The 45,438-nt window shown below is 69.0% G+C and carries 48 protein-coding genes; 30 read left to right on the top strand and 18 right to left on the bottom strand.

Features of this window, described 5'->3' with window-relative positions:
- Positions 1 to 310 precede the first annotated feature (310 nt).
- A complete protein-coding gene (locus A3CU_RS0132690; RefSeq protein ID WP_027945805.1) occupies positions 311 to 3,664 on the top strand; it encodes an error-prone DNA polymerase in 3,354 nt (1,117 codons plus the stop codon).
- Positions 3,665 to 3,708: 44 nt separating this feature from the next.
- On the opposite strand, the gene A3CU_RS0132685 is transcribed toward A3CU_RS0132690, so the two are convergent.
- The gene (locus A3CU_RS0132685; protein ID WP_027945804.1) at positions 3,709 to 4,293 is read right to left on the bottom strand and encodes a helix-turn-helix domain-containing protein; all 585 of its coding nucleotides are present in this window, start codon (positions 4,291 to 4,293) and stop codon (positions 3,709 to 3,711) included.
- A 317-nt stretch (positions 4,294 to 4,610) separates the two neighbouring features.
- Between A3CU_RS0132685 and A3CU_RS0132680 the strand changes: the two genes are divergently transcribed.
- The 3 genes from A3CU_RS0132680 (at position 4,611) to A3CU_RS0132670 (ending at position 6,991) form a co-directional block, all read left to right on the top strand.
- On the top strand, positions 4,611 to 5,654 hold the full coding sequence (locus A3CU_RS0132680; RefSeq protein ID WP_043843387.1) for an NAD(P)/FAD-dependent oxidoreductase: 1,044 nt from the start codon (positions 4,611 to 4,613) through the stop codon (positions 5,652 to 5,654).
- Positions 5,655 to 5,687: 33 nt separating this feature from the next.
- Positions 5,688 to 6,290, top strand: a complete 603-nt coding sequence (locus A3CU_RS0132675; RefSeq protein WP_027945802.1) for a class I SAM-dependent methyltransferase — start codon at positions 5,688 to 5,690, stop codon at positions 6,288 to 6,290.
- Positions 6,291 to 6,397: 107 nt separating this feature from the next.
- Positions 6,398 to 6,991: a pentapeptide repeat-containing protein gene (locus A3CU_RS0132670; RefSeq protein ID WP_027945801.1), complete on the top strand. Its 594-nt coding sequence runs from the start codon at positions 6,398 to 6,400 to the stop codon at positions 6,989 to 6,991.
- A 126-nt stretch (positions 6,992 to 7,117) separates the two neighbouring features.
- Here A3CU_RS0132670 and A3CU_RS47860 read toward each other — a convergent pair whose 3' ends face one another.
- Positions 7,118 to 9,586, bottom strand: a complete 2,469-nt coding sequence (locus A3CU_RS47860; RefSeq protein WP_063628941.1) for a TNT domain-containing protein — start codon at positions 9,584 to 9,586, stop codon at positions 7,118 to 7,120.
- Between the two features lie 141 nt (positions 9,587 to 9,727).
- Between A3CU_RS47860 and A3CU_RS0132660 the strand changes: the two genes are divergently transcribed.
- Both A3CU_RS0132660 and A3CU_RS0132655 read left to right on the top strand, forming a co-directional pair.
- Complete coding sequence (locus A3CU_RS0132660) at positions 9,728 to 10,585, top strand: bifunctional methylenetetrahydrofolate dehydrogenase/methenyltetrahydrofolate cyclohydrolase (protein WP_027945800.1); 858 nt, start codon at positions 9,728 to 9,730, stop codon at positions 10,583 to 10,585.
- Positions 10,545 to 10,859, top strand: coding sequence for a DUF3017 domain-containing protein (locus A3CU_RS0132655; protein ID WP_043843369.1), 315 nt, complete (start codon positions 10,545 to 10,547; stop codon positions 10,857 to 10,859). Before A3CU_RS0132660 ends, A3CU_RS0132655 begins: the two co-directional genes overlap by 41 nt.
- Before the next feature lie 76 nt (positions 10,860 to 10,935).
- Here A3CU_RS0132655 and A3CU_RS0132650 read toward each other — a convergent pair whose 3' ends face one another.
- Entirely contained in the window at positions 10,936 to 12,108 is a 1,173-nt protein-coding gene (locus A3CU_RS0132650) for an MFS transporter (RefSeq protein ID WP_027945798.1), read from the bottom strand.
- A 180-nt stretch (positions 12,109 to 12,288) separates the two neighbouring features.
- On the bottom strand, positions 12,289 to 12,603 hold the full coding sequence (locus A3CU_RS0132645) for an ArsR/SmtB family transcription factor (protein ID WP_027945797.1): 315 nt from the start codon (positions 12,601 to 12,603) through the stop codon (positions 12,289 to 12,291).
- A gap of 79 nt (positions 12,604 to 12,682) precedes the next feature.
- Between A3CU_RS0132645 and A3CU_RS47855 the strand changes: the two genes are divergently transcribed.
- A complete protein-coding gene (locus tag A3CU_RS47855) occupies positions 12,683 to 13,894 on the top strand; it encodes an MFS transporter (protein WP_052372570.1) in 1,212 nt (403 codons plus the stop codon).
- Here the strand turns inward: A3CU_RS47855 and A3CU_RS51715 are convergent.
- Positions 13,813 to 14,001, bottom strand: a complete 189-nt coding sequence (locus tag A3CU_RS51715; RefSeq protein WP_084144078.1) for a DUF1918 domain-containing protein — start codon at positions 13,999 to 14,001, stop codon at positions 13,813 to 13,815. The two genes, A3CU_RS47855 and A3CU_RS51715, sit on opposite strands and share 82 nt — an antisense overlap.
- 156 nt (positions 14,002 to 14,157) lie before the next feature.
- On the opposite strand from A3CU_RS51715, the gene asnB reads away from it, so the two are divergent.
- Both asnB and A3CU_RS0132630 read left to right on the top strand, forming a co-directional pair.
- On the top strand, positions 14,158 to 15,672 hold the full coding sequence (gene asnB / locus A3CU_RS0132635; protein ID WP_027945796.1) for an asparagine synthase (glutamine-hydrolyzing): 1,515 nt from the start codon (positions 14,158 to 14,160) through the stop codon (positions 15,670 to 15,672).
- 58 nt (positions 15,673 to 15,730) lie between these two features.
- Positions 15,731 to 15,991, top strand: coding sequence for a hypothetical protein (locus A3CU_RS0132630; protein ID WP_027945795.1), 261 nt, complete (start codon positions 15,731 to 15,733; stop codon positions 15,989 to 15,991).
- Between the two features lie 30 nt (positions 15,992 to 16,021).
- Here the strand turns inward: A3CU_RS0132630 and A3CU_RS0132625 are convergent, their stop codons facing one another.
- Positions 16,022 to 16,597 (bottom strand): HhH-GPD-type base excision DNA repair protein, encoded by a 576-nt coding sequence (locus tag A3CU_RS0132625; RefSeq protein ID WP_027945794.1) that lies wholly within the window; start codon positions 16,595 to 16,597, stop codon positions 16,022 to 16,024.
- A 167-nt stretch (positions 16,598 to 16,764) separates the two neighbouring features.
- Between A3CU_RS0132625 and A3CU_RS0132620 the strand changes: the two genes are divergently transcribed.
- The 4 genes from A3CU_RS0132620 (at position 16,765) to A3CU_RS0132605 (ending at position 20,919) form a co-directional block, all read left to right on the top strand.
- Positions 16,765 to 17,373 (top strand): acyl-CoA-like ligand-binding transcription factor, encoded by a 609-nt coding sequence (locus A3CU_RS0132620; protein WP_027945793.1) that lies wholly within the window; start codon positions 16,765 to 16,767, stop codon positions 17,371 to 17,373.
- Positions 17,374 to 17,448: 75 nt separating this feature from the next.
- On the top strand, positions 17,449 to 18,942 hold the full coding sequence (locus tag A3CU_RS47850) for an FAD-dependent monooxygenase (RefSeq protein WP_052372563.1): 1,494 nt from the start codon (positions 17,449 to 17,451) through the stop codon (positions 18,940 to 18,942).
- A 211-nt stretch (positions 18,943 to 19,153) separates the two neighbouring features.
- A complete protein-coding gene (locus A3CU_RS0132610) occupies positions 19,154 to 20,083 on the top strand; it encodes an aldo/keto reductase (RefSeq protein WP_027945792.1) in 930 nt (309 codons plus the stop codon).
- Positions 20,068 to 20,919: an amidohydrolase family protein gene (locus A3CU_RS0132605; protein WP_245617452.1), complete on the top strand. Its 852-nt coding sequence runs from the start codon at positions 20,068 to 20,070 to the stop codon at positions 20,917 to 20,919. The genes A3CU_RS0132610 and A3CU_RS0132605 overlap by 16 nt, the downstream gene beginning before the upstream one ends.
- A 48-nt stretch (positions 20,920 to 20,967) precedes the next feature.
- On the opposite strand, the gene A3CU_RS0132600 is transcribed toward A3CU_RS0132605, so the two are convergent.
- Complete coding sequence (locus tag A3CU_RS0132600) at positions 20,968 to 21,807, bottom strand: TIGR03560 family F420-dependent LLM class oxidoreductase (protein ID WP_027945790.1); 840 nt, start codon at positions 21,805 to 21,807, stop codon at positions 20,968 to 20,970.
- Positions 21,808 to 22,138: 331 nt separating this feature from the next.
- On the opposite strand from A3CU_RS0132600, the gene A3CU_RS0132595 reads away from it, so the two are divergent.
- The 5 genes from A3CU_RS0132595 to A3CU_RS0132575 all read left to right on the top strand — a co-directional run bounded on the left by A3CU_RS0132595 (position 22,139) and on the right by A3CU_RS0132575 (position 25,694).
- On the top strand, positions 22,139 to 22,444 hold the full coding sequence (locus A3CU_RS0132595; RefSeq protein WP_052372561.1) for a type II toxin-antitoxin system Phd/YefM family antitoxin: 306 nt from the start codon (positions 22,139 to 22,141) through the stop codon (positions 22,442 to 22,444).
- A gap of 28 nt (positions 22,445 to 22,472) precedes the next feature.
- The gene (locus A3CU_RS0132590) at positions 22,473 to 22,895 is read left to right on the top strand and encodes a type II toxin-antitoxin system VapC family toxin (protein ID WP_027945788.1); all 423 of its coding nucleotides are present in this window, start codon (positions 22,473 to 22,475) and stop codon (positions 22,893 to 22,895) included.
- Positions 22,896 to 23,069: 174 nt separating this feature from the next.
- Positions 23,070 to 24,293: an NADP-dependent isocitrate dehydrogenase gene (locus tag A3CU_RS0132585; protein ID WP_027945787.1), complete on the top strand. Its 1,224-nt coding sequence runs from the start codon at positions 23,070 to 23,072 to the stop codon at positions 24,291 to 24,293.
- Positions 24,294 to 24,508: 215 nt separating this feature from the next.
- Positions 24,509 to 24,817, top strand: coding sequence for an SH3 domain-containing protein (locus A3CU_RS0132580; RefSeq protein WP_027945786.1), 309 nt, complete (start codon positions 24,509 to 24,511; stop codon positions 24,815 to 24,817).
- Between the two features lie 58 nt (positions 24,818 to 24,875).
- A complete protein-coding gene (locus A3CU_RS0132575) occupies positions 24,876 to 25,694 on the top strand; it encodes an exodeoxyribonuclease III (RefSeq protein ID WP_084144077.1) in 819 nt (272 codons plus the stop codon).
- A 4-nt stretch (positions 25,695 to 25,698) separates the two neighbouring features.
- Here the strand turns inward: A3CU_RS0132575 and A3CU_RS0132570 are convergent, their stop codons facing one another.
- The 5 genes from A3CU_RS0132570 to A3CU_RS0132550 all read right to left on the bottom strand — a co-directional run bounded on the left by A3CU_RS0132570 (position 25,699) and on the right by A3CU_RS0132550 (position 28,642).
- Positions 25,699 to 26,409, bottom strand: coding sequence for an SRPBCC family protein (locus A3CU_RS0132570; RefSeq protein WP_027945784.1), 711 nt, complete (start codon positions 26,407 to 26,409; stop codon positions 25,699 to 25,701).
- A gap of 14 nt (positions 26,410 to 26,423) precedes the next feature.
- The gene (locus tag A3CU_RS0132565; protein WP_027945783.1) at positions 26,424 to 26,888 is read right to left on the bottom strand and encodes an NUDIX hydrolase; all 465 of its coding nucleotides are present in this window, start codon (positions 26,886 to 26,888) and stop codon (positions 26,424 to 26,426) included.
- On the bottom strand, positions 26,885 to 27,571 hold the full coding sequence (locus tag A3CU_RS0132560; protein ID WP_027945782.1) for a hypothetical protein: 687 nt from the start codon (positions 27,569 to 27,571) through the stop codon (positions 26,885 to 26,887). Before A3CU_RS0132560 ends, A3CU_RS0132565 begins: the two co-directional genes overlap by 4 nt.
- 180 nt (positions 27,572 to 27,751) lie before the next feature.
- Entirely contained in the window at positions 27,752 to 28,363 is a 612-nt protein-coding gene (locus A3CU_RS0132555) for an ArsR/SmtB family transcription factor (protein WP_027945781.1), read from the bottom strand.
- A 66-nt stretch (positions 28,364 to 28,429) separates the two neighbouring features.
- Positions 28,430 to 28,642 (bottom strand): DUF2277 domain-containing protein, encoded by a 213-nt coding sequence (locus tag A3CU_RS0132550; RefSeq protein WP_027945780.1) that lies wholly within the window; start codon positions 28,640 to 28,642, stop codon positions 28,430 to 28,432.
- A gap of 257 nt (positions 28,643 to 28,899) precedes the next feature.
- Here A3CU_RS0132550 and A3CU_RS0132545 point away from each other — a divergent pair, with 257 nt between their 5' ends.
- The 9 genes from A3CU_RS0132545 to yhjD all read left to right on the top strand — a co-directional run bounded on the left by A3CU_RS0132545 (position 28,900) and on the right by yhjD (position 38,247).
- Positions 28,900 to 29,151, top strand: a complete 252-nt coding sequence (locus A3CU_RS0132545) for a hypothetical protein (RefSeq protein ID WP_156960680.1) — start codon at positions 28,900 to 28,902, stop codon at positions 29,149 to 29,151.
- Between the two features lie 84 nt (positions 29,152 to 29,235).
- A complete protein-coding gene (gene trpS / locus A3CU_RS0132540; RefSeq protein WP_027945778.1) occupies positions 29,236 to 30,264 on the top strand; it encodes a tryptophan--tRNA ligase in 1,029 nt (342 codons plus the stop codon).
- 78 nt (positions 30,265 to 30,342) lie between these two features.
- Positions 30,343 to 31,608: an efflux RND transporter periplasmic adaptor subunit gene (locus tag A3CU_RS0132535; RefSeq protein WP_043843363.1), complete on the top strand. Its 1,266-nt coding sequence runs from the start codon at positions 30,343 to 30,345 to the stop codon at positions 31,606 to 31,608.
- 109 nt (positions 31,609 to 31,717) lie between these two features.
- A complete protein-coding gene (locus A3CU_RS47845) occupies positions 31,718 to 32,428 on the top strand; it encodes an ABC transporter ATP-binding protein (RefSeq protein WP_043843379.1) in 711 nt (236 codons plus the stop codon).
- Positions 32,425 to 33,657, top strand: a complete 1,233-nt coding sequence (locus A3CU_RS0132525; RefSeq protein WP_027945776.1) for an ABC transporter permease — start codon at positions 32,425 to 32,427, stop codon at positions 33,655 to 33,657. Before A3CU_RS47845 ends, A3CU_RS0132525 begins: the two co-directional genes overlap by 4 nt.
- A 7-nt stretch (positions 33,658 to 33,664) precedes the next feature.
- Complete coding sequence (locus A3CU_RS0132520) at positions 33,665 to 34,444, top strand: DUF5666 domain-containing protein (protein ID WP_027945775.1); 780 nt, start codon at positions 33,665 to 33,667, stop codon at positions 34,442 to 34,444.
- On the top strand, positions 34,437 to 36,017 hold the full coding sequence (locus A3CU_RS0132515) for an efflux RND transporter periplasmic adaptor subunit (protein ID WP_027945774.1): 1,581 nt from the start codon (positions 34,437 to 34,439) through the stop codon (positions 36,015 to 36,017). Before A3CU_RS0132520 ends, A3CU_RS0132515 begins: the two co-directional genes overlap by 8 nt.
- 207 nt (positions 36,018 to 36,224) lie before the next feature.
- Positions 36,225 to 37,112, top strand: a complete 888-nt coding sequence (locus A3CU_RS0132510; RefSeq protein ID WP_027945773.1) for a DUF2268 domain-containing putative Zn-dependent protease — start codon at positions 36,225 to 36,227, stop codon at positions 37,110 to 37,112.
- Positions 37,113 to 37,236: 124 nt separating this feature from the next.
- Positions 37,237 to 38,247 (top strand): inner membrane protein YhjD, encoded by a 1,011-nt coding sequence (gene yhjD, locus A3CU_RS0132505; protein ID WP_027945772.1) that lies wholly within the window; start codon positions 37,237 to 37,239, stop codon positions 38,245 to 38,247.
- A 110-nt stretch (positions 38,248 to 38,357) separates the two neighbouring features.
- Here yhjD and A3CU_RS0132500 read toward each other — a convergent pair whose 3' ends face one another.
- Positions 38,358 to 39,569, bottom strand: coding sequence for a D-alanyl-D-alanine carboxypeptidase family protein (locus A3CU_RS0132500; protein WP_043843361.1), 1,212 nt, complete (start codon positions 39,567 to 39,569; stop codon positions 38,358 to 38,360).
- Positions 39,570 to 39,701: 132 nt separating this feature from the next.
- Here A3CU_RS0132500 and A3CU_RS0132495 point away from each other — a divergent pair, with 132 nt between their 5' ends.
- Positions 39,702 to 39,944: an SCO4848 family membrane protein gene (locus A3CU_RS0132495; protein ID WP_027945770.1), complete on the top strand. Its 243-nt coding sequence runs from the start codon at positions 39,702 to 39,704 to the stop codon at positions 39,942 to 39,944.
- Positions 39,945 to 40,114: 170 nt separating this feature from the next.
- Here A3CU_RS0132495 and A3CU_RS0132490 read toward each other — a convergent pair whose 3' ends face one another.
- Both A3CU_RS0132490 and A3CU_RS0132485 read right to left on the bottom strand, forming a co-directional pair.
- The gene (locus A3CU_RS0132490) at positions 40,115 to 40,546 is read right to left on the bottom strand and encodes a DUF6924 domain-containing protein (RefSeq protein ID WP_156960679.1); all 432 of its coding nucleotides are present in this window, start codon (positions 40,544 to 40,546) and stop codon (positions 40,115 to 40,117) included.
- Between the two features lie 116 nt (positions 40,547 to 40,662).
- The gene (locus tag A3CU_RS0132485) at positions 40,663 to 41,553 is read right to left on the bottom strand and encodes a zinc-binding dehydrogenase (RefSeq protein WP_027945768.1); all 891 of its coding nucleotides are present in this window, start codon (positions 41,551 to 41,553) and stop codon (positions 40,663 to 40,665) included.
- Positions 41,554 to 41,642: 89 nt separating this feature from the next.
- On the opposite strand from A3CU_RS0132485, the gene A3CU_RS0132480 reads away from it, so the two are divergent.
- Positions 41,643 to 42,203 carry a TetR/AcrR family transcriptional regulator gene (locus tag A3CU_RS0132480; RefSeq protein ID WP_245617451.1) on the top strand — a complete coding sequence of 187 codons (561 nt, stop codon included), beginning with the start codon at positions 41,643 to 41,645 and terminating at the stop codon, positions 42,201 to 42,203.
- Positions 42,204 to 42,213: 10 nt separating this feature from the next.
- Here A3CU_RS0132480 and A3CU_RS0132475 read toward each other — a convergent pair whose 3' ends face one another.
- Entirely contained in the window at positions 42,214 to 43,425 is a 1,212-nt protein-coding gene (locus A3CU_RS0132475; RefSeq protein ID WP_245617450.1) for an MFS transporter, read from the bottom strand.
- Positions 43,426 to 43,522: 97 nt separating this feature from the next.
- Here A3CU_RS0132475 and A3CU_RS0132470 point away from each other — a divergent pair, with 97 nt between their 5' ends.
- Positions 43,523 to 44,428, top strand: a complete 906-nt coding sequence (locus A3CU_RS0132470) for a LysR family transcriptional regulator (RefSeq protein WP_027945765.1) — start codon at positions 43,523 to 43,525, stop codon at positions 44,426 to 44,428.
- A 127-nt stretch (positions 44,429 to 44,555) separates the two neighbouring features.
- Here the strand turns inward: A3CU_RS0132470 and A3CU_RS0132465 are convergent, their stop codons facing one another.
- Positions 44,556 to 44,774 carry a hypothetical protein gene (locus A3CU_RS0132465; RefSeq protein WP_027945764.1) on the bottom strand — a complete coding sequence of 73 codons (219 nt, stop codon included), beginning with the start codon at positions 44,772 to 44,774 and terminating at the stop codon, positions 44,556 to 44,558.
- Between the two features lie 210 nt (positions 44,775 to 44,984).
- Positions 44,985 to 45,305: a hypothetical protein gene (locus A3CU_RS0132460; protein WP_027945763.1), complete on the bottom strand. Its 321-nt coding sequence runs from the start codon at positions 45,303 to 45,305 to the stop codon at positions 44,985 to 44,987.
- Positions 45,306 to 45,438 lie beyond the last annotated feature (133 nt).

Below are 45,438 nucleotides of genomic sequence, written 5' to 3'. Positions count from 1 at the left end.
AATCAAGGTGACCACCACGCGCGCCCCCGAAGGCCCGCTATCGGGGCGGCGGGGCGCCTTGGTCGGGGGACGTGGCTTGGTTCTTGGTGTGGCGCCCTGTCGACGCGATCGCGGTCGCGCGCAAACTCGCGCAAGGAATGAGTCGTCCGGTGGCAGGGCGCGGNAATCAAGGTGACCACCACGCGCGCCCCCGAAGGCCCGCTATCGGGGCGGCGGGGCGCCTTGGTCGGGGGACGTGGCTTGGTTCTTGGTGCGGCGCCCTGTCGACGCGATCGCGGTCGCGCGCAAACTCGCGAAGGAAGGGATAGGCGTGGGCTGGAACAATCCGCGCGTTCCGTGGCGAGAGCTCGAACGGACGCTGTCCGGCCGGACCGTCGCCGCCGACGGTGGGGACAGCCCGGCATGGAAGCGGAAAAGGGAGGGATATCTCCGTCCTGTCGACCTTCCATCCGCGCGGGGGGATGACCACGGGGCAGGCCGGGTCAGAGTCCCTTACGCCGAGCTGCACTGCCATTCCAACTTCAGTTTCCTCGACGGCGCGAGCCATCCGGAGGAACTGGTCGAGGAGGCCGCCCGGCTGGAACTGGATGCCATCGCGATCACCGACCACGACGGCATGTACGGGGTGGTGCGCTTCGCCGACGCGGCCGCGGAACTCGGCGTGCGCACGGTGTTCGGGACCGAGCTGAGCTTCGGGCTTTCCTCGCCCCAGAACGGGATCGCCGATCCGGAAGGGGAGCATCTCCTGTTGCTCGCCAAGCGGCAGGACGGGTACGTCGGCCTTTGCCGGGCGATCACCGCCGGCCAACTGCACGGGTATGACCGGCAGCCGCCGCGTCAGGAGCGTGCGGAGAAGGGCCGTCCGGTCTACGACCTGGAGACCGTGGCGGCCGAGGTGGCCGGCCAGGCCGTGGTGCTCACCGGATGCCGCAAGGGCGCGGTGCGGCGGGCCCTCCTGCGATCGGGCCCGGAAGCCGCCGCGTGGGAACTCGGGCGATTGCTCGAGCTCTTCGGCCGGGAAAACGTGTTCGTCGAGTTGACCGATCACGGTCATCCCGAGGACAGCACGCACAACGACGCGCTGGCCGCGGTGGCGGGACAGCTGGGGGTGCCGACCGTGGCGACCAACGGCGTGCACTATGCGACGCCGGACCGAGGCCGGCTCGCCGGGGCGATGGCCGCGATCCGGGCGCGGCGCGGTCTCGACGAGATGGCGGGCTGGCTACCCGCGTCCGGTACCGCCTTCCTCCGCTCCGGCGCGGAGATGGCCGAGCGGTTCAGGCGCTATCCCGGGGCCGTGCAGCGGGCCGCGCTGCTCGGCCTGGAGTGCGCGTTCGACCTGAAACTCCTCGCCCCGGAGCTGCCCCCGTTCGAGGTTCCGGCCGGCCACACCGAGAAGACCTATCTCCGGGAACAGGTCGAACGGGGTGCGGCCGAGCGGTACGGTCCGCCCCAGCGGCGGCCGGACGCGTACCGGCAGATCGAGCACGAACTGGAGATCATCGAGCGGCTCGGGTTCTCCGGCTACTTCCTCATCGTCTGGGACATCGCGAGGTTCTGCCGGGACAGCAACATCCTGTGCCAGGGCAGGGGCTCGGCGGCGAACTCCGCGGTCTGTTACGCGCTGGGCATCACCAAGGTCGACTCGGTGCGCTGGAAGCTGTTGTTCGAGCGGTTCCTCGCGCCGGACCGGGACGGCTACCCGGACATCGACCTGGATATCGAGTCCGACCGCCGGGAAGAGGCGATCCAGTACGTCTACCGGAAATACGGCCGCCTGTGCACCGCCCAGGTGGCGAACGTGATCACCTACCGGTCCAGGTCGGCGATCCGCGACTCGGCGCGGGCGCTGGGCTACTCACCCGGTCAGCAGGACGCGTGGAGCAAGCAGATCGACCGGTGGGGTCCGTTGCAGGAGACCAAGACGGATCATGACCACGACATCCCGGCGCCGGTGATCGCGCTGGCCTCCGCGCTGGAGGACTTCCCGCGCCATCTCGGCATCCACTCGGGCGGAATGGTGATCTGCAACCGGCCGGTGAGCGAGGTGTGCCCCATCGAGTGGGCGCGGATGGAGAACCGGAGCGTCCTGCAGTGGGAGAAGGACGACTGCGCCTCGGTGAAGCTGGTCAAGTTCGACCTGCTCGGCCTCGGCATGCTGTCCGCGCTGCACTACATGCTCGACCTGGTGCGGGAACACAAGGGAGTGGAGATCGACCTCGGCAACCTGGACCTCGAGGACCGCCACATCTACGCGATGCTTCAGCGGGCCGACGCGGTCGGGGTCTTCCAGGTGGAGAGCCGAGCCCAGCTGGCCACCCTGCCCCGGCTCAGGCCGGAGAAGTTCTACGACCTCGCGATCGAGGTCGCGTTGATCCGGCCCGGCCCGATCCAGGGCGGCTCGGTGCATCCCTACATCCGGCGGAAGAACAAGCGGGAGAAGTGGAAACACGACCATCCGCTGCTGGCCAGGGCGTTGGACAAGACGCTGGGCGTGCCGCTGTTCCAGGAACAGATGATGCAGATCGCCCTGGACGTCGCGAACTTCACCGCGGCGGAGGCCGATGAGCTCCGGCATGCCATGGGAGCCAAGCGTTCCACCAGGAAGATGGAGCGGCTACGGGAACGGTTCTACCAGGGTGCCGCGGCCAACGGCCTGGACGGAGAGCTGATCGACCGGATCTTCGAAAAACTGCTGGCCTTCGCCAATTTCGGCTTTCCGGAAAGCCATGCGCTCAGCTTCGCCTATCTCGTGTTCGCCAGCGCGTTCTTCAAGTACTACCACCCCGAGGCGTTCTGCGCCGGCCTGTTGCGGGCACAGCCGATGGGTTTCTATTCGCCCCAGTCACTGGTCGCCGACGCCCGCAGACACGGCGTCACGGTGCGAGGTCCGGACATCAACGCGAGCCTGCCGCACGCCACCCTGGAGCCGGTCGGCGACGGTACCGAACGGCTCGCGGTCCGGATCGGCCTGGCCACGGTGCGGACGATCGGTCAGACACTGGCCGAGGAACTGGTCGCCGAACGGGAGCGCGGCGGTGCCTTCCGGAACATGTCCGATGTCACCCGGCGGGTTCGCCTGACCAGACCGCAGGTCGAGGCGCTGGCCACGGCCGGAGCCTTCGGCTGTTTCGCGGAGACCGGCGGGGACCGGCGGAAGGCACTGTGGGCGGCGGGGGCGGTCGCCGAGGAACGGCCGGAGAAGCTGCCGGGCAGCGTGGTCGGGACGAGCGCACCCACCCTGCCGGGCATGGACGAACTCGACCTCGCGGTCGCCGACGTCTGGGCCACCGGCCTGTCCCCGGACAGCTTTCCCACCCAGTTCATCCGTCATCGGCTCGACGAGCTGGGGGTGGTCACCGCGGAGGAGTTGCTGGCGGTCGAGAACGGAACACGGGTGCTCGTAGCCGGCGCGGTCACCCACCGGCAGCGGCCGGCCACCGCGGGCGGGATCACGTTCCTCAACCTGGAGGACGAGACGGGCATGGTCAACGTCATCTGCACCAGTGGCCTGTGGGGCCGCTACCACCGGATCGCCAGGAACAGCCCGGCCCTGCTGGTGCGCGGTGTCGTCGAGCGCGCCGACGGGGTGGTGAGCCTGCTCGCCGACCGGCTCCAGCATCTGCCGATGCGGATCCGCTCGGAAGCACGCGATTTCCGGTGACCGTCGGCGCCCAGGCCGGTCCGTCACGGCCTGTGTGGCGGAGGTCAGGCGCGCCGGTGGCGGGCTCTGATGTGGAAGCGTTCGCCTTGCGGGCCGAGGATGCTCAGGTACTCGACCGGCTGGGTGTCGGCGTTGCCGAACCAGTGCGGGAGGTGGGTGTCGAATTCGGCGACCTCACCGGCGGTGAGGACGAGATCCTGCTCGCCGAGCACCAGCCGCAGTCGTCCATTGAGGACATACAGCCAGTGGTAGCCCTCGTGCGAGCGGGGCTCGGGTTCGAGATTGTCGGGGCCGGCCGGGAGGATCTGCTTGAACGCCTGCAGCCCGCCGGGTTTGCGGGTCAGCGGGATGACGGTCATGCCGTGGCGAGTGACCGGCCGGGGATAGATCCGGGGATCGCCGCTGGCCGGGGCGCCGACGAGTTCGTCGAGCGGCACCTGGTAGGCCTTGGCCAGGGGCAGCAGCAGTTCCAGGCCCGGCTTGCGGTGGCCGGACTCCAGCCGGGACAGGGTGCTGACCGGAATACCGGTGGTCTGCGACAGGGCGGTCAGGGTTGTTCTGCTGCGGCGCCGCAGCTCCCGCAGCCGTGGGCCGACCGCGCCGAGTACGGCAGCGAACTCATCGTCCATGCTGTCTCCTTCGCGGGTTTGCGCGCGACTGTGCCCTGTGGGGGCTCAGCCCCCACACCCCGACTGGGGGCAAGCCCCCAGACCCCCTTGATCGTGTCGCCAGGGCGCGCCATCCGAGGTCGAGTCACGTCCTCGACCAGGGCGCCCTGCCGCCCCGATAGCGGGGCCTGTCGGCGGCGCGCTCTCGGGTTGGCCTGGGAGCCGCGGCTCGACACAGGCTACTCATGACTCCACTGTGCCCGCTGTTTTGCTATTTCCGCAAAGAACTTTGGCAGTTCGTCGCCGGTGGAGGCACGTTGTTGGCGGAGGTGGTCGTGATGACCGAAGAGTTCGTACCCGGGCACGATGGCCGGTACGACGTGGTGATCGTCGGTGGCGGGCCGGCCGGCCTGAGCGGGGCGCTGATGTTGGGGCGGGCTCGTCGCTCGGTGCTGGTGATCGACAGTGGCCAGCCGCGTAACGCGCCGGCGGCGCACATGCATGGTTTCCTCTCCCGTGACGGCGTCCCGCCCGGAGAGTTGCTGGAGGCGGGACGGCAGGAAGCGGCCGGTTACGGCGCCCAGTTCAGCACCGGCTGTGCGCGGTCAGCGACCCGGGATGACCGGCATCCCGGGGGAGGGTTCGCGGTCGAACTCGACACCGGTCGCACCGTGCGCGCGCGACGGCTGCTGGTGACCACCGGGATCACCGACGAACTCCCCGACATCCCCGGACTGGCGCCACGGTGGGGGCGAGATGTGCTGCACTGCCCCTACTGCCACGGTTGGGAGGTCCGTGACCAGCCCGTCGGCGTCCTGGCCACCGGCCCGATGAGCGTGCACCAGGCCCTGCTGTTCCGGCAGTGGACCGACCGGCTCACCCTGCTGCTGCACACCGGTCCCGGCCCCAGCAGCGAGGAGGCCGAGCAGTTGGCCGCGCGTGATATCGCGGTCGTGGCCGGCGAGGTGTCCCAGTTGGAGATCGCCGATGACCACCTCACCGGTGTCCGTCTGCGTTCCGGCGAGCTGATTCCGCTGCGGGCACTCGCCGTGGCGCCACGTGCGGTCCCACACTCGGAGGTGCTGGCCGCGCTCGGGCTGGAACCCGCCCCGCACCCGCGCGGCCTCGGTGAGCACATTGTCGCCGACTCGACCGGCCTCACCGCGGTGCCAGGCGTGTGGGTCGCGGGCAACCTCGCCGACCCGGCCGCGAACGTTCTCCTGGCAGCCGCGTCCGGTGCCACGGCCGCGGGGGCGATCAACGCCGACCTCGTCGCCGAGGACACCCGCCGTGCCGTGGCCGCCCGGAAGGATCCCTTCGCCGCCGACTCGGAGGCTCGCCTTTGCGAACACGTCATGGGCGATCGGCGCCACGGTCTCTGACCACCACAGACCCCATCACCCGAGGCAAGGACAATGGACGAACAGTTCTGGGACGAGATGTATCGCAGCCGCGACCAGGTCTTCAGCGGTAACCCCAACGGAGTGCTGGTGGCCGAGGTCACGGCTCTGGCGCCAGGGCAGGCCCTCGACGTGGGCTGCGGCGAAGGCGCCGACGCGCTGTGGCTGGCCCGGCGCGGCTGGCACGTCACCGCGGTCGACATTTCGCGGACCGCGCTGAAACGCGCGGCCACCACCGACGTGGACATGACCGGCCGGGTGGCCTGGGCCCACGCGGACCTGACGACCGCGTCACCCCCGGCCCGCGCGTTCGACCTGGTGTCCGTCCAGTACTTCCCGCTGCCGCGCCAGCCGGGCCACTCCGCACTGCGCAGGCTGTTGGCCGCCGTCGCGCCCGGCGGCACCCTTCTCATCGGCAGCCACGACCTCGCCGACCATCCGCCAGGGCACGACCACGACTTCGACCCGGGTGACTACTACCAGCCTGACGAGATCGCCCGGCTCCTCGATGACGACTGGACCATCCTGATCAACGAAACCCGCCCGCGAACCGCTCCGGCACCCGAGGGCACCCACCACGTGAACGACGTCGTTCTACGGGCACAACGCCTGCGGTAACGGGTTACCTCGACGCCATTGGTCCAGCCACGAAGGTGGCAGTTCGCGTGACGACCGGACGGTGGGCTCAGAAGAAACATCCCGGCCGGGTATGGCAGGCTTCCACTGTGGAGGACACCGAAATCGGGCAGGACTACCGGGACGCTGTGCTGCCCGATTCCCGGTGGGAGAAAAGAAGATTCGTCCGTTGTGACTTCACCGAGGCGGACCTGCGGGGCCTGGTCACCCGGGGCTGCACGTTCGACGAATGCGACTTCACGCGCACCGACATCGGCGAATCGACACACAACGCGTCGGCCTTCCGCTCCTGCGTCTTCCGCCGCACCGTCCTCGCGGAAGTTTCCTGGACCGGCTGCTCGCTGCTGGGATCGTCCTTTGTGGATTGCCGACTGCGCTCGATCAAGGTGCGGGACACCGACTTCACGCTGGTGAGCCTGGGCGGCGCCGACCTCCGGCGGGTTGATCTCTCCGGCCTGCGGTTCCGCGAGGCGAACCTGGTCGAGGCGAATCTGACCGGCGCGCGGCTGCGGGACGCTGATCTGCACGGAGCCCGGCTGCTCGGCGCCGACCTGTCGGGGGCCGACCTGCGCGGCGCGAAGCTCGACGCGCACGCTCTGGTCCAAGCCAAGCTCGCTGGCGCCCGCGTCGACGTGGACACGGCGATCGCCTTCGCCGCCGCCCACGGCCTGATCATCTCCTGACCCGCGCCGCGCCGGCGGAAGGGACTCGGAACGAGAGGAAGGTGGATTTGCTACGGATCATCCGTAGCAAATCCACCTTCCTTCGATTCACCGCCGTGCCGGCAGGGCTGCCGTTGGAAAGGCGCGCTAGTCGATGGGCGGTTCGCCGGGGTCCAGTTCGACGAGATCGCCCTCGGCGACGAGCTCATCGATCGAGGCCGGCAGCAGGTAGGCCGCGCCGCCACCGGGCTGGTTGAACCAGGGGATCGCCACCCCGGCCAGAACCTCGAGCGGGCGCTGGACGCGGTAGACGTGGTACGGCCGGTTGACCCACTCCGGCACCAGCGAACGCTCCTCGAAGGGCGTTCCCGCCGCATAGGTGAGGTTGCCGTTCGGCGGGCCGAACCGGTCGAGCTCACTGCCCGGCGGCAGCTCTCGCATCTCCTTGCCACGGAACAGGGTGAGCGGCGGCTCACCGGGCAGCGGCTGGATGTTCCACTGCTGTCCCGAGCCTCCGGAGCCGGCCGCGGCGGCCGGACGCTGGGGCTCCCCGCGACGTGGCAGCGCGTCCCGGCGCGGTGCGGGCGGCGGAGGCGGCGGCGTCACCGGGGCCGGTGGCGGTGGCGGTGGCACCGGCTGGGCGAGCATGGTGGGCTCAGCCCCGGCCGGGTCCGGCTCCTCGAACCGTTCCGGCGCCGGCATGGGTGGCGCCGGCGGTTCCGGCGCGGGCGGCTCCTCCCGCGGACGGTCGGAGCGTAGGCCGGTGATCGGTGTCGCGTCGTCGAAATCGGAGATCGAGGCGGCGCGGCCGGCGGCCGGTGTCACGTCGTCGAAGTCGGAGATCGAGGCGGCGCGGGCGGTGGGCGAGTCGGAGTGCGCGCCGGGTGCGGCGGCGCGGGCGCCGGGGTCCAGCAGCAGCTTGCCCAGCATGAACGCCGCCGCGTCCGCGGCGTCGCCGAACATCGCGGAGCTGGCCAGCCCCTGGTCGTACCAGCCGGCGCGCCAGCCGGAGGCGACCTTCTCCACACTCCAGCCACGCTCGGCCGGTTCACCGATCCGGTAGGCGTCGGCCGGCACACCGAGCTCGTCCAGCTTCCTCCGCAGCGTCTCGAACGCCGGTTCGGCGGCCGGGGGAACCGGCGGTTTCGGTGCCGGCGGGGCCATCGGCGACGGGCCGGGCCCGCTCTCGCGGATCATCGGTGCCGGGCCGGGCCGGTTGTCGTGGGCCTGCGGTGCCGGGCCGGGCCTGGTGTCGAGGGCCGGTGGCTCCAGGCTGGGCCTGCTGTCGGGGAGCGGTGGCTCCAGGCTGCGCCTGTTCTCGGGGAGCGGTTGCTCCAGGCCGCGCCTGTTCTCGAGGGCCGGTGGCTCCAGGCTGGGCCTGGTGTCGAGGGCCGGTGGCTCCAGATTGGGCCGGTTGTCGGGCAGCGGTGACTCCAGGCTGCGCCTGTTTTCGAGGGCCGGGGGCGCCAGGTGGGATGAGCCCGGCCCACCGTCGGGCGCCGCGGTGTTCTCCGGCTCGGCCGGCTCGTACTCCGGCGGTTCGACGGGCACCATCGGGGTGAACATGGTGGGCTGCTCGACCGGCGCCGCGGGTTCCTCCGGCTCCTCGTGGGCCGGGCTGTCGAAGACGGATTCTTCGTAGCGTGGCTCGGGTTCCGGCTCCGGCTCGGGCTCCGCCGCCGAGATGGCCGGGGAGATCGTGGTCGTCTCCTCCGTCAGCGGCGCGGGCGGGCGGGGCGGTGCCGGTGGAGGTGCAGACGGTGACGGGGGCGCGGCCGGCGAAGGAGGCGGCGGCGGAGCGGGGCGACCCAGGTGCGCCGCGGCGGCCTGCAGGGTCTGGTCCGGGACCTCCGGGAGCGAGAACCCGGTCGACCGGATGTGCGCCACCAGTTCGCTTTCCGGTGCCACGCGGTGTTCCTGCAGGTAGTAGTTGACCGCCGCGGGCCAGATCCACACGCCGTCGGTGTGGAAGGCGACCGGCACCTTCGGCACCGGTGCCGCGGCCAGCCGGTCCAGGTCGTAACCGCGTTCGGAGAGCACCACGGGCGCGGAGTCGAGGTAGGTGCGCAACCGGTCCAGTTCGTCGCTGTCGAGTTCAGGCCGGTTGAGGATCGGACGCCCGGCGCCGTCCTGCCCGTCGAAGATCCGGGCGATCCGGAACCGGGGGCCGGACTGTTCCGGGGAAAGCCCCGACAGCCGCCGCACCAGCCACTCCGGCACGTTCTCCTCGGACCGCGGGAACATGCGCAACTCGTCGATATATGCCTGGGCGGGCGGCGCCAGGTTCCACTGGGGCTCGTCCCGGTCGTATTCGAGGTTGTAACTCGATGGATGGTCGAGCTGGTAACGGGCGTTGAACCAGGTTCCGCGGCCGTCCCGGTACATACCGCCGCGGAGTCTGGAGAACAGCGTCGCGATGTCGTGGGTGGCCATCCACTCCTTGACGGAGCCGTCCTCGACGAGGACCTCCCCGGTCAGTTCGTGGTACCGGCCGACCGCGCGATACTCGGCGGTCACCCGCCTCCAGTCACGAGGAGCGGCTCGTAGCAGGGCCAGCCCGATTTGCTTGACCAGCGTGTCCTGCTCGGTCGCATTCAGCTGGGTTGTCGGTGTCACCACCGTGCCATTTTGACGGGTGGACGCTCCGGATGCACACCGCCCGCACCCTTAAGCCCGATGACCTGTGCTTATACCTCACGTGAGGTACAAAGCGTCGGCCTGGAGTCACTCGGAGTGTTCTCTGTCAGAATGGGGAACGTGACGGCGACGGTTCTCGACGGCAAGGCGACCAAGGACGCAATCTTCGCGGAGCTCAAGCCACGGGTGGCCGCGCTCGCGCAGCGTGGCGTGGTTCCGGGGCTGGGCACCGTGCTGGTGGGCGACGATCCCGGCTCGCACTCCTATGTGCGGATGAAGCACGCCGACAGCGCCAAGGTCGGGGTGAACTCGATTCGCCGCGACCTGCCCGGCGACGTCTCGCAGGCCAAGCTCGAGTCGGTGATCGACGAGTTGAACGCCGACCCGGCCTGCCACGGCTACATCGTGCAGCTTCCGCTGCCCAGACATCTGGACGCGGGCGCGATTTTGGCGCGGATCGATCCGGCGAAGGACGCCGACGGTCTGGCTCCGGTGAGCCTGGGCAAGCTGGTACTGGGCGAGCCGGGTCCGCTGCCGTGCACTCCCTACGGAATCATCGAACTTCTGCGCCGCTACCAGGTGCCGATCGCCGGGGCCAACGTGACGGTGGTGGGCCGGGGCATCACCGTCGGCCGGCCGATCGGTCTTCTGCTGACCCGCCGCAGTGAGAACGCGACGGTGACCCTGTGCCACACCGGCACCCGTGATCTCGCGGCCGAGGTGCGCCGGGCCGACATCGTGATCGCCGCGGCCGGTGTGCCCGGGATCATCACGCCGGACATGCTCAAGCCGGGCGCCGCTGTGCTCGACGTCGGTGTGTCCCATGTGGATGGAAAGCTGGCCGGCGACGTGGCGCCGGGGGTCGACGAGGTGGCCGGCTGGCTCTCGCCGAACCCCGGCGGGGTCGGCCCGATGACGAGGGCGATGCTGGTGACAAATGTGGTGGAAGCGGCCGAGCGTGCCAATACACCGGCCTGATCGTTCTGCCCTGTTGGAGCAGGCTCCCTTCGCGGTGGTGCTGGTCCTGGTGGCCGTCGCCGCCCTGCGCATCGCGCAGTACCACTGGCGGCAGGGCGCCGTCATCATCGGCGCTGCCCTGCTCGTGGCGGCGGTGTTCCGCGCCGTGCTGCCCAGCGCCCGGGCGGGGCTGCTGGCCGTGCGCGGCCGGCCGGTCGACGTGATCAGCTATGCCGTTCTGGGCCTGGTGATCCTGTTCGTCGCGTTCACCATCACCAACGGCCCGCTGGGCTGAGGTCAGGGAGTGTTCTCCAACCGCCGGATTCCTGGTCAAGGAGTCCTGGGTAGCGGGTCCTCGAACAAGCACAGAGTCACGCGGGGACCAGCGCGGCGGTGCGCTCTTCCCTGCGGTCGAGCATGCCCGACATGATGGCCATCGACAGGCCGAGGACCGACAGGGTGGCACCGACCCAGTTGGGCGCCAGCAGGCCAAGTCCGCCCGCGATCACCAGCCCACCGAGGTAGGCCCCGATCGAGTTGGCGATGTTGAAGGCCGACTGCACGGCGGCCGACACCAGGGTCGGTGTGCCGCCCGCCTTCTGCATGATCCGGTTCTGCATCATCAGGCCGGCCATGAACCCGGCGACGCCCACCGCGAACACGGTGATTGCCGCCCCCGCCTTGCTGTACGCGGTGACCGTGAACAGTGAGAGCCCCGCGGCCAGCCCGACCAGCGCGAGGTAGAGCCCGGGCATCAGCGCCCGGTCGGCGAGCCGGCCGCCGAGCAGGTTGCCGACGGTCATGCCGGCGCCGGCCAGCGCCAGCAGCAGCGTCACGTCGCGTGGTGCGAAACCGGCGACGTCGGTCAGCATCGGCGTTACGTAGGACAGGCACGCGAACGCGCCGCCGAGGCCGAAGGTGACGATTCCCAGCGCCAGCCACACCTGCGGCCGCCGGAACGCGTCCAGTTCGCCGCGCAGCGAGGCTCGCGGCGGCCGGCCCTGGTGCGGAACGAGCCACGCGATGGCGGTGATGGCGACGAGGCCGACCAACGCGACCACACCGAAGGTCGCCCGCCAACCGACCTGCTGCCCGAGCAGCGTGCCCAGCGGCACACCGACCACGTTCGCCAGGGTCAGGCCGAGGAACATCATGGACACCGCCTTGGCCCGGTTGCCCGGTTCGACCAGGCTGGACGCGACCACGGCACCGGCGCCGAAGAACGCGCCGTGCGGGAGGCCGGCGAGGAATCGGAATCCGACGCCGAACTCGTGGTTGGGTGACAGCGCGAAGAGCAGGTTTCCGAGCGAGAACACACCCATCATGGCCAGCAGCACGGTCTTGCGTGGCAGCCGCGCGGCGGATGCGGTGAGCAGTGGTGCGCCGATGACGACGCCGAGCGCGTAGCCCGTGATCAGGTGGCCGGCGGTGGGGATGGACACCCCGAAGTCCGCGGCCGTCTGGGGCAGGACACCGATCATGACGAACTCAGTGGTGCCGATGCCGAAGGCGCCAATGGCCAACGCGAGTAGCGCGATGGGCACAGGTCTCCTTTCCAGGTTTCTGGATCGATACAGATCGTGGACACAACCCCAGGAGAGATTCGGGGCAAGAAGAAAGACAGCCTCCGCGCTGTCTCACGCCGAGTTTCAACGCCGACCGCGTCGGATCATCATCCCGGCTGCGGCGTGACGGTCCTTACGTGCGGCCGAGGGTGGCCGGAATCAGTGCCTGGCCGCGAGCACTCCGTCGAGCAGGCCGGGGAAAAGCTCGTCGAGATCCTTGCGGCGCAACGACTGAAGCCGGATCGTGCCCTGCTGGCGGCTGACCGTCACCCCCGCCTCGCGCAGGGTGCGCAGGTGGTGGGTGAGTGTGGACTTGCTCACGCTCACGTCGAGCGCGCCGCAGGCGACCTCGCCGGACCTCGCGAGCTGGCGCACCACATCCAGCCGCACCGGATCCGCCAGTGCGTGCAGGACCGCCTCGATGCGGATCTCGTCACGTTCCGGGAATACGGCCTCGCCGTTCATGGCTGTCATCGTACGACAGTCCTCGAAGAACGAGCAGGCCTGTAGTACGATCCTCATCGAATTCGATGGCGATCGGACAAAGGACCTCATGTCTTCTTCACGAACTTCCGTGCTCGCGATGGGTGCCTTCGCGGTCGGCACCAGCGGGTACGTGGTGGCGGGCCTGTTGTCGGCACTGACCGCCGAGCTGAGCGTTTCCGCGTCGGCGGCGGCCCAACTGGTCACCGTCTTCTCCCTCGCCTACGCGATCGGTTCCCCGGTGCTCTCCGCGGCGAGTGGCCGGTGGGAACGCCGGCGCCTGCTGGTCGCCGCCCTCGCCGTGACCGCGCTGGGCAACGCACTGGCCGCACTCGCGCCGAATTACGGGCTCCTGCTGGTGGCCCGGGTGGTCACCGCGGCGGGAGCGGCGGTGTTCACCCCGGTCGCCAGCGCGGTCGCCGCCGAACTGGCCCCGCCCGAGCGTCGGGGCCGCGCCGTCGCGGTCGTGTTCGGCGGGCTCACCATCGCCCTGATCCTCGGCGTCCCGGTGGGAAACCTGATCTCACTGCAGGTCGGTTACCGGGGAGTGTTCCTGCTTGTGGCCTTGTTCGCCCTGGCCGCGGCCGTCGCCGTGCGCATGCTGCTGCCGACCGTCTCGGCCCCACCCGCGGTGCCGTTCATGCGGCGGTTCGACGCGGCGAGAAGCCCGCGTGTGCTCGTCTCGCTGTTCGTGACCGTTCTCGCGGTCCTCGGCACATTCGCCGCGTACACGTTCATCTCACCGATACTGGCCGCGACCGCGGGTCTGCACGGCACGATCGTCAGCGTTCTGCTGTTCTGCTACGGCATCGGCGGCGCGATCGGGAACGTGGTCGGCGGGCGCGCGGCCGATCGCTGGGGTTCGCGGAAGCCGCTGATGGTCGTCCTCGCCGGCGCCGGCCTCTCGCTGGCCGTGCTGCCGCTGGTCGCGACCAGCGTGCCGGGCGCGGTGGTCGCGCTGTTCGTGTGGGGCCTGTGCGGCTGGGCGTTCAATCCGCCGATGCAGCATGGCCTGATCGGCCTGACGCCGGCCGCACCGGCCCTGGTGCTGTCTCTCAACGCGTCCGCGATCTACCTCGGCGCCGGGCTGTCCGGGATCGCCGGCGGCCTGGTGCTGACCGCCGGCGGCCCCAATCTGCTACCCGAGTTCGCCGCGGTACTCACCGTGATCGCGCTGCTGGCCGTGTTCGTGGGCTTGCGTCAGCGCGCCGGAGATGTGATTTCGCAGTCGGACCCGGGGAACACCAGCGCCTCGTGCCCGTCGGTGAACTTGACCAGGTAAGGGGGTCCGCCCTCCTCGCCGCGTACTTCGACGATCCGACCTTGATGTTCGCCGGCACCCACCGTACGTCCGTGCACGAGGATCCGGTCTCCAACGGTTGCTCTCATCGTTGACCACCTCCGCATGACCCAGCGTAGGTGGGCCGAACGGCGCCGTCGAGTCCTCTTGCGGCCGGTTGAACGACCTGCCGGCCGAATGATCCGCCGTCGGGTGAATGCGCAACCAGTAAACTGGCGGTCCGGAACAGGAGGTGCCACGCGATCGTGTGTGGAATAGTCGCCGCAATTGGTGAAATCGACGACGAGCAATGCCGGGAGATGTTGGCACGCATCAAACATCGTGGGCCTGACGGCACCGGGGAAATACGCCGCGGTAACGTCTGGCTCGGCCATCAACGACTGTCCATTATGGACGTCGAAGGCGGCCATCAGCCGTTGCCGGACCAATCGGGGAGCGTTCACCTGGTGGCCAACGGCGAAATCTACAACCACCGCGGCATTCGTGCCGAACTCGGATCTGAGCGCTTCGTCACAGATTCTGACAGTGAAGCCGCGCTGCATGCGCTGCTCGTCGACGGTCCGGCGGGGCTGACCCGCCTCCGCGGAATGTTCGCGCTCGCGTTCACGACTGACGACGGCGAGTTCGTGGCCGCTCGGGATGCCGTCGGGGTGAAGCCGCTTTACTGGGTGCGCCGGGACGATGCGGTGCTGTTCGCCAGCGAACTGCGGGCGTTCGACGAGGCGGACCGCCCGGCGGTGGAAAGCTTCCCGCCCGGCCACTGCTGGACCCCGAACGGCGGGTTGGTGCGCTTCGCCGATGCCGTGCCGGCCCAGGTGCGTCCGGCCCGGCGCGCCGAAGAGCCCGGTGTGTGGGACGACGCGCTGGTCAAGGCGGTCCGTGAGGCCGTGGTGGCGGCGGTGGAGTACCGCATGATGAGCGACGTCGGCATCGGCGTGTTCCTCTCCGGAGGGCTGGACTCGGCGATCGTCGCGGCCGTGGCCGCGGAGTACGCCGACCGGCACGACCAGCCGTTGCCCACCTTCGCGGTCGGCGCCGCCGGCAGCTCCGACCTGGCGGCCGCACGCGTGGTCGCCGAACACCTCGGCACCGAGCACCACGAGATCGTGATGACGAGTGCGGACGCCGCGGCGGCGCTGCCCAGGGCCGTCCACGCGACCGAGCACTATGACCCGTCGCTCGTGCGCAGCGCCGTGCCCAACCTGCTACTCGCCGAGTACGCGTCGAAGCGGGTACCGGCCGTGCTCACGGGGGAAGGCGCGGACGAACTGTTCGCGGGGTACGAGTACTACCACGAGGCGCCGTTCACCGACCCCGGCGCGCTGCAGACCGAGCTGGTCCGCACGGTGGGCGAACTGCACCACCTGAACCTGCAGCGCTGCGACCGCACCACCATGGCGTTCGGAATGGAGGCACGGGTGCCGTTCCTCGACCGGGACCTGATCGAACTGGCGCTGTCCATCCCGCCCGAACACAAGATGGTGCGACCCGGCGTGCCGGAGAAGGCACTGCTCCGGGAGGCCTTCGCGGGCTGGTTGCCGGAGGACATCCTGTGGCGCGGCAAGGAGCAGTTCGGTGACGGTTCGGGAGCCAGCGAGGTGCTGTCTTCGCTAGGGGGCGGCGACAGCACCGCTGGTTCGCACCCGGTGGACGGCGTGCGGTTGCGCACCGAGGAGGAAGCCGAGTTCTACGCGCTGTGGCACCAGGAGTTCGAGGGCATCGACCCGGCGCGCACCCTCGGCCGGTTCGCGACGACCTGATCGAGCGACGTCCCGGCCCCGAGTTGCCCGGCGGGGCCGGGACGCGCACGCTGAGGGCATGGCTGAGTGCGATATCTGCGGGAACGACTACTGGATGTCCTTTGAGGTGCGCACTAAGAGCGGTGACACCTACACGTTCGACAGCCTGGAGTGCGCGGCGCAGCGGCTCGCCCCCGTGTGTGAGCACTGCGGGTGCCGGATGCTGGGTCATGGCGTGGAGATCGAGGGCAAGTTCTTCTGCTGCGCCCATTGCGCACGGGAGTCCGGCTCGCGGCTCGGCACCGAGATCCGCGACACCGTGGGCGCACACCCGGGCTGAGCAACCCCGCGGGTTGGCTTGATCTTCCGGTCAACCTTGTTTCGCGGCGGCTTTGGCGGCCTTTTTGAAGGTGCGGACTTCGGCGAGGGTCTGGGCGTCGGTGACGTCGGCGATCGAGCGCCGAGAGCCTTCCTCGCCGTAGGCGCCGGCGGCCTGCCGCCACCCTGTCGGCTGCACGCCGAGTTGCTTGCCGAGCAGGGCGAGGAAGATCCGGGCCTTCTGGTCGCCGTAACCGGGCAGGGCCTTCAACCGGCGCAGAACCTCGGCGCCGTCCGGGTCCCCTTCGGTCCAGATCGCCTCGGTTCGCCCGCCGTAGGTGTCCATGATGTACCCGGCGAGCGCATGCACCCGCCGGGCCATGGACCCGCCGTAGCGGTGGATCGCGGGCTTGGTCACACACAGTTCGACGAACTCGTCCAGATCGGCCTCGGCGATCTTGGCGACGCTGAAGCCGCCCATCCGGTCCGCGATCTTTCGCGGGCCCGCGAAGGCGATTTCCATCGAGATCTGCTGGTCCAGAAGCATCCCCGTGAGCAGGGCGAACGGGTCCTCCGACAGCAGCTTGTCGGATTCGGCGTCACCGGTGAGGCGCAGCTTGTTGGGCATGCACCCCATCCTCGCACGTCAGCGCGACGGGGAACGACTTTGACGACCGGAGCCGGGCACAAGTCCGGACCTTCGTGGACGGCGCAAGCGAGGAGGAGGCGAAAGTTCGAAAAAAATTGCGTGCCCAGCAATATTGCGCAGTCCGCAAGTTTTGCTAGGCTGGCCGGGTGGGATTGCGGGAGCGGAAGAAGGCCGAGACGCGCTCGGCGCTCAGTTGGGCAGCGGTGCGGCTGACCGTCGAGCGTGGGTTCGAGAACGTCAAGGTGGAGGACATCGTCGCGGCCGCCGGTGTTTCGCCGCGCACGTTCAACAACTACTTCGCCAGCAAGGCCGAGGCGATCGTCGCCCGCCATCTCGACCGGTGGCTGCGCTTCGCGGAGGCGCTGCGCGAGCGCCCGGTGGGCGAGCCATTGTGGGAGGCGATCACCGGCTCCGTGCTGCCGCAGTTCGCACCGGACGCCGAGTCCGCTGCCCACCCCATTGCTGACGGAGTTCAGTGGATGGCAGGTGTGCGCAAGATGTTCACCGAACCGGCCCTGCAGGGCGAGATGTTGCGGGCCGGGGCCGTTGCCGAGGCCGAGATCGCCGCGGCCGTCGCCGAGCGGACCGGCACCGACCTGGAACAGGACCTGTACCCGCACCTCGTGGCATCCGCGGTCGTGGCCGCCACGAACACCGCCATGGCACACCACCTCCGCACCGACCGGCCGGTACCGGTCGAACGCTTGCTCGCGGACGCTCTCGCCCGGGTCGCGGCGGGACTGGCCAAACCCTAGGAATCCATTGTGGACGCCAAAGCCCGGCGGCAGGTGGCCGGGCTGATGTCGCCTGCCCGGAAGAGGAATGAGCTTATGATCGACGTAGTCATCGCGGGCGCGGGACCCAACGGCCTGATGCTCGCGTGCGAGCTTGCCCTGGCCGGCGCGCGCCCGCTCGTCCTGGAACGCCTCGCCGAACCTGCCAGCGAACACCGCGCGAACGGCTTGGTCGGCCAGGTCGTGCGCATGCTCGACCGGCGCGGACTGTACGAGCGGCTGACCGCACCCGGAGCCGCCCCCGAACCCGCGCCAGGTTTCGTGTTCGGCGCGTTCCCGCTCGACCTGCACGACCTACCGGACAACCCGCTCTACACACTGGCGGTGCCACAGCACCGGATCGAGCAGATGCTCGCCGATCGTGCGGCCGAACTGGGCGTCGAAATCCGCCGCGGCCACGAGGTCACCGGCCTGACACAAGGCGAGAAGTCAGTGACGATCGAACTGCGCGAGCGGGAGCCGATCGAGGCTGCGTTCCTGGTCGGCGCCGACGGCGGGCACAGCGTGGTCCGCAAGCTCTCCGGGATCGATTTCCCCGGCGTGACCAGGGACGACTCGGTGTCGCTCACGGGACATGCGAGCGTGCCGCGGGACATGGTCGGCGCCGATGGCGGCCTGGTTGTGCCCGGTTTCGGCGTCGTGCCGCCATTTCGGCACTTGCGAACCGAGCGCGGCATGTTCACCTGGGCGCCGTTCCCCGGTCGCGATCCGCTGATCAGCGCGGCCGAGTGGGGGCAGCCGGCCGACGGCGACGCTTCGCTCGAGGAACTTCGGGCCGGCGTCTCCCGGGTGCTCGGTGCGGACGTGCCGCTCGGCCCGCCGACCGGGCCGGGACCACACCTGATGCGGCGCCTGTTCGGTGGCAACACGCGGATCGCGTCGCGTTACCGCGCCGGCCGCGTGTTCCTACTCGGGGACGCCGCGCACGTGCACTCGGCGATCGGTGGTCCGGGACTCAACCTCGGCTTGCAGGATGCGGTGAACCTCGGGTGGAAACTGGCCACGGAATTGCGCGGCGATGCGCCGGAGGGCCTGTTGGACACCTACGAGTCGGAACGACTTCCGGTGGCGCGGAGGGTCACCATGCACACTCAGGCGCAGTCGCTGCTGATCCGGCCGGGAGGTGACGTGACCGCGCTGCGTGAGCTGTTCGGCGAACTGCTCGCCTTGCCGGCGACGCGGCAGCACATCGCGGATCTGCTGTCCGGGGCCGACATCACCTACGACATGGGCGCGGAGACCGGACCGCTTGTCGGCCGATGGGCGCCGGACCTGCCGGGCCTGCGCGAACTGACCCGTACCGGCCGCCCGCTCCTGCTGGATCCCACCGGTACTCTCGACGCAGGCCCCTGGGCGCAGCAAGTCGACACCGTGACCGTGCCGGAACTCGACACCGCACTGCTGCTCCGGCCCGACTGTTACGTCGCCTGGCAAGGCACCACGGCCGAAGGCCTGCACGAAGCGCTGGGTACCTGGGTCAAATCGGTGGGCGCAAGGGCGGTGCCGATGCCTGGGGTGCTGCGAGCCTAGCGGCTCGAGGGCAGTGCGCCGCCGCGGTGAACATCGGATGTATGGCGGCAAAGCGCTCAACTTCGTCGGGGCAGCGGTGGTCATGTGTGTACAAACATCGTATGTATGGCTACGCTCGCCGCGTGTCATTGACGGACGAGGCGTTGTGGCCGAAGCCGGGTCTGGCGTGGGCGGCGCGGTTGTACGCGCGTGACATTGCCGGAGTGCCAACGTGATCGAGAAGGTGCCGCTCGGCAGGACCGGGCTCAAGCTGAGCCGTGTCGGCTTCGGCACGTCGGCCATCGGCGGGTTGTACACCGCGATGACCGACGAGGCCGCGGCGAAGACGCTCGGGGCGGCATGGACCGAGGGCACTCGCTACTTCGACACCGCGCCGCACTACGGGGCCGGCCTTGCCGAGCAGCGGCTCGGCTCCTTCCTCGCCGGGAAGAGCGACTTCGTGGTGTCCACAAAGGTCGGTCGGCTGCTGCGGCCGGGCCCGACGGTCGACGGGGACGAGGGCTTCTACGGCGCGCCGCCCATGGTTCGGGTCCGCGACTACAGCGCTGACGGGGTTTACCGCTCGCTGGCCGAAAGTCTGGATCGGACCGGCCTGGACTCCTTCGACATCCTGCTCATCCACGACCCCGACGACTACTGGGAACAGGCCGTGGGCGAGGCGTATCCGGCGCTTGCCCGGCTGCGGGCCGAGGGGGCGGTGAAGGCGATCGGTGTCGGCATGAACCAGAGCGCGATGCTGGCCCGGTTCGTCGCCGAGACCGACGTCGACTGCGTCCTGATCGCCGGCCGGTACACCCTGCTCGATCGCGACGCCGAACTCCAACTGCTGCCGCTGTGCGTTGAGCGTGGTGTCGGGGTCATCGTCGGTGGCGTGTACAACAGCGGCATCCTGGCCCGCCCCGATTCCAACGCCACGTTCGACTACGCACCCGCGCCGCCCGCGGTACAGCGCCGGGTGACCGAACTGGCCGCGACATGCGCGGCCTACGGCGTGCCGCTCGCGACCGCGGCCCTGCGTTTTCCGTTGCGGCACAAAGCAGTCACGTCGGTTCTGGTCGGCGCCCGCACCCCCGCTGAGATAGCGGAGAATTCCGCAGCCCTGGCCATGGACATACCGGAGGAGCTGTGGGCGCAACTGTGAGGGTCGACGCGCATCACCACCTGTGGGACGTCACCGCCCGCGAGCACACCTGGCTGGACACGCCGTCGATGGCGCCGATCCGGAAGACCTTCACCGTGGCCGATCTCGAAATGGAGGCGCGCGCCGCGGGGATCGAGCGCACGGTGCTCGTGCAGGTGCTGCCGAGCGTGGACGAAACACGGGAATTCCTTTCCGTGGCACAGCAAACGCCGCTGATCGCCGGTGTGGTGGGCTGGGTCGACCTGACCCGGCCCGATGTCGCGGACATCCTCGCGGAGCTGACCGAGCCGGCCGGCCTGGTCGGTATCCGTCATCTGGTGCAGGGCGAGCCGGATCCCGACTGGCTGAACCGGCCGGACGTCCGCCGGGGACTGCGGGCCGTGGCGGACGCCGGTCTCCGGTTCGACCTGCTGACGCTGCCGCATCAACTGCCGGCGGCGATCGACACGGTGCGAGCGTTGCCGGAACTCACTTTCGTGCTGGATCACCTCTCCAAGCCGCCGATCGCGTCAGGGCGCCTGGACCCGTGGGCGCGCCTGTTCCGCGAGCTCGCCGCCGAACCCAATGTGGTTGCGAAGCTTTCCGGGCTGGTCACCGAGGCCGGACCAGGCTGGGAAATCGCCACCCTGCGGTCCTACACCCAGCTGGCCATGGAGGCGTTCGGGCCGGGACGCCTGATGTTCGGCTCCGACTGGCCGGTCTGCCTGCTCGCGGCCGGATACTCGGCATGGGCCGAGGCAGCCTCCGAACTCACCGGTGAGCTCTCTCCCGCGGAACGCGCCGAGGTCTTCGGTGGCACCGCTACCCGGGTCTACCAGCTCGACCCCCACTCGTAATTGGAGAGTGCGCCGTGGAAGAACGCGCTGCCCACTCACGAGTCACAGTCAGGCCAGCGCGGCGAGCGCCTCGGCGAGCGGTTCCAGCATGCCGGGTTCCGCCCGGTGTGGCAGGTTCATGATGGCCAGGTCGGCGCCTGCCTCCCGGTAGCTCGCGACCTCTTCGACCGCGGGCCCGATGCCCTTCTCCGGGTCGATGCGGACGTTGACCGAGCAGACGATCTCCTCCGGCTTGCGGCCCACCTCCGCACAGCGGACCAGCAACGTCTCCTTGAGTTCCCGCCACTGGTCGGCATTCTGCGTGATGGCGTTCCACTGCTGTGCCCACCGCGCGACGGCTCGCAGGGTGCGCTTCGGGCCGCGCCCGCCGATGACGATCGGCGGATGCGGGCGCTGGACCGGCTTGGGTTCGCAGCGGGCCTCGGTAAGCCGGAAATGCTTGCCCTCGAAGGTCGTGGTGGGCTGGCTGAGCAACCCGATGATCACCTGCACGCCCTCGTCGAACTGGTCGAAGCGTTCGCGCAGCGGAGGTAGCTCGATGCCGTACGCGTCGCATTCCTGTTGGTTCCAGCCGGCACCGACGCCGATGTCGAGCCGTCCCTGGGAGATGATGTCGATGGTCGCCGCCATGTTCGCCAGTACGGCGGGATGCCGGTAGATCATCCCGGCCACCTGGCAGCCGATCCGGATGCGTCTGGTGGCCTGTGCCATCGCGGCGAGCATCGTCCAGCCCTCGAAGTTCGGGCCGGTCTCCTCGCCGGTCAACGGGTAGAAGTGGTCCCAGTTCCACGCCGAGTCGAAGAGCGCTATGTCGTCGGCCGCCACCCAGACGTCCCGCATCTGCTCCCACGTGGTGTGTTCCGGCCTGGTCTTGATCCCGAAGCGCACGCGTACCTCCTCGTTGGTCGGACTGCTGATCGGGCAGTGTTTCTAAGTGCGCGCGATCGGATTTGGGTAGCCAGACCGTGACTCCCGCGTGGCCCTTGCTTTCTTCGGGTTGGCGGCCTGCCTCCCCAAATCCGAGGCCTCCGGCGCGCGCCCGTGGTCACCTCGGGCGGAAACACGGACTTTGAGACACGCTCCGGCCCTTCGCCGGTTCGCGGTGGTGGAGCTGCGTTCTGGACGGTAGCCGAAAAAGTGGCTACATTCAACTTTGGAAAGTGGCTACAATGACTCACATGGCGACACTGGCAGCACTGACGACAAGAGAGGGGGTCCGATGGATGAGCCCAACCTCCGGCCCGACATCGCCTGGCCGGCCGTAGCGATCGAGGTCGGCATCCGCTCGCTGCGTAACCACCTAAGCCGGTATCTGGACGAGGTGAAGGAGGGGAAGGCGGTCACGGTCACCGAGCACGGCCGGCCGATCGCGCGCATCGTGCCGATCGAGCAGGCCCGCTCCACCCTGGAAGAGCTGATCGCCCAGGGTGTCGTCACCCCCGCCCGGAAGGCCGGCGAGGCACTGCCCGAGCCGATCCACGGCGCGGGGCCGGTCAGCGATCTCGTCGCCGGCCAGTGCCGGTGAGCCCGATGCGAACCCATGGAGGGGGTCCATGATCGCCTATTTCGACACCTCGGCCCTGTTGCCGCTGCTGCTCCAGCAGCCGGGCACGCCCGGCGTTCGGCGCCTGTGGGGCGCGGCTTCTGCCCGGGTCTCCAGCCGGTTGCTCTATGTCGAGGCGTCCGCCGTGCTGACCCAGGCGCGGCATGCGGGCCGGTTGACCGACGAGCAGTGGCGCGATGCGGTCGAGCTGCTCGACGGTGTCTGGGACCACCTGGATGTGGTCAACGTGGGGGAGGCGCTGGTACACGAGGCCGCCCAACTGGCCCGCCACCGTGGCCTGCGCGGATACGCCGCGGTGCACTGTGCGTCGGCCAGGCGGTTCGTCGGTGACGACGTCGTGGTGGTCAGCGGCGACCAGCAGTTGCTCGCGACCTGCCGGCAGCTCGGGATGGCCACGGCGAACGCGGGTTGACCGGCTCCGGGGCGAGCGGTACGGCACCTGGGGCGGAAAAGCGGGCCGGTGGGAAACTGTGAGACTGGCGTTCGTCACCACTTGGGGCATCGGCGCCCTTCTAGCAGTACGCTTGTACCGTTAGCCGTGCCGAGAAATCAACCGCGAGGATCCGCGAGAGGAGCACCGCTGCTCATGGCCAAGATCAAGGTCGAGGGCACCGTCGTCGAACTCGACGGCGACGAGATGACCCGGATTATCTGGAAGTTCATCAAGGACAAGCTCATTCACCCGTACCTGGACGTGAACCTGGAGTACTACGACCTGGGCATCGAGGAGCGGGACCGCACCGACGACCAGATCACGGTCGACGCCGCCAACGCCATCAAGAAGCACGGCGTCGGCGTGAAATGCGCCACCATCACCCCGGACGAGGCGCGGGTCGAGGAGTTCGGCCTGAAGAAGATGTGGCGGAGCCCGAACGGCACCATCCGCAACATTCTCGGCGGCGTGATCTTCCGCGAGCCGATCGTCATCTCCAACATTCCGCGGCTGGTACCCGGCTGGACGAAGCCGATCATCGTCGGCCGGCATGCGCACGGCGACCAGTACCGCGCCACCGACTTCAAGGTGCCCGGTCCCGGCACCCTGACCGTCACCTACACGCCCGATGACGGTTCCGAACCGATGGAGTTCGAGGTCGCGCGCTACCCGGAGGGCGGCGGCGTCGCGATGTCGATGTACAACTACCGCAAGTCGATCGAGGACTTCGCCCGCGCCTCGCTCGGATACGGCCTCGACCGCGGCTTCCCGGTCTACCTCTCCACGAAGAACACGATCCTCAAGGCCTACGACGGCATGTTCAAGGACGTGTTCCAGGAGATCTACGAAAAGGAATTCAAGGCCGACTTCGACGCCAAGGGCCTGACCTACGAGCACCGGCTGATCGACGACATGGTCGCCGCCGCGCTCAAGTGGGAGGGCGGATACGTCTGGGCCACCAAGAACTACGACGGCGACGTGCAGTCCGACACGGTCGCGCAGGGCTACGGCTCGCTCGGGCTGATGACGTCGGTGCTGCGCACCCCGGACGGCAAGACCGTCGAGGCCGAGGCCGCGCACGGCACCGTGACCCGGCACTACCGCCAGCACCAGCAGGGCAAGCCGACCTCGACCAACCCGATCGCGTCGATCTTCGCGTGGACCCGGGGCCTCGAGCACCGCGGCAAGCTCGACGGGAACTCGGAGCTGATCGGGTTCGCGAACAAGCTGGAGCGAGTCGTCATCGAGACCGTCGAGAGCGGAAAGATGACCAAGGACCTGGCGCTCCTGGTCGGCAAGAACCAGCCTTACCAGACGACCGAGGAGTTCCTCGCGACGCTGGACCAGAACCTGGCGAAGAAGATCGCCAACAGCTGAGACCCGCCCCGGCGCGGTCGCCTTGGCGGTCAGGTACCGCCAAGGCGACCGCGCCGGGTGGGTTCCGGTCACATGTTCCAGACCCCGGCGTGCGTGCACCCAGCGTAGTTAAGCCGGGGCCCAGCCGAGTGGTTTTGCCCGTCCGGACCTGTCCGTGAGCCGGCCGCTCTGGCTACCCTTGCCTGGGTACTTTTCCGGTTGGGCGAGGAGCATCCGTGAACAAGCGGGTTGTCATCATCATCGCCGTGCTGGCGGGCATCGGGCTCATTTATGTGATGGGCACGGACCGGCGAGCTGCCTCCCAGAGTGGCGGCACCGCGACCGGGTGCCGGGTCACCGTGACCGCTGACGTGTTGAACGTCCGAGCCGCTCCGGACCCGAACTCCCAGATCGTCGGCAAGTTCAACCACAACGCGGAGACCGCGGCCGAGACCCAGGTGCAGAACGGGTTCCGCAAGCTCGCGGACAACAAGTGGGCCTCGGCCGAGTTCCTCCAGCCGGTCCAGGGGACCAACTGCGGCTGACGCCGTCGGCGGGACCGCACCGCGCCGGAAACGAATCCGCCGGTCGCGACGGGGTAACCTGCGGATCGTGCTTACCGTTTCGACCGTGAACGTCAACGGCATGCGTGCCGCGGCCAAAAAGGGTTTTGTCGAATGGCTCGCGGCCAGCGGTTCGGACGTGATCGCCTGCCAGGAGGTCCGGGCCGATGCCAGCCAGCTCCCCGCGAACGTAGCGGCGCCGGAAGGCTGGCATGCCCACCACGCCCCGTGCGTGGCCAAGGGGCGCAACGGCGTTTCGGTGTACAGCCGCGTCGAACCGGAGGAGGTTCGTATCGGCTTCGGCGAAGCCGAGTTCGCCGACAGCGGGCGCTACCTCGAGGCGCACCTGCCGGGACTGGTGGTGGCCAGCCTGTACCTGCCGAGCGGTGATGTCGGAACGCCCCGGCAAGATGAAAAGGAACGGTTCATGGACGCGTTCCTGCCTTACCTCATCGAGCTCCGGGGCAAGGCCGAAGCCGCCGGCAACGAGGTCATCGTCGCCGGTGACTGGAACATCGCGCATGCCGAGATCGACCTGAAGAACTGGCGCAGCAACCGGAAGAACTCCGGCTTCCTGCCCGAGGAACGCGCCTGGCTGGGCCGGGTGTTCGACGATGCCGGTTACGTCGACGTGCAGCGCAAGCTCGACCCCGAAGGGCCGGGCCCCTACACGTGGTGGTCCTACCGCGGCAAGGCGTTCGACAACGACTCGGGTTGGCGCATCGACCTGATGTGTGCGACCCCGGGGTTGGCCGAGAAGTGCACGTCGGTAGTGGTGGAGAGGGCGGCGAGCTATGACCAGCGCTGGTCCGACCACGCTCCGGTGACCGCCACCTTCGACTGGGGCTTTCCGCGCTGAAGCGTCAGGCGAAAACCCGGGACAGCCAGTCCTGCCAGCCGGCGCACGCCTTGTCCGGGTCCACGTCCGGCCCGTACAGGTGGTGGCCCACGGCGATCGGCATGTCCAGTTGGGCCCGGCCATGGAACCGGTACATCGCGTCCGCCGTGCGGAGGCCGAGGAACGACGGCCCGGTGTAGTCCACCACGCCTTCGATCGGTGCGAGGCCGTCCGGGGTGAGCCGGACGACCTCGTCGATCTCCGGGGTGCCGGGCAGGCCGAGCGCAAGCAACATCTTCGGCCAGGCTTCCTCGGCGGCCGAGACCGCCGGCCCTTCCGCCGCAACGAAGGTGGCCGCGCGGCCCGGGAAGTGGCGGAAGTACTCGCTGAGCGTATGCAGGTACATGTCCCAGCCGATGCTCGTCATGTCGGCGTACTCATCGTGCCAGTCATCACCGAGAATTCCACTGTGGACAAAGCGGAGTGCCGTGGTTCCACCGTCGCGGGCCTCGATGAGGTATTCGAACGACTGGGTGGACCCGTCGTCCGCCGCGGGCAGGCGCACGGCCAGGCGACGCGGCGGATCCCAGGTGGTCACACTGGGGTCGTCGGGGTGGAGGTCCCCGGTGGGAAACAGCCAGACCGAGTTACCCTCGGCGGTCGCGATCGCGTGCCACACCTGCTCCAGGCTGGATTCGAGCACCACTTCCTTGCGCAGTTCGAATTCTCGCACCATGGTAGTTACTCGCTTCACCTTTCCAGTAGTTCGGCCAGCCGATCCAGAAAGGCCCGCTGGCCGCCGACGATCTTTTCCCGAGCCTGCCCGAGGCCGAACCAGGAAACCCGGTCTATTTCCGGGAATTCCCGCATGCGGCCCGACCCCTTCGGCCATTCCATTTCGAAGGTTCCGGGCACGACCCGATCAAGGTCGATCTCCCCGGCCAGCGCCCAGACCGTGACAACCTTGCCACCCGCTTGGCGCACCGTGCCGAGTTCGGTCAACTCGCCCGCGGGTACCGCGAGTCCGAGTTCTTCTTCGAATTCGCGGCGGGCCGCGGCTTCCGGGTCCTCGTCCGGCTCGTATTCGCCTTTCGGCACAGACCAGGCGCCGGAGTCCCGCCGTGCCCAGAACGGCCCGCCCATGTGGCCGAGCAGAACCTGCGGGCCGTTCTCCAAGCGGTACAACAGGATTCCGGCGCTGTGTTTCCCGGTCACCCGGCGAACACTTCTTCCAGCCAGCTGCGCCAGGACTGCTCGGCCTTTTCGCCACCCGTGTTCTCGTCGAACAGGTGGTGTGCCGCGTCGACGGTGCCGCCGAAGTGATTCCGGCCGAAGAAGCGGTAGAGCGCCTCCGGGCCACGGAGGCCGACGAAGTACGGGTTGAGGTAATCGACCACGGCGTCGATCCGGCCATCCGGCAGGTCGATCCGCACGGCGTCGCCTTCGCGGGACTCGCCGGTCAGGCCGAGCGCCCGCTTGAGGGTTTCCATCGCGTCGGGCTTCTGCGACGAGTCGGGGCCGGAAACCGAAACGTAGGTGGCCGAACGGCCCGCGAAGTGGTCCAGGTACTGCCCGAGGGTGTGCAGGTAGAAGTCGGTGTGCTTGCTCGCGCCGTCGTACTGGTCGTCCCAGTTGTCGGTGAAGACGCCGCTGTGCACGTAGCGGAGCACCGCCGTGCCGCCTTCACGCGCTTCGATGAGGTACTCCAGCGCGTTGAACCAGCCGTCTTCGCCATCCTGTCGGACCGCGAACCGCCCGGGCGGCTCCCATGCCTGGGGAGCCGGCGCGGCGGGGATGGGGAACATCCAGTTCGCCTGCCCGGTGGTGACTGCCTCGAAGACCTGCTCCGGGGTGGCGGGCAGCACGACCTCGCGGCGGATCTCGAACTGCTTGGGCATTCTTTCCTACTCCTAAGTTTTTCGGAACGTGTTCGGGTGGACAGGCCGTGACTTCTCATCGCCGGCTGCCGGTTGACCACGATGGCGGCCTGCCTCCCCGTCCACGCAGGGGCTTGCCCCAGCCGGGGTGTGGGGCGGAGCCCCTACGAGGCACAGCGTGTGGTGTGTCACCAAGCGTGCTCAGCTCGCGTTTGGATTATTGTTCTCCTTCTTGTTTTTGAGACTGGGATGCAGCGCGACCACGAAACGGTGTTTTCGGCCGCCTTCGGCGTTTTCGTCATGGTATTTGGCGACGAGATCCTTGACGGCCGTGCTGAGTTCTTCGGCGAAGGCGGCGCGGTCGGCCGCGCTGGCGAACCGGATCTCGGAGTCGATGGCGAAGGTCGCCAGGCGCTTGCGGGCGGCCGTCGCGCCGGTGATCAGTTCGCCGACCTCGCGCACCAGCCGGGCCGCGAGCGCGAGCAGCCAGCGGGCGGACAACTGGTCCGGGGCGTGGCCCGGGTCCGGTGCGACGTCGGCGAGCGCGGTCGGGGAGATCACATACGAGGCGGCGCTGGCCTGCAGCACCCGTTCCGTGACGTTGCCCTTCTTCCGCTCCTCGACGAGCTCGACCAGGCCGTGCCGTTCGAGCGCGCGCAGGTGGTAGTTGATCTTCTGCCGGGACAGGCCGAGCCGGGGCGCGAGCGTGGTCGCGGAGCCGGGTTCGGCCAGCGCGGCCAGCAGTTTGGCCCGGATGGGTTCCAGCGTGACCTCGGCGGCCGCCGGGTCATCGATCACGGCTACTTCGAGCATGGGACCACCGTCACACCGAAAACAAAATTTGTCAATACCGGAGAAGCTGTCGGTGGTCCCGGGCGGCTACCGGGCTCCCCGCACCTGGAGCGAGGCGAGCAGTTCGGTGGTGGCCCGTTCGATGGCATCCACGGCGTGCTCGAACACCTCGGCGTTGTGGGCTGCGGGGCGCTGGAAGCCGGAGACCTTGCGGACGTACTGCAGGGCGGCGGCGCGGATGTCCGTGCTGGTCACCTGCTCGGCGTACGGCGGGCGGAGCGTCTTGATGCTGCGGCACATGACCACATTCTGCGCCGTGTCATGTCGCTTCCCCGGACCCGGTGTCGAGGCCACTCGGATAGACGCTAATCTCTGCCCGCCAAGTGATCAACAATCCGAGGGCTTGACACGCTCGGTAGCTTTCTCTTGGCAATATCGGCCCATTAGGGTGACCCACTTTTGGATGGCAATCTCGTCGGGGAGGCACGACGGTGCACGACCGGAAAAGTCCGTTCCTACGGTTCACTACTGGTCTGCTGTCGGTAAGTGCGGTCTTGGTGACCGCGCTCGTAGCCGGCACCGGTGTTGCCGGCGCCGCCCAGAACGCACCCCAGACCGATGCGGAGATCAGCTCCTTCGGGTTGCTCGGACCGGTTGGCCTGGCCGCCGTGGCGCTCGGGGTCATCGGCATGGCACTCGGCGTGCTGCGTCAGCGCCGCAAGTCGCAGGTCGCCGCCCAGCAGCAGGTCAAGCCGGTCCCGGTGCCGGTCGAGGACCCCGCGCTGGCGCCCTACCGCCACACCGCCTGAGTTCGGCCCGGCTCCGGAAACGCCCGACTGGACCCCAGCGGAACCCCCGGTGGAACGCGCGGCGGCACCTGAGAGGATGGGGGCGTGTCCGAAGTGAGGGAAAGTGGCGCCCGGCCGCGGGTGCTGTCCGGGATCCAGCCGACCGCCGACTCGTTCCATCTCGGCAACTACCTCGGCGCTCTCCGGCAGTGGCCGAAGTTGCAGGACACGCACGAGACCTTCTACATGGTGGTCGACCTGCACGCGATCACCGTCGAGCAGGACCCCAAGGTGCTGCGCGAGCGCACCCGGGTCTCCGCCGCCCAGCTGCTCGGGCTCGGCGTCGACCCGGACCGCAGCGCGCTGTTCGTGCAGAGCCACGTGCCCGAGCACACGCAGCTGTCCTGGGTACTGGAATGCCTGACCGGGTTCGGCGAGGCCGGCCGGATGACGCAGTTCAAGGACAAGGCCGCCAAGCAGGGCACCGACCGGGCGAGCGTCGGCCTGTTCACCTACCCGGTCCTGCAGGCCGCCGACATCCTGGTCTACCAGGCGGACGCGGTGCCGGTGGGTGAGGACCAGCGCCAGCACCTGGAACTGTCCCGCAACCTCGCCCAGCGGTTCAACCACCGGTTCGGCAAGACCTTCATCGTGCCGGAGCCCCACATCGTCAAGGACACCGCAAAGATCTTCGATCTGCAGGACCCGACCGTCAAGATGAGTAAGTCGGCGTCCTCGCCCAACGGCATCGTCGAGTTGCTGGACGACCCCAAGCGGTCGGCGAAGAAGATCAGGTCCGCGGTCACCGACACCGGCCGCGAGATCGTCTTCGACCCCGAGCAGAAGGCGGGGGTGTCGAACCTGCTGACCATCTACTCGGCGCTCACCGGGCGTTCGGTGGAAGACCTGGAATCGGCTTACGCCGGCAAGGGTTACGGCGATCTCAAAAAGGACCTCGCCGAGGTCCTCGTCGAGTTCATCACGCCGTTCCAGGAGCGCGTTAACTCCTATTTGGACGATATTGCCGAATTGGACAAGGTACTGGCCCGGGGAGCGGAGCGAGCCAGGCAGGTGGCCAGCCGGACACTTTCGGTCGTCTATGACCGGATCGGGTTCCTGCCCCCGGTCGGCTAGCGGTAATACACACCCAATTCACAGGAATTCCGCGCACTTTCTCAGTGCGGTTTCACAATCACCCGACATGCTTCGGCGGTGCTCCCCAGACTGCTGAAGAAAAGACGATCGGTCGTCGTCTCGGTTGTGGTCGTGGTGATCGCGGCCGGGGGTGTCGCCACCTGGCTCGCCACCCGGCCGGCCAGCGCGCAGCCGAGCTTCCGGCTGGTTCCGGCCAGTGTCACCACCCTCCGGCAGACGGTGTCCTCCTCGGGCACCATCGAACCGGCCCAGCGCAGCGATCTCAACTTCGGGGTGTCCGGCCAGGTGACCGCCGTCAATGTGACGGTGGGCCAGCAGGTCGCGGCCGGCCAAGCCCTGGCGACGGTCCAATCCGCGTCGCTACAGGCGACAGTCGCCCAGGCCGATTCCTCGCTCGCCTCGGCCCGATCGAAGCTGTCCGCGGACCAGTCCACCGCCGCGTCGGCCGCGCAGATCGACGCGGACCAGGCGGCGATCACAGCGGCGCAGAACCAGTTGACCAACGCGCAGAACGCGCTCGGCGAGGCGACCATGACCTCGCCTATCGCGGGCACCGTGGCCGCGGTGAACCTGACCGTGGGCCAGCAGGTTTCCGCCGGCGGGTCCAGCTCATCGGCTTCGTCCTCCTCATCCGGTAACGGGTCGAATTCCCAGAATCCAGGCGGAAACCCGGGGACGGGCAACAACAACTCGTCGTCATCGCAGTCGAGTTCGAGCACCGCGGAGATCGTGGTCATCTCCACCGATTCCTACCTCGTCGACGCGAGCGTGGACGACACCGAGATAAGCCAGATCAAGAACGGTGAGCAGGCGGTCATCACGCCGAACGGCTCGACCACGCCGGTCTACGGCACGGTCGCCTCCGTCGCGGTGATGGCGTCCGGCTCCTCATCGGTGCCGTCCTACCCGATCAGCATCGACGTGACCGGCAACCCGCCAGGCCTGATCGCCGGCGCGGGAGCGACCGTGTCCATCATCGTCAAGCAACTGACGGACGTGCTCACCGTGCCGACCGCAGCCGTTCACTTCACCGGCGGGCAGCCGTCCGTGGACGTCATGAACGGAAACCAGCGGGTGAGCCGTCCGATTACCACGGGAATGACCTCGGGCGGGCTGACCGAAGTCCTGAATGGACTGTCCGAAGGGGACCAGGTCGTGATCGACATCCCGGCCGGTGCCGGTAACGGCGGAACCGGCGCCAACAACGGCGGACGAGGCGGCGGGCCCGGCGGCGCCGGCGGTAACGGCGGCCGTGGCGGCGGGCGCGGTGGACTCGGTGGAGCGGGCGGTGGAAGAGGCGTCATCGGTGGGCTCGGAGGCTGAGGGCATGCCGGGAACATCGAACACCTACGAACCGGAAAACTGGCCGCCAGTCGCGGAAAACATCCACACTCTGGGGGAAAGCGCCGGTCACCAGGCGGGCGGCGTGGTGATGGTTCCCGCGCCGGTGGTCGAAATCCACGACTTGTGGAAGGTCTACTCCACCGGCGTGGTGGAAGTCGAGGCGCTGCGCGGTGTTTCGCTAAACGTGTACGAAGGTGACTACGTTGCGATCATGGGTCCGTCCGGATCGGGCAAATCGACCCTGATGCACATCATGGGTTGCCTGGACACGGTGACCAGCGGCACCTACCGGCTCGCCGGCGAGGACGTCAGCCATATGTCCGAACTGGACCTCGCGGTGGTTCGGAACCGCCGCATCGGCTTCGTTTTCCAGCAGTTCAACCTGCTGCCCGCGCTGACGGCCTGGCGCAACGTCGAACTTCCGCTGACCTACGCGGGCCTGCGGCGCGCGGAACGAAAGGCGCGGGCGGTGGAGTTGCTGGAGCGGGTGGGCCTTGGTGACCGGCTCGAGCACCGGCCCAACGAGCTGTCCGGCGGCCAGCAGTCCCGGGTAGCGCTGGCGAGGGCGCTGGTCAACCGGCCGTCCATGGTGCTGGCCGACGAGCCGACCGGCGCACTGGACTCGACGGCCACCGCGGACGTGCTCTCGGTGTTCGACGAGTTGAACTCCGACGGCCACACGATCGTGCTGATCACGCACGAAGAGGACGTCGCCCGGCACGCCCGACGCGTCGTGCGGTTGCGCGACGGGTTGATCGAGTCCGATTCGATCGAGCGGAAACTCGCGGAGGAACAGTGAGTTGGCTGGAAACGTTGCGCACCAGCCTGGAGGCGATCCGCTCCCACCGGCTGCGCTCGGGCCTCACCATGCTTGGGATCCTGATCGGGATCGCCGCGGTGATCCTCACCGTGGGCCTCGGCGAGGGCGCGCAGGCACAGGTCACCTCGGCGATCAACGCGCTGGGGACGAACCTTCTCGTCGTCACACCGGGCAGCACCACCGGCACCAACGGGGTGCGCGGTGGGGCCGGATCCGCGACCACCCTCACCGTGCACGACGCGAACGCCCTGGCCGTTTCCGGTGTGGCGCCGGACATCGCGGCGGTGGCGCCGACGACGACGCGTAACACCTCACTCGCGGCCGGCGCCACCACCTGGACCACCTCGGTCGTCGGAACCACCCCACCCTGGCAGTCGGTGCGGGCGCGAACCCTCGCCGAGGGGCGGTTCCTCACCGATCAGGACGTGGCGAGCGAGGCCGCGAACGTGGTGCTCGGCCCGACCACCGCCGAGCAACTGTTCGGCACCGCGAACGCGGTGGGGCGAACGGTCACCATCAACTCGATCCCGTTCACCGTCGTCGGCGTGCTGACCTCGGCCGGAACTTCGGCCGCGCAGAACCAGGACGACCAGGCGATCGTGCCGATCAGCACCGCCGCGGACCGGCTGATCGGCGGCTCGACGCGGTCTTCGGTGCAGGCCATCTACCTCCAGGCGTCCACATCGGACACGCTGTCCGCCGCCTACCAGGAAGCGAACCAGGAACTGCTGGCCCTGCACCACATCACCGACAGCGCGTCCGCGGACTTCACCATCGCCAGCCAGGAATCCCTGCTGTCCACGGCGAGTTCGGTGACTCAGACGCTGACCCTGCTGCTCGGCGGGGTCGCGGCGATCTCCCTGCTGGTCGGCGGAATCGGCGTCATGAACATCATGCTCGTCTCGGTCACCGAGCGGATCCGCGAGATCGGTTTGCGCAAGGCGGTCGGCGCGAGCCCGGTGGTGATCCGCCGCCAGTTCATGGTGGAGGCGTCGGTGCTGGGCCTGGCCGGCGGGCTGCTCGGCGTGTTGCTGGGCATCATCGGCGCGCTGATCCTGCCACACCTCGTCGGAATCGAGATCGCCATTTCGCCGTCCGCCACCGTGATCGCGATCCTCACCGCGATCGCGATCGGCCTGGTGTTCGGCGTCTATCCGGCGAGCCGGGCCGCCCGGCTCGCGCCGATCGACGCTCTGCGCAGTGAATAGGAGAACAATGCCCGTGAATCGACTGGTCACGGCCACCGTGGCCACTGCACTGGGCGGCGCGCTCGTGCTGGGCTTGGCCGCCTGCGGTTCTTCGAACAATTCCGGCACGGCCGCCCCCAGCAGCCGGCAGCAGCCGCCGAACCCGGCCCGCCGGGGCGGTCCGGCCGCCTCCGGCACGGTTGCCGAGGTGACGGCGGCCAACATCGAGGTACAGAACTCCAGCGGCCAGGTCACCGTCAACTTCTCCGGCGCCACAACGTTCACCGACCGCGTGTCCGCGACGCTGGTCGACGTCACGCAGGGCTCGTGCGTGGTCGTGACCGGGACCGGGCAGCCGATGCTGGCGCGGAACGTGGAGATCAGCACGGCGACCGCGAACGGGTGCACCGGTGGGTTCGGCGGCGGAGCCCAGCCGCGCAACGGCACCGGCCAGCGGCCTCCCAGCGGCAGCCGGGCGCCACGGCCGTCGGGCGCCAACGGGGCCCGCCCGGCCGCGGGCAAGGTGACCGCGATGACCGGCAACGGGTTCACCGTGCAGGAGGACAACCAGCAGACCGGGGCGACCACCGACGTGCAGGTCACCGTCGACGCGAACACCACCTACGCCAAGAGCGTGTCCGCGGACTCCGGCGCGTTGAAGGTCGGCGAATGTGTCGCGGCGACCGGTCAGACCGACGACACCGGTGCGGTGACCGCGCGGACCATCGCGATCAGCCAGCCCGGGCCGAACGGCTGTGGTGCGGGCGGTCGCCAGCGTACGAACAACGGTGGGAACGGCAATGGGTAGGCGGTTGCGCCGGATACTCCTGATCGTCGCGCTCGTGGTGGTGGCCGGGGGCGGGGTGACGGTGTGGGCCGCTTCGGGCTCCCCGGTCGGGGGCTACCGGACGGCCACCGCCGCCGGCGCCGAGGTGACCGCGACGCTCGACACCACGGGCACCATTCAGCCGGTCAGCCAGGCCACGGTCGCCTTCCCGATCTCCGGCCAGGTCTCCTCGGTCGGCGTGCAGCAGGGCCAGCAGGTGACGGCCGGGCAGGCGCTCGCGCAGTTGGACACCACGTCGCTGGCGACCCAACTGGCCACCGCACAGTCCACTTTGGCCGGTGCGCAGGCGAGGCTGGCCGGCGACCAGTCGGGTCAGGTCTCGGCCGCGTCGGGTGCGGCGGGCCACGCCACACCGGCCGCCTACGTCACGACGGCGGCGCCTGCGCCGGACCTGAAGTCGTTGCAGGACGCGGTGATTTCGGCACAGAGCAAGCTGGACCAGGACCTGCAGAAGGCGTCGGCACTGCTCAAGACCGAAGAGGATGCCTGCCAGCAGGTCATCGCGCCGCCGAGCGGCGACAGCGCGAAATCGACCACCGTGCCGAGCCAGGATCAAGTCGACGCGTGCACCAAGGCGATCCAGGACGCACAAAACGCGCAGAGTGCCACAGCCGACGACGGCAAGCGGCTCTTCAATGCGGAGAATGCGCTTTCTGATGCGCTTTCGAAGGCTCTCGCGGCCGCTGAACCGGGCACCACGCCGAGGCCGAGCCAGACACCGGCGCCGGGGAAGGGTTCCACGTCGAAGGGCGGAGTGCCGAAGAGCCCCTCGGGCGGCTCGTCTTCAGCCCCGCGAGGCCAGCCGGCTTCGGCTGAACAACTGGCCGCCGACCAGGCCGCGATCGACGCCGCGAACGCCCAGGTCGCCGTGGCACGGCAGAACCTCGCCGCCGCGACGCTGGTCAGTCCGATCGACGGCACCGTGGCCCAGATCGGCTTCACCGTCGGGCAGCAGTCCGGCGAAGGGCACATCGTGGTCAACGGGCCGGGTGCGAACCAGGTGACCACCGCGGTGAGCGACACGCAGGCCGGGCAAATCAAGCCGGGGCAGCAGGCCATCGTAACGCCGGATGGCAGCGGCACGCCGATTACCGGGCAGGTCACGTCCATCGGACTGTTGTCGAGCACCACGTCCTCCGGCTCGCCCAGCTACCCGGTAACGATCTCGCTGCCTTCGTCGGCGCAGCAACTGTTTCCGGGGGCGACCGCATCGGTGTCGATCATCACGAGTACCGCGAACGCGGCGGTGACCGTGCCCACATCCGCGCTACACCTGGAAGGCGCGAACGCGTCGGTCACGGTGCTGGTGAACGGCCAGCCGGAGACGCGCCGGATCACCGTCGGCGTCATCGGGCCGTCGGTCACCGAGGTGCAGTCCGGCCTGGTCGCGGGTGAACAGGTGGTGCTGGCGGACCTGAGCCAGCCGCTGCCCAGTTCGAACCCCAACGGCAACCGGGGTGCCTTCGGCGGCGGTGGCGGCTCGCGCGGCGTGAATGGCGGTGGCGGTGGCGCCCGCCCCGGCGGGGGAGGTTAAAAGGCTTGAGTCTCCTGTCGCTGGAGAGTTTAGCGTTTTGGCAGGACACCCACGAAGCAAGTCGCGGCAATCAGCGTCACCACTGAGCGCGCCCTGTTGGTCCGCTATCGGGGCGGCAGGGCGCTGAGCTGAGCTGCCCCAGCCTGTCTCGTAAGGAGCGCCCTGTCGACACGATCGCGGTGGCGCGCAAACCCGCGGAGGAAAAGCGTGACAATCACGGTTCTGGACACTTACCCGGCGATGCGGGAGATTCTGCGGGCGCCTCAGGCCGGCCGGTCCGCTCTCCTGCGGGCCATGTTGGAGCCCGCCGCCGGCATGTACCGGTACTTCCCGGGCGAGGTCGATCTCGTCGCGATGCACCAGATGAGCTCGGGCTTCCCGCTCGACCGCGACGGAGAGCGGTGCCAGGAGGCGCTGGAGGAGTTGCACAACGCCGACGCGTGGGGCCGGATCAGTCGCGCGCTCGACGACGCCCTCGCCGTGCAACTCGCGGCAACTCCCGGCATTACGGTGCCGGACATCACCGTTCTCATCGTCCTCGGTGACTCCGCGGATGAACACTTCATGGGCCCGAGCCTGGGCATGATGGCGAACGGCAGCGTGTCGGGGTATGTGTTCCTGAACTTCTGGCCATACCCGGAGAACCTGGCACGGCTGGAGGCGACGGCGGTGCACGAGTTGAACCACAACCTCCGCTACAGCAAGGGCGCTGTCGTGTGGGATCCGGCGACGGTCACGGTGGGGGAGCAGGTGGTGTCCGAGGGGCTGGCCGACGCGTTCGCCCGCCAGCTCTACGGCGACGAGCTCGGGTACGCCCGCATCGGCGTGCCGCATCTGCACGACGATGAGGTGTTCGCCAAAGTCGTCTCCGGCCTGGAAGTGACCGGCATGCAGAACTTCACAGCGTGGGTGCACGGTGATGCGAGCGCCGTCCGGTTCGGCGCGACTCCGGTCGGGCTGCCGACCGGTGCCGGATACGCCGTGGGCAACCGCCTTGTCGACGCCTATCTGACCGCGACGGGCCTTTCGGCGGCGGAGGCACTGTTGGCGGACAGCCGGGAGGTCATCGACACCGCACTCAAGCGGCTGCCCTAGGAACTTCTCGACGCCCAGTCGCGGCTAGCGTTGCTACGGAAACTATCCGTAGCAAATCACCCTTGCTCCAAACGAGGCGGGGACCGTTTTGCGGTGTGTCCGGGGGCGCCGCTAACTTCCCCGTGTGGCGGACAAGGAAAAGCTGGTTCCCCGGCTGCGCAGGAAGTATCCGTGGTTCGATCACGCGCTTCGGGCGAACGACGCGTTCAACCAGCGCTACGGGAACCACTACGCCGCGGCGATCACCTACTTCAGCGTGCTGTCGCTGTTTCCCCTGCTGATGGTCGGTTTCTCGGTCGCGGGCTTCATTGTTGCGGGCAACGCGACCGCGCTGGACGAGTTGCGTAACGGCATTCTGCGGGCCGCGCCCCCGGGCCTGGGCGACCTGTTCAGCAAGCTCGTGGACAGTGCCCTCAGCGCCCGCGGCACCACCGGGATTCTGGGGCTGCTGCTGGCGTTTTACTCGGGCCTCGGGTGGATGACCAACCTCCGGGACGCGCTCACCGCGCAGTGGGGCCAGGAACGCAAGAAGCTGCCCCTGGTCTCCACCACGCTCAAGGACCTGGTCGCGCTCGTCGGACTCGGCCTCGCCCTGGTCGTCTCGTTCGGCCTGACCGCCGTCGGGGGCCTGGTCGGCAACCTGTTGCTGCGGCTGGTGGGCCTGCAGGACCAGGGCTGGGCGGTGTTCCTGCTGCGGGTCGCGACCATCGTGCTGGCGTTGCTGGCCAACATGCTGGTGTTCCTGTGGGTGCTCTCGCGGCTGCCCCGCGAACGGGTCTCGGCGCACAGCGCGATCAAGGGCGCGATCATCGCGGCGATCGGGTTCGAGGTGCTCAAGCAGGCGGCCGGCGTCTTCCTGACGTTCGTGATCTCGTCCCCGGCCAGCGCCCTGTTCGGTCCGATCATCGGGTTGCTGATCTTCGCGAACCTGGTCTCACGGTTCCTCCTCTACGTCACCGCGTGGACCGCCACGGCACAGGAGAACGTCGTCGTCGACTTCCTGCCGCCACCGCCGGTGGTGATCCGCCCGCGGGTCGACGTGCGCCGCGGTGCCGGCGCCGGTGCGGTGGTCGCCGCGTTCGGCGCCGGCGCGGCACTGGCCTGGCTTTCGCGGCGCTCCAGGTCACGCAGATAACCCGCGACCTGCGGTCATCCTCGGGGAGGTGTCCTCCGTGCCGGTCAACGCCGGGCATTCGTCCCCCGGGGCCGGGGACCTACGCCCTAGCCGCTCAGGTCACCAGCCGCCTACGACGGCGAGTCGGTTTTCCGGCGCCGCTGGTACGCGATGACGAAGCCCGTCACGATCAACAGCGCGACGGCGAGCGTGACCATCCAGCCGAGGAGGCCGAACGGGTCCCGGGCCGGGATTTTGGCCGTGGCACCCGCCTTCGCGGCCTGCTCCGGCGCACCCGCCGCCTTTTCCGCGGGGTTCGCCGGTTCGACGAGCCGGCCGACCGGCTGGGCGCCCGCCTTCTCCAGCGTGAAGCCGTAGTCGAGCAGTTCGGCGGCCTGGGTCACGACCATCGTGGGGCGCTGCTCGGCGCGCATCATCACCACGGCCAACCGCCTGCCGTCCCGCTCCGCGCCGCCCACGTAGGTGTGGCGGGCGTCGTCGGTGAACCCGGTCTTGCCGCCCAGGAATCCCGGGTAGCCGCCGAGGAGCTTGTTGTCGTTGACGATCGAGAACGCGGGCTTGCCCGGTTCGTCCGGGAACTGGAAGGACTTCGTGGAGACGGCGGCGGCGAACTCCGGGTGGCGCATGGCCTGGTGGAATATCAGGCTGAGGTCGTAGGCCGAGGTGGACATGCCGGGACCGTCGAGACCCGACGGGGTGGCGGCGCGGGTGTCGGTGGCGCCGAGGGACGCGGCCAGGTCGTTCATCTTCTGCACGGTGGCGGGCACACCGCCCAACGCGGTGGCGAAGGCGTGTGCGACGTCGTTGCCGGAGTGCATCAGCAGGCCGTGCAGCAACTGGTCCACCGTGTAGCTCCCGCCCGCGACGATGCCGACACAGGTGCACTCCTGGGTCGCGTCCTCCTCCGTCGGGACGATCACCTGGTCCTGGTCGAGGTCCTTGAGCACGACCAGCGCGAGCAGCGTCTTGATCAGCGACGCGGGCCGTTCCCGCGCGTGCGGGTTCTTCGCCGCCACCACGGCGCCGGTGTCGAGGTCCTGGACCACCCAGGAGGCCGCGGTGGTCTCCGGCGGCGTGGCGGCGCCGGCCGGGAAGACCATCCCGCACTCGCCCATCCGGGCGCCACCGACGGGCTCGGCGGGCATCGGCAGCGGCGCCGGCTCGGCCTGGCCGGGCGGGGGTCTTTCCGAGGTGTCGACCGGCGGGGGCGGGGCCTGATGGTCCGGGCAGGCGCCCTGGGCCGACGCGGCCGGCGCGGTGACCACGGCGAGACCGGAGAGCAGGGCCAGGACGAGCACCAGGGGGAAACGGGAACGAAGCACCGAGAAAGGTTAGTCCACCTCGGGTTATCTACCGGGTGAAGAGATCGAATCGATCGGGGGATAGTCCCGGCCCGCACCACCCGGGTGGGTTAGCGCGAGTGCCGGTCTCGGCCATTGCATAGCATCCGAAGTATGTCTCGACGAGTTTCGCTGTTTCTGCTGCTCTTCGGCGTGTGGTCGTGGGTCATCTGGATCACCTTCGCGCGCAACCTGTGGGCGAGCAGCCAGTCCTGGGCGCCTGACGGCTCGGCCACTTCGTTCTTCGTTGTCCACCTGCTCCTGACGATCGTGTCCTTCGTGCTCGGCACGATCATCGGTGTGCTGGGCTGGCGCGGTCTCCGCGCTCGGCGCCGGGCGGCCACCCCGGCCCCCTGACCCACGCCCGGGCCGATCGCGGACAGAGAGCTGCTTCTCGGCCGATGCGGTGCGCAACCGCCAAGCGGTGCTGCAAGCCGCCGCCGGGCGGAGCGCGGCGAAGCCGGGTCGGCAAGGGCAGGTAACCCGCAGATGCGGTGCACGGTTGGTAGCTGCCGCGTTGGTGTTGCTCAATCGGAGAAGCCTCGGAAAACACCGTCATCGTCCGCAGAGTCGGCGAACTCGAAGAAGTCCATGTTGCCGATAGAGAGATTGACTTCGATCAACGGAAGCTCGCCCGGAAGAGCGCGGAACGTCCGGCCGTATTCCTCGTTCAGTTCATTCAGGTCGACGAGCACAACCGGCATTTCCACCGAGGTGATCGTGGTCTTGTCGACCACGACGAGGATCGGGTGCCGGTAGCCGTCCGGGATGAGCGCGAGGATCTGCTCCAGGGAAACGTCTCGGTAGGACGCATCGCCGAGAAACTCCACCAAGTGGTCGTAGTCTTCAAGGAAGCCGTCCTCATCGGGCTCCCCGATCGCCGCGCGAACGGCTTCCCATGCGTCCTGATCCGAGAAGTCGGTACGAAGCACCAACATGGCTTCGGTCGCAGGCAACATATTCATCGGGGTGTCTTCCTTCGTTCTTGGGCCGTTGCGGGGCTCGAGCCGTTCGACAAGCTTGCCGCCCGCGAATGTTGCTCCCGCCCGCGAGGGAGATCAAAGCGGGGTGCGTATCACTCCCGCACGGTCAAGACGGCCTTGCCGGGCACGCGGCGCTGAAGCAAGGCTTCGGCGGCCTCGTCGAGGCGTTCCCACGAGCCGCGCCAGCCGACCTCGGGGGAAAGCTGCCCGGACGACACCAGACCGGCCAAAGTGGACAGGTCTTCCGCGGGTGCGTGGACGTCGCCGAAGGTGTTCAACGACTTCGATGGTCCGACCGCGAAGAGCGAGTACGGCTCGAAGACCGCCGGTTCGCCGGAGGTCCAGCCGATGTTCTGCACGCTGCCGCCCGGCTTCACCAGCTTCCAGGCCTCGACGAGCATCTTCCCGCCGACGTTGTCCAGTACCAGGTCGACCGGCCCTAGCTCGCCCAGTTCGGACGTCACCTCGTGTGCACCCAGCTCCGTCAAGCCATCCTGGCGGTTCGCCTGCGCGATGACATGCGCGCCGCCGAGCCGCGCGAGCTGCACGGCGAAACGCCCGACCCCGCCCGACGCACCGGTTATCAGCACGCGCTTGCCGAGCAGCGGCGCGGTCCGCAGCGCGCGCAGAGCGGTCAGCCCGGCCATCGGTACCGCCGCGGCGTCGGCGAGGTCGACCGGGTCCGGCACCTCGGCGACGGCGTCCGCGTTGACCGCCATCCGCTCCGCCCAGGCTCCCTCACCGAAGGCGATCACGCGCGCCCCGGCCGGCGGGCTCCCCTCGGCCGACCGCATCACGACGCCCGCGGCGTCGTAACCGTGCACGGTGCCGGGCGCTCTCATCGCGGCGAAGGCGATTTCGCCGTGGTTGAGCGAAATGTGGTGCACGTCGAGTAGCACCTGGCCAGGCCCAGGGACGGGTTCCGGGACATTGCCGATCCGCAGCTTCCTCGGCGCTTCGAGGTCGACGACCAGTGCTCGCATGTTCTCCTCCTGAGGTTATGCGGACCGACAGTCCGCTTGGTCTCAAGGTAGCATAGAGCGGACTGGCGGTCCGGTTCTTGGGAGTGGATGTGCCGAAGCAGGAGCGAGCCGACGCGGCGCGCAACCGACAAGCGGTGCTGCAAGCGACCGAGCGACTGCTGGTGGAGCGCGGCGGCGACCACGTCTCGCTCGACGCGGTCGCGGCGGCAGCCGGGGTCGGCAAGGGCACGGTGTTCCGCCGCTTCGGCAGCCGCGCGGGCCTGATCAGGGAACTCCTGGAGGAACGCTCCCGAACACTGCGCGAGAACGTCACCGGCGGCCCGCCACCGCTCGGCCCGGGAGCGCCGCCACGCGAGCGGCTGATGGCGTTTCTGCACGAACTGGCCGGCATCGGTGAACAGAACGCCGCGCTGCTCTCGGCCCACGAAGTGGCCTGTGCGGACCACAAGCACGAAGACCCGAGCTACCGGTTCTGGGCCCGGCACATCGCGAACCTGATCACTGCGGAACGCCCGGACGTCGACGCGGACTTCCTGAGTCACGCGATCCTGGCGACCTTCGATGCGGACCTGATCCGCCACATGCAGCGCGAGGGCAAGTCCTTCGCCGAAGCGGTCCAAGCCATGGCGCGCACCCTGCTCGACAGGTGAGCCTGCGAGTTCAGAGCCGCCCCGTCGCCGGGGCTCGGCCGAGGCCGACCGCCAGCAGCGCACCCACGGCGAGCGCACCGCCCAGCCACATCACGGTGGTCACCCCGGCCCCGTCCGCCGCGAGTCCGCCGCACAGGGCGCCCAGCGCTATCGCGCCGTTGAAGACACCGACGAGCAGGGCCGCCGCCCCTTCGCGTGCCTGCGGCGCCGACGCCAGCAGCCATGTCTGTGTGGTCACCGATACCCCGCCATACGACAGGCCCCACACCACGAGCAGCGCCGCGGCCGTCAGCACCGAACCGCCCAGCATCGGCGTCAGCGTCACTGTCGCCGCGAGCACCGCGCAGATCACCAACAGCGTCGCGCGCGGCGAACGGCTCGCTCCGGCGCCCGACACGAAGTTGCCGACGACCCCGGCCACGCCGTATACCAGCAGCAGCGTGCCGATCTGTGCGGCGCTCGCCCCCGACACCTCCTCCAGCACCGGCCGTACGTAGGTGTACGCCGCGAAGTGCCCGGTGACCAGCAGCGCCACCACCACGAGGCCGGTAGCCACCCGCGGCTCCCGCAGCAGCCCCAGCACACCGCCCAGCCGCACCTCCTGCTCGGCGGGCAGTCGCGGCAGCAGCACGGCCAGCGCCACCAGGACCACCAGTGCCAAGCCGCCCGCCGAGGCGAACGCCGCACGCCAGCCGGTCAGTTCACCGAGGTACGTACCAGCCGGGACGCCCAGCACGGACGCCACCGCGACCCCGCTGAAGATCAACGAGGTGGCCGGTGTCACCGACCTGGGAGGCACCAGCCGGACCGCGAGGCCCGCCGCGATCGCCCACACGCCGCCCATGCCGACACCGACGAGGACCCGCGCCGTCACCAGCACGCCGAACTCCGGTGACCAGGCCGCGAGCAGGTTCCCGAACGCCAGCACCGCCATCAGTGCGCACAGCACGACCCGCCGGTCGAACCTGCCCAGCGCGAGCGTCAGCAGCGGCGCCGACACCGCCGCGACCAGGCCGGTGATGGTCAGGGTCAACCCCGCCGTCCCCTCCGTCACCCGCAGCGTGTCGCCGATTGGGGTCAGCAGCCCCACCGGCAGCATCTCGGACGTGACCACGGTGAAGGTCGCCCCCGCGACCGCGGCCACCCCCGGCCAGCCCTTCCCGGGCGGACTTTCCGGCGGCCGTCCGGCCTCCGCCGCCGTGACTTCCTCAGTCTGTGCCATGCCTTTCAGGCAACCGATCTTGACTTACGGGAACAACAGCGAATCCCTCATCCTTCAATGAGCTGGGCTACTTGATCCCGGCGCCGGAAGGAGAAGCATGGGCGGCTTGGAGATACGGGAACTGGAGGCATTCCTCGTGCTTGCGGAGGAACTGCACTTCGGCCGGGCGGGCGAGCGGCTGTACGTTTCCCAGAGCAGGGTCAGCCAGCTGCTGCGCTCCCTGGAGCACCGGATCGGTGCGCCCCTCGTGGCCCGCACCAGCCGCCGGGTGTCGCTCACCCCGCTCGGTGAGCGGTTTCTGGCCGGACTGCGTCCCGCGTACGACCGGTTGAGCGCCACCGTGGAGGCCGCCCAGGACGCCGCACGCGGCATCGGCGGCGTCCTGCGGGTCGGCTTCCAGTGCACTGCCCACGACTACCTCACCGGCGCCATCGCTCTCTTCGAGCAGCGGCATCCCGGCTGCACCGTCGAGATCGTCGAGATCCCGCTCGCGGACCCTTTCGGCCCGATCCGCCGTCGGGAGGTCGACGCGGCCGTGGTGCTGCTCCCGGTGGAGGAACAGGATCTGGTGCTCGGCCCGGTGTTCTCGCGGCAGCCGCTGACCCTGGCGGTATCGGCCCGCCACCCGTTCGCGTCCCGCGCCTCCGTGACGGCGGAAGACCTCGCCGGCACACCGCTGATCGGAGTCCACGACGTGGCCCCCACCTACTGGCGCCGTGCCCAGGCGCCGAGCCACACTCCCGGCGGGGTGCCGATCCCGGCGGGCCCGGTCGTCAAGACCTTGCAGGAGGGCCTCAGCCTGACGGCCGCCGATCGTGGGGCGATGCTGCTGTGCCGCTCGACGGCCGAGTACCACGACCGCCGCCGCTCGATCGTCTTCGTCCCGGTCGAAGGGTTGCCGGACTCGTTCCTGGGCCTGGTGTGGCGCCGAATCCACGGGCCCTCGCGTGCCCGGGCCTTCGCGGAGACGTTCACTTCGGCCCGTCCGGGTGCAGAGTCCTGACCCTTGCGTAGCTGCGGTAGCACGCTCCCCGTGCTCGTCCTTTGTGGACATGTTGGGATTTCCGACGTTGCGGCAAGGCGACGCCCGCCGGGAGCGCACCCGGCGGGCGGTCGCGAGCGTCGGTTCGTCAGGCCACCGGTTCGGCAGTGGACTCGGCTCCGTTCGGCTCGAGGGACCGCGCCGGGCGAAGGGGCGGCGCGCGGCTGAGCAGCGCCAGTCCGGTGCCCAGCGCGAACATGCCGGTGAGCAGCACCTTGCGGACCCCGAACCGGGCGGTCAGCCGGGCGGCCAGGAACAGCGAAACGGTGCCGAGCGCGAGCGTCACCGCGCCGATGGGCACGTTCACTGGACGGGCCGGGTGCGCGTTCCGACTGGGTCAGCGGCATAAGTTGTTGATCAGATGGTGTTTCGAGCCAGTTCGGGCACTCCTCGACCGGGCTCGGGCCTGTTTTGGGCCGCCTTCGGCGACCGCTGGCCGGCCTACTGACCGACAACACTGGAACACCGTTGCCGCTATAGACCCGTTTCAAGATCTTTAGGTTAGGAGTTCTTGAATTTAGAAGGGCGGCTCCTGGGTGCCGTCGTGTGGATCGTCCTTTGTGGACCTGCCAGATTTTTCGACGGTGGGTTTGACGATGGTCTCGGGCTGGGTGGTGTGCAGGCGTCCGGTCGGGGTCGTTACGGTCAGCTCGTTGGTGGTTCCGTTGTAGTGGAAGTTCCAGCCATCGACGTCGTTGGAGTCGGCACGGGGCGCGGTTCCCGGTTTTCGCCGGGTCGTTTCCCCGTGCCGCTCCGCCGAACCGGACGTGCCAGTTTCCCGGCATCCGGCTCTCCACGAGTCGGTCAGGCGATGGTGTTTCGGAGTGCGTGGGTCCACGGGTTGGCGATCTTGCTCCCGCGCCAGGTGTGGCGTTCGATTTTCATCGATATGGGATCGAAGAGTGTCACTCCGTTCGGTGCTGAACACCACTTGTTGTTTCTGCGGTAGCGTTGCTTGATCCACTTCCAGT

Origin of the sequence: Amycolatopsis taiwanensis DSM 45107, from assembly GCF_000519205.1 — a bacterium.
Classification (GTDB): Bacteria; Actinomycetota; Actinomycetes; order Mycobacteriales; family Pseudonocardiaceae; genus Amycolatopsis_E; species Amycolatopsis_E taiwanensis.
The sequence above is the reverse complement of the archived record's forward strand: the minus strand, read 5'-3'. Positions and strand labels throughout refer to the sequence as shown.

Bases quoted from the DNA above. Each gene is read 5' to 3' on its own strand.
- A3CU_RS0132570 (WP_027945784.1), bottom strand. From the start codon at position 26,409: ATGGTGCGAGAATTCGAACTGCGCAAGGAAGTGGTGCTCGAATCCAGC.
- A3CU_RS0132590 (WP_027945788.1), top strand. From the start codon at position 22,473: ATGATCGCCTATTTCGACACCTCGGCCCTGTTGCCGCTGCTGCTCCAG.
- A3CU_RS0132470 (WP_027945765.1), top strand. From the start codon at position 43,523: ATGGGCGGCTTGGAGATACGGGAACTGGAGGCATTCCTCGTGCTTGCG.
- A3CU_RS0132630 (WP_027945795.1), top strand. From the start codon at position 15,731: ATGGCTGAGTGCGATATCTGCGGGAACGACTACTGGATGTCCTTTGAG.
- A3CU_RS0132560 (WP_027945782.1), bottom strand. From the start codon at position 27,571: ATGCCCAAGCAGTTCGAGATCCGCCGCGAGGTCGTGCTGCCCGCCACC.
- A3CU_RS0132475 (WP_245617450.1), bottom strand. From the start codon at position 43,425: ATGGCACAGACTGAGGAAGTCACGGCGGCGGAGGCCGGACGGCCGCCG.
- A3CU_RS0132625 (WP_027945794.1), bottom strand. From the start codon at position 16,597: ATGCCCAACAAGCTGCGCCTCACCGGTGACGCCGAATCCGACAAGCTG.
- A3CU_RS47855 (WP_052372570.1), top strand. From the start codon at position 12,683: ATGTCTTCTTCACGAACTTCCGTGCTCGCGATGGGTGCCTTCGCGGTC.
- A3CU_RS0132680 (WP_043843387.1), top strand. From the start codon at position 4,611: ATGACCGAAGAGTTCGTACCCGGGCACGATGGCCGGTACGACGTGGTG.
- A3CU_RS0132495 (WP_027945770.1), top strand. From the start codon at position 39,702: ATGTCTCGACGAGTTTCGCTGTTTCTGCTGCTCTTCGGCGTGTGGTCG.
- A3CU_RS0132595 (WP_052372561.1), top strand. From the start codon at position 22,139: ATGGATGAGCCCAACCTCCGGCCCGACATCGCCTGGCCGGCCGTAGCG.
- A3CU_RS0132685 (WP_027945804.1), bottom strand. From the start codon at position 4,293: ATGGACGATGAGTTCGCTGCCGTACTCGGCGCGGTCGGCCCACGGCTG.
- A3CU_RS0132655 (WP_043843369.1), top strand. From the start codon at position 10,545: ATGTGGTGGAAGCGGCCGAGCGTGCCAATACACCGGCCTGATCGTTCT.
- A3CU_RS0132550 (WP_027945780.1), bottom strand. From the start codon at position 28,642: ATGTGCCGCAGCATCAAGACGCTCCGCCCGCCGTACGCCGAGCAGGTG.
- A3CU_RS0132490 (WP_156960679.1), bottom strand. From the start codon at position 40,546: ATGTTGCCTGCGACCGAAGCCATGTTGGTGCTTCGTACCGACTTCTCG.
- A3CU_RS47845 (WP_043843379.1), top strand. From the start codon at position 31,718: ATGGTTCCCGCGCCGGTGGTCGAAATCCACGACTTGTGGAAGGTCTAC.
- A3CU_RS0132675 (WP_027945802.1), top strand. From the start codon at position 5,688: ATGGACGAACAGTTCTGGGACGAGATGTATCGCAGCCGCGACCAGGTC.
- A3CU_RS0132485 (WP_027945768.1), bottom strand. From the start codon at position 41,553: ATGCGAGCACTGGTCGTCGACCTCGAAGCGCCGAGGAAGCTGCGGATC.
- A3CU_RS47850 (WP_052372563.1), top strand. From the start codon at position 17,449: ATGATCGACGTAGTCATCGCGGGCGCGGGACCCAACGGCCTGATGCTC.
- A3CU_RS0132555 (WP_027945781.1), bottom strand. From the start codon at position 28,363: ATGCTCGAAGTAGCCGTGATCGATGACCCGGCGGCCGCCGAGGTCACG.
- A3CU_RS0132515 (WP_027945774.1), top strand. From the start codon at position 34,437: ATGGGTAGGCGGTTGCGCCGGATACTCCTGATCGTCGCGCTCGTGGTG.
- A3CU_RS51715 (WP_084144078.1), bottom strand. From the start codon at position 14,001: ATGAGAGCAACCGTTGGAGACCGGATCCTCGTGCACGGACGTACGGTG.
- A3CU_RS0132645 (WP_027945797.1), bottom strand. From the start codon at position 12,603: ATGACAGCCATGAACGGCGAGGCCGTATTCCCGGAACGTGACGAGATC.
- A3CU_RS0132520 (WP_027945775.1), top strand. From the start codon at position 33,665: ATGCCCGTGAATCGACTGGTCACGGCCACCGTGGCCACTGCACTGGGC.
- A3CU_RS0132585 (WP_027945787.1), top strand. From the start codon at position 23,070: ATGGCCAAGATCAAGGTCGAGGGCACCGTCGTCGAACTCGACGGCGAC.